Source organism: uncultured Clostridium sp. (genome assembly GCF_963515715.1).
GTDB lineage: Bacteria > Bacillota > Clostridia > Clostridiales > Clostridiaceae > Clostridium_AW.
In genome coordinates this window covers 57,672-115,342 of sequence record NZ_CAUPZS010000004.1, presented here as the reverse complement: position 1 = coordinate 115,342, position 57,671 = coordinate 57,672, and the positions used below count along the sequence as shown (strand labels likewise).

General features: G+C 30.3%; 61 protein-coding genes (1 of these 61 only partly in view). 44 read left to right on the top strand and 17 right to left on the bottom strand.

Features of this window, described 5'->3' with window-relative positions; translation table 11 throughout:
• The first annotated feature begins 513 nt into the window (after positions 1–513).
• Complete coding sequence (locus tag RYO54_RS05200) at positions 514–3,303, top strand: DEAD/DEAH box helicase (RefSeq protein ID WP_399549095.1); 2,790 nt, start codon at positions 514–516, stop codon at positions 3,301–3,303.
• Positions 3,304–3,583: 280 nt separating this feature from the next.
• Here the strand turns inward: RYO54_RS05200 and RYO54_RS05195 are convergent, their stop codons facing one another.
• Positions 3,584–4,816 carry an aminopeptidase gene (locus RYO54_RS05195; RefSeq protein ID WP_315116401.1) on the bottom strand — a complete coding sequence of 411 codons (1,233 nt, stop codon included), beginning with the start codon at positions 4,814–4,816 and terminating at the stop codon, positions 3,584–3,586.
• Between the two features lie 299 nt (positions 4,817–5,115).
• Between RYO54_RS05195 and RYO54_RS05190 the strand changes: the two genes are divergently transcribed.
• From RYO54_RS05190 to RYO54_RS05145, 10 genes are all read left to right on the top strand, one after another.
• Entirely contained in the window at positions 5,116–5,652 is a 537-nt protein-coding gene (locus tag RYO54_RS05190) for a sigma-70 family RNA polymerase sigma factor (RefSeq protein ID WP_315116400.1), read from the top strand.
• Positions 5,642–7,090 carry a DUF4179 domain-containing protein gene (locus tag RYO54_RS05185; RefSeq protein WP_315116529.1) on the top strand — a complete coding sequence of 483 codons (1,449 nt, stop codon included), beginning with the start codon at positions 5,642–5,644 and terminating at the stop codon, positions 7,088–7,090. Before RYO54_RS05190 ends, RYO54_RS05185 begins: the two co-directional genes overlap by 11 nt.
• 106 nt (positions 7,091–7,196) lie before the next feature.
• On the top strand, positions 7,197–8,345 hold the full coding sequence (locus RYO54_RS05180; RefSeq protein WP_315116398.1) for a sensor histidine kinase: 1,149 nt from the start codon (positions 7,197–7,199) through the stop codon (positions 8,343–8,345).
• 24 nt (positions 8,346–8,369) lie between these two features.
• Positions 8,370–9,020: a response regulator transcription factor gene (locus tag RYO54_RS05175; protein ID WP_315116396.1), complete on the top strand. Its 651-nt coding sequence runs from the start codon at positions 8,370–8,372 to the stop codon at positions 9,018–9,020.
• A gap of 94 nt (positions 9,021–9,114) precedes the next feature.
• Complete coding sequence (locus tag RYO54_RS05170; protein WP_315116394.1) at positions 9,115–10,053, top strand: ABC transporter ATP-binding protein; 939 nt, start codon at positions 9,115–9,117, stop codon at positions 10,051–10,053.
• Positions 10,054–10,066: 13 nt separating this feature from the next.
• The gene (locus RYO54_RS05165; RefSeq protein WP_315116392.1) at positions 10,067–11,209 is read left to right on the top strand and encodes an ABC transporter permease; all 1,143 of its coding nucleotides are present in this window, start codon (positions 10,067–10,069) and stop codon (positions 11,207–11,209) included.
• A complete protein-coding gene (locus tag RYO54_RS05160) occupies positions 11,209–12,303 on the top strand; it encodes an ABC transporter permease (RefSeq protein ID WP_315116390.1) in 1,095 nt (364 codons plus the stop codon). Before RYO54_RS05165 ends, RYO54_RS05160 begins: the two co-directional genes overlap by 1 nt.
• A 463-nt stretch (positions 12,304–12,766) precedes the next feature.
• On the top strand, positions 12,767–14,080 hold the full coding sequence (locus RYO54_RS05155; RefSeq protein WP_315116388.1) for a sodium-dependent transporter: 1,314 nt from the start codon (positions 12,767–12,769) through the stop codon (positions 14,078–14,080).
• A 178-nt stretch (positions 14,081–14,258) separates the two neighbouring features.
• Positions 14,259–15,083 carry a MerR family transcriptional regulator gene (locus RYO54_RS05150; RefSeq protein ID WP_315116387.1) on the top strand — a complete coding sequence of 275 codons (825 nt, stop codon included), beginning with the start codon at positions 14,259–14,261 and terminating at the stop codon, positions 15,081–15,083.
• 179 nt (positions 15,084–15,262) lie between these two features.
• Positions 15,263–16,852: an ATP-binding cassette domain-containing protein gene (locus RYO54_RS05145; RefSeq protein ID WP_315116386.1), complete on the top strand. Its 1,590-nt coding sequence runs from the start codon at positions 15,263–15,265 to the stop codon at positions 16,850–16,852.
• Between the two features lie 142 nt (positions 16,853–16,994).
• On the opposite strand, the gene RYO54_RS05140 is transcribed toward RYO54_RS05145, so the two are convergent.
• The 3 genes from RYO54_RS05140 to RYO54_RS05130 are packed head-to-tail and all read right to left on the bottom strand — an operon-like array spanning position 16,995 to position 19,173.
• A complete protein-coding gene (locus tag RYO54_RS05140) occupies positions 16,995–18,119 on the bottom strand; it encodes a threonine synthase (protein WP_315116385.1) in 1,125 nt (374 codons plus the stop codon).
• A 32-nt stretch (positions 18,120–18,151) separates the two neighbouring features.
• Positions 18,152–18,529 carry a RidA family protein gene (locus RYO54_RS05135; RefSeq protein ID WP_315116384.1) on the bottom strand — a complete coding sequence of 126 codons (378 nt, stop codon included), beginning with the start codon at positions 18,527–18,529 and terminating at the stop codon, positions 18,152–18,154.
• A gap of 2 nt (positions 18,530–18,531) precedes the next feature.
• A complete protein-coding gene (locus RYO54_RS05130; protein WP_315116383.1) occupies positions 18,532–19,173 on the bottom strand; it encodes a PAS domain-containing protein in 642 nt (213 codons plus the stop codon).
• A 265-nt stretch (positions 19,174–19,438) separates the two neighbouring features.
• Here RYO54_RS05130 and RYO54_RS05125 point away from each other — a divergent pair, with 265 nt between their 5' ends.
• Positions 19,439–20,023, top strand: a complete 585-nt coding sequence (locus RYO54_RS05125; RefSeq protein WP_315116382.1) for a SprT family zinc-dependent metalloprotease — start codon at positions 19,439–19,441, stop codon at positions 20,021–20,023.
• 86 nt (positions 20,024–20,109) lie between these two features.
• Here the strand turns inward: RYO54_RS05125 and RYO54_RS05120 are convergent, their stop codons facing one another.
• Positions 20,110–20,691: a DUF4878 domain-containing protein gene (locus RYO54_RS05120; RefSeq protein WP_315116381.1), complete on the bottom strand. Its 582-nt coding sequence runs from the start codon at positions 20,689–20,691 to the stop codon at positions 20,110–20,112.
• A gap of 226 nt (positions 20,692–20,917) precedes the next feature.
• Here RYO54_RS05120 and RYO54_RS05115 point away from each other — a divergent pair, with 226 nt between their 5' ends.
• Positions 20,918–22,138, top strand: a complete 1,221-nt coding sequence (locus RYO54_RS05115) for a diguanylate cyclase (RefSeq protein WP_315116379.1) — start codon at positions 20,918–20,920, stop codon at positions 22,136–22,138.
• A 57-nt stretch (positions 22,139–22,195) separates the two neighbouring features.
• On the opposite strand, the gene RYO54_RS05110 is transcribed toward RYO54_RS05115, so the two are convergent.
• A complete protein-coding gene (locus tag RYO54_RS05110) occupies positions 22,196–22,534 on the bottom strand; it encodes an arsenate reductase family protein (protein WP_315116378.1) in 339 nt (112 codons plus the stop codon).
• A gap of 282 nt (positions 22,535–22,816) precedes the next feature.
• Here RYO54_RS05110 and infC point away from each other — a divergent pair, with 282 nt between their 5' ends.
• Positions 22,817–23,323, top strand: a complete 507-nt coding sequence (gene infC, locus RYO54_RS05105) for a translation initiation factor IF-3 (protein ID WP_315116527.1) — start codon at positions 22,817–22,819, stop codon at positions 23,321–23,323.
• 41 nt (positions 23,324–23,364) lie between these two features.
• Here the strand turns inward: infC and RYO54_RS05100 are convergent, their stop codons facing one another.
• The 3 genes from RYO54_RS05100 to RYO54_RS05090 form a co-directional block, all read right to left on the bottom strand.
• Positions 23,365–24,726 (bottom strand): YjiH family protein, encoded by a 1,362-nt coding sequence (locus RYO54_RS05100; RefSeq protein ID WP_315116376.1) that lies wholly within the window; start codon positions 24,724–24,726, stop codon positions 23,365–23,367.
• A 131-nt stretch (positions 24,727–24,857) separates the two neighbouring features.
• Positions 24,858–26,216: a PFL family protein gene (locus RYO54_RS05095; protein ID WP_315116374.1), complete on the bottom strand. Its 1,359-nt coding sequence runs from the start codon at positions 26,214–26,216 to the stop codon at positions 24,858–24,860.
• 13 nt (positions 26,217–26,229) lie between these two features.
• Positions 26,230–26,499 carry an ACT domain-containing protein gene (locus RYO54_RS05090; protein ID WP_216439201.1) on the bottom strand — a complete coding sequence of 90 codons (270 nt, stop codon included), beginning with the start codon at positions 26,497–26,499 and terminating at the stop codon, positions 26,230–26,232.
• Between the two features lie 132 nt (positions 26,500–26,631).
• Between RYO54_RS05090 and RYO54_RS05085 the strand changes: the two genes are divergently transcribed.
• Positions 26,632–26,901: a hypothetical protein gene (locus RYO54_RS05085; protein ID WP_315116370.1), complete on the top strand. Its 270-nt coding sequence runs from the start codon at positions 26,632–26,634 to the stop codon at positions 26,899–26,901.
• Between the two features lie 41 nt (positions 26,902–26,942).
• On the opposite strand, the gene RYO54_RS05080 is transcribed toward RYO54_RS05085, so the two are convergent.
• The 3 genes from RYO54_RS05080 to RYO54_RS05070 are packed head-to-tail and all read right to left on the bottom strand — an operon-like array spanning position 26,943 to position 29,207.
• A complete protein-coding gene (locus tag RYO54_RS05080; protein ID WP_315116368.1) occupies positions 26,943–27,212 on the bottom strand; it encodes a DUF1294 domain-containing protein in 270 nt (89 codons plus the stop codon).
• A 40-nt stretch (positions 27,213–27,252) separates the two neighbouring features.
• Positions 27,253–27,987, bottom strand: coding sequence for a response regulator (locus RYO54_RS05075; protein WP_315116367.1), 735 nt, complete (start codon positions 27,985–27,987; stop codon positions 27,253–27,255).
• The gene (locus RYO54_RS05070; protein WP_315116366.1) at positions 27,972–29,207 is read right to left on the bottom strand and encodes a PocR ligand-binding domain-containing protein; all 1,236 of its coding nucleotides are present in this window, start codon (positions 29,205–29,207) and stop codon (positions 27,972–27,974) included. Before RYO54_RS05070 ends, RYO54_RS05075 begins: the two co-directional genes overlap by 16 nt.
• Before the next feature lie 219 nt (positions 29,208–29,426).
• On the opposite strand from RYO54_RS05070, the gene eutM reads away from it, so the two are divergent.
• The 13 genes from eutM to RYO54_RS05005 all read left to right on the top strand — a co-directional run bounded on the left by eutM (position 29,427) and on the right by RYO54_RS05005 (position 40,469).
• The gene (eutM, locus tag RYO54_RS05065) at positions 29,427–29,711 is read left to right on the top strand and encodes an ethanolamine utilization microcompartment protein EutM (protein WP_315116364.1); all 285 of its coding nucleotides are present in this window, start codon (positions 29,427–29,429) and stop codon (positions 29,709–29,711) included.
• A 15-nt stretch (positions 29,712–29,726) separates the two neighbouring features.
• On the top strand, positions 29,727–30,539 hold the full coding sequence (gene pduB / locus RYO54_RS05060; protein WP_315116363.1) for a propanediol utilization microcompartment protein PduB: 813 nt from the start codon (positions 29,727–29,729) through the stop codon (positions 30,537–30,539).
• A gap of 20 nt (positions 30,540–30,559) precedes the next feature.
• Entirely contained in the window at positions 30,560–32,224 is a 1,665-nt protein-coding gene (locus RYO54_RS05055) for a propanediol/glycerol family dehydratase large subunit (RefSeq protein ID WP_315116362.1), read from the top strand.
• A 15-nt stretch (positions 32,225–32,239) separates the two neighbouring features.
• Positions 32,240–32,908 carry a propanediol/glycerol family dehydratase medium subunit gene (locus RYO54_RS05050; protein ID WP_315116361.1) on the top strand — a complete coding sequence of 223 codons (669 nt, stop codon included), beginning with the start codon at positions 32,240–32,242 and terminating at the stop codon, positions 32,906–32,908.
• A gap of 10 nt (positions 32,909–32,918) precedes the next feature.
• A complete protein-coding gene (locus RYO54_RS05045; protein ID WP_315116360.1) occupies positions 32,919–33,452 on the top strand; it encodes a diol dehydratase small subunit in 534 nt (177 codons plus the stop codon).
• A 16-nt stretch (positions 33,453–33,468) separates the two neighbouring features.
• Complete coding sequence (locus tag RYO54_RS05040; protein WP_315116358.1) at positions 33,469–35,298, top strand: diol dehydratase reactivase subunit alpha; 1,830 nt, start codon at positions 33,469–33,471, stop codon at positions 35,296–35,298.
• On the top strand, positions 35,288–35,737 hold the full coding sequence (locus RYO54_RS05035; RefSeq protein WP_315116356.1) for a glycerol dehydratase reactivase beta/small subunit family protein: 450 nt from the start codon (positions 35,288–35,290) through the stop codon (positions 35,735–35,737). The genes RYO54_RS05040 and RYO54_RS05035 overlap by 11 nt, the downstream gene beginning before the upstream one ends.
• A gap of 99 nt (positions 35,738–35,836) precedes the next feature.
• Complete coding sequence (locus RYO54_RS05030) at positions 35,837–36,106, top strand: EutN/CcmL family microcompartment protein (protein ID WP_315116355.1); 270 nt, start codon at positions 35,837–35,839, stop codon at positions 36,104–36,106.
• Between the two features lie 27 nt (positions 36,107–36,133).
• Positions 36,134–37,105, top strand: coding sequence for a cob(I)yrinic acid a,c-diamide adenosyltransferase (locus RYO54_RS05025; protein ID WP_315116353.1), 972 nt, complete (start codon positions 36,134–36,136; stop codon positions 37,103–37,105).
• A complete protein-coding gene (locus RYO54_RS05020; RefSeq protein WP_315116351.1) occupies positions 37,092–38,498 on the top strand; it encodes an aldehyde dehydrogenase EutE in 1,407 nt (468 codons plus the stop codon). Before RYO54_RS05025 ends, RYO54_RS05020 begins: the two co-directional genes overlap by 14 nt.
• Before the next feature lie 38 nt (positions 38,499–38,536).
• A complete protein-coding gene (locus RYO54_RS05015; protein ID WP_315116350.1) occupies positions 38,537–38,695 on the top strand; it encodes a hypothetical protein in 159 nt (52 codons plus the stop codon).
• Between the two features lie 177 nt (positions 38,696–38,872).
• Complete coding sequence (locus tag RYO54_RS05010; RefSeq protein WP_315116349.1) at positions 38,873–39,646, top strand: SatD family protein; 774 nt, start codon at positions 38,873–38,875, stop codon at positions 39,644–39,646.
• Position 39,647: 1 nt separating this feature from the next.
• The gene (locus RYO54_RS05005) at positions 39,648–40,469 is read left to right on the top strand and encodes a DUF3307 domain-containing protein (RefSeq protein ID WP_315116347.1); all 822 of its coding nucleotides are present in this window, start codon (positions 39,648–39,650) and stop codon (positions 40,467–40,469) included.
• Here RYO54_RS05005 and RYO54_RS05000 read toward each other — a convergent pair.
• Together RYO54_RS05000 and RYO54_RS04995 are read right to left on the bottom strand one after the other, a co-directional pair.
• Complete coding sequence (locus RYO54_RS05000; protein WP_315116345.1) at positions 40,443–40,841, bottom strand: SatD family protein; 399 nt, start codon at positions 40,839–40,841, stop codon at positions 40,443–40,445. The two genes, RYO54_RS05005 and RYO54_RS05000, sit on opposite strands and share 27 nt — an antisense overlap.
• 129 nt (positions 40,842–40,970) lie before the next feature.
• Positions 40,971–41,732 carry a 3'-5' exonuclease gene (locus RYO54_RS04995; protein ID WP_315116343.1) on the bottom strand — a complete coding sequence of 254 codons (762 nt, stop codon included), beginning with the start codon at positions 41,730–41,732 and terminating at the stop codon, positions 40,971–40,973.
• Between the two features lie 179 nt (positions 41,733–41,911).
• On the opposite strand from RYO54_RS04995, the gene eutJ reads away from it, so the two are divergent.
• The 5 genes from eutJ to RYO54_RS04970 all read left to right on the top strand — a co-directional run bounded on the left by eutJ (position 41,912) and on the right by RYO54_RS04970 (position 47,406).
• Positions 41,912–42,760 carry an ethanolamine utilization protein EutJ gene (eutJ, locus tag RYO54_RS04990; protein ID WP_315116341.1) on the top strand — a complete coding sequence of 283 codons (849 nt, stop codon included), beginning with the start codon at positions 41,912–41,914 and terminating at the stop codon, positions 42,758–42,760.
• On the top strand, positions 42,744–43,244 hold the full coding sequence (locus tag RYO54_RS04985) for a nitroreductase family protein (protein ID WP_315116340.1): 501 nt from the start codon (positions 42,744–42,746) through the stop codon (positions 43,242–43,244). The genes eutJ and RYO54_RS04985 overlap by 17 nt, the downstream gene beginning before the upstream one ends.
• A 256-nt stretch (positions 43,245–43,500) precedes the next feature.
• The gene (locus RYO54_RS04980; RefSeq protein WP_315116338.1) at positions 43,501–45,222 is read left to right on the top strand and encodes a methyl-accepting chemotaxis protein; all 1,722 of its coding nucleotides are present in this window, start codon (positions 43,501–43,503) and stop codon (positions 45,220–45,222) included.
• Positions 45,223–45,299: 77 nt separating this feature from the next.
• The gene (locus RYO54_RS04975; RefSeq protein WP_315116336.1) at positions 45,300–45,992 is read left to right on the top strand and encodes a response regulator transcription factor; all 693 of its coding nucleotides are present in this window, start codon (positions 45,300–45,302) and stop codon (positions 45,990–45,992) included.
• On the top strand, positions 45,982–47,406 hold the full coding sequence (locus tag RYO54_RS04970; RefSeq protein ID WP_315116335.1) for a HAMP domain-containing sensor histidine kinase: 1,425 nt from the start codon (positions 45,982–45,984) through the stop codon (positions 47,404–47,406). The genes RYO54_RS04975 and RYO54_RS04970 overlap by 11 nt, the downstream gene beginning before the upstream one ends.
• Positions 47,407–47,515: 109 nt before the next feature.
• Here the strand turns inward: RYO54_RS04970 and RYO54_RS04965 are convergent, their stop codons facing one another.
• Together RYO54_RS04965 and RYO54_RS04960 are read right to left on the bottom strand one after the other, a co-directional pair.
• Positions 47,516–47,845: a lipopolysaccharide assembly protein LapA domain-containing protein gene (locus tag RYO54_RS04965; protein ID WP_315116333.1), complete on the bottom strand. Its 330-nt coding sequence runs from the start codon at positions 47,843–47,845 to the stop codon at positions 47,516–47,518.
• 103 nt (positions 47,846–47,948) lie between these two features.
• Positions 47,949–48,119 (bottom strand): hypothetical protein, encoded by a 171-nt coding sequence (locus RYO54_RS04960; protein ID WP_315116331.1) that lies wholly within the window; start codon positions 48,117–48,119, stop codon positions 47,949–47,951.
• Positions 48,120–48,249: 130 nt separating this feature from the next.
• Here RYO54_RS04960 and RYO54_RS04955 point away from each other — a divergent pair, with 130 nt between their 5' ends.
• The 3 genes from RYO54_RS04955 (at position 48,250) to RYO54_RS04945 (ending at position 50,068) form a co-directional block, all read left to right on the top strand.
• Positions 48,250–48,891 carry a 4Fe-4S binding protein gene (locus tag RYO54_RS04955; protein WP_315116330.1) on the top strand — a complete coding sequence of 214 codons (642 nt, stop codon included), beginning with the start codon at positions 48,250–48,252 and terminating at the stop codon, positions 48,889–48,891.
• Between the two features lie 78 nt (positions 48,892–48,969).
• Positions 48,970–49,425, top strand: coding sequence for a hypothetical protein (locus RYO54_RS04950; protein WP_315116328.1), 456 nt, complete (start codon positions 48,970–48,972; stop codon positions 49,423–49,425).
• Between the two features lie 100 nt (positions 49,426–49,525).
• The gene (locus tag RYO54_RS04945) at positions 49,526–50,068 is read left to right on the top strand and encodes a biotin transporter BioY (protein WP_315116326.1); all 543 of its coding nucleotides are present in this window, start codon (positions 49,526–49,528) and stop codon (positions 50,066–50,068) included.
• A gap of 111 nt (positions 50,069–50,179) precedes the next feature.
• Here RYO54_RS04945 and RYO54_RS04940 read toward each other — a convergent pair whose 3' ends face one another.
• On the bottom strand, positions 50,180–51,166 hold the full coding sequence (locus RYO54_RS04940; RefSeq protein ID WP_315116325.1) for a biotin--[acetyl-CoA-carboxylase] ligase: 987 nt from the start codon (positions 51,164–51,166) through the stop codon (positions 50,180–50,182).
• A 218-nt stretch (positions 51,167–51,384) separates the two neighbouring features.
• On the opposite strand from RYO54_RS04940, the gene RYO54_RS04935 reads away from it, so the two are divergent.
• The 8 genes from RYO54_RS04935 to RYO54_RS04900 form a co-directional block, all read left to right on the top strand.
• Positions 51,385–51,756, top strand: coding sequence for a GntR family transcriptional regulator (locus RYO54_RS04935; RefSeq protein ID WP_315116324.1), 372 nt, complete (start codon positions 51,385–51,387; stop codon positions 51,754–51,756).
• Entirely contained in the window at positions 51,756–52,451 is a 696-nt protein-coding gene (locus tag RYO54_RS04930) for an ABC transporter ATP-binding protein (protein WP_315116323.1), read from the top strand. Before RYO54_RS04935 ends, RYO54_RS04930 begins: the two co-directional genes overlap by 1 nt.
• Positions 52,451–53,209: a hypothetical protein gene (locus RYO54_RS04925; protein WP_315116321.1), complete on the top strand. Its 759-nt coding sequence runs from the start codon at positions 52,451–52,453 to the stop codon at positions 53,207–53,209. Before RYO54_RS04930 ends, RYO54_RS04925 begins: the two co-directional genes overlap by 1 nt.
• Before the next feature lie 174 nt (positions 53,210–53,383).
• Positions 53,384–54,283 (top strand): acetamidase/formamidase family protein, encoded by a 900-nt coding sequence (locus RYO54_RS04920; protein ID WP_315116319.1) that lies wholly within the window; start codon positions 53,384–53,386, stop codon positions 54,281–54,283.
• Positions 54,284–54,448: 165 nt separating this feature from the next.
• Positions 54,449–54,697, top strand: a complete 249-nt coding sequence (locus tag RYO54_RS04915; protein WP_315116318.1) for a hypothetical protein — start codon at positions 54,449–54,451, stop codon at positions 54,695–54,697.
• A 17-nt stretch (positions 54,698–54,714) separates the two neighbouring features.
• Positions 54,715–55,584: a radical SAM protein gene (locus tag RYO54_RS04910; RefSeq protein WP_315116316.1), complete on the top strand. Its 870-nt coding sequence runs from the start codon at positions 54,715–54,717 to the stop codon at positions 55,582–55,584.
• A gap of 310 nt (positions 55,585–55,894) precedes the next feature.
• Positions 55,895–56,947 (top strand): galactose ABC transporter substrate-binding protein, encoded by a 1,053-nt coding sequence (locus RYO54_RS04905; protein ID WP_315116314.1) that lies wholly within the window; start codon positions 55,895–55,897, stop codon positions 56,945–56,947.
• 75 nt (positions 56,948–57,022) lie between these two features.
• Positions 57,023–57,671: the beginning of a sugar ABC transporter ATP-binding protein gene (locus RYO54_RS04900; protein ID WP_315116312.1), read on the top strand. It continues 866 nt past the right edge of the window; only the first 649 of its 1,515 coding nucleotides appear in the window; its start codon is at positions 57,023–57,025; its stop codon lies off the right edge, out of view.

Below are 57,671 nucleotides of genomic sequence, written 5' to 3'. Positions count from 1 at the left end.
ATATTGGATATAATCATAATTAGTAATGCTAAGAGGAGGAATGGACTTTTGTTTGACATAGATAAAGTAGTTGTTAAGAGAGCAGCAGGGGATCTTATATATGCTAGAGGTATTAGATGTTACAATAATAATTCCATTTTGAGCATAGAGGGGAAAATAGTTAAAAGATGGGGAAATACTGCTTTAGAGATCAATTCTAAAGTTCTTTCTTCTAATGGAATTAAAGAATATGATACCCATGTAGAAATTATCAATGGAAGTAATTATTTTACATGTGGTTGTGATTGCATGTATGTAGGAAAGGTTTGTAAACATATAGTATCCGCAATTCTTCATTTCATTGACAATAAGGAGAGAATATTAAAAAGTTGTGAAATGAGGAAAAGTGAAGAGATACTAAAAAATATTAAAGAAAGCTTCTTAGAAGATAGAGGCATTATAAATAAAAGATATTTAAATACTAGCTATAAGCTAGACTTTTCTATGGGATATGGTGGTTTTGTAACCTTTGAAATGAAAGTAGGAGAAAAGAAAGAATATGTTGTGAAGAATATAAGGGAATTCATAGAAGGGTTAAAATTTGAAAAAGAAATTTATTTTGGGAAAGGATTTACTCTAGATTCTAAGATTCATAGTTTTAGGGAAGAAGATGAAGACATAATAAATTTGTTGATGGATATTTATGAAAATGATAATATGATTCAAAATATAAGTCATTATACAGATAGCAGCGCTAAGATAATGAAAGGTAAAAAAGTATACCTTACAGAAAATAATTTAGAAAAGGTACTCAACATTCTCAAAAATAGAACCATAGGATTAACCATGGATGATAATGATTTAGGGGAAGTGCCCATAGTAAATGAAGACTTTTTTATAGATTTTAGTTTGAAATTAGAAGAGGATAAGGTATTTATAAAGCAGGTTTCAGAACTACCAACCTCCCTAAGTGAAGGTAGTAATTATTTTTTCTATGAAGGAAAAATATATATACCTTCGGAAAGTTGGGTTAGAGCTTATAGAGTACTATTTAATACTTTTATAAATGAAAAAACCATGGAGATCAGTTTCAACGAAGATTATAATGAAGAAATAGCTTCCTATGTACTTCCGCTATTAAATAAGATAGGTAGGAAGGTAGAAATAGAAGAGAGGTTTAAGGATAGATTTTATCAAGAACCTTTAAAAACCTCTATGTATTTTGATAAAAATGAAAAAGAGATCTCATGTACTATAATTTTTAAGTATGGAGAAATAGAAATAAATCCTTTAATAAAAGAAGAAAGAGGAAAAGAAAAAATATTAGTTAGAAACATAGATGAGGAAAATAAAATTATAAATATTTTAGAAGCTTTTTCTTTTAGAAAGGGTAGGGAAGCTTATCTTTTAGAAAATGAAGATGAGATATTAGATTTCATGTTAAAGGGAATGGAACTTCTTCAAGAATTGGGAGAGGTTTACTACTCAGAGGAATTTAAAAATATGAGAATATACTCTTCCTCAAATTATAAATCTACTATTAGATTAAATGAAGAAAATTTATTGGAGTTCACCTTTGATATTGAAGGTATAGATAAAAGTGAGTTAAAGGATGTATTCCAATCTTTAAAAGAAAAGAAAAAGTATCACAGATTAAAAAAAGGCGGCTTTATTTCTTTATTAGAAAATAATCTCCACCATGTACTAAATTTAATTGAGAACTTAGATATAAAAGGTTCTCAATTAGAAAAGGATAAAATCCTACTATCTAAATATCAATCTGTGTATTTAGATTCTTCTATTAAGGATAATAAACTAGATTTTATAGAAAGAAATAAACCCTTTAAAGAGCTAGTGAATAGCATTAAGGATATAGGAGATATAGATATTCAAGTACCTAGTCATTTGAAAGCAATAATGAGGCCTTACCAGAAATTTGGATTTAAATGGTTTAAAACTTTAAGCAGTTGCGGTTTTGGAGGCATTCTTGCAGATGAAATGGGACTAGGTAAAACTCTTCAAACTCTAGCTTTTATAAAATCTGAAGTGGAGGAAAATCTTCAAGATAGGCGTCCTTCTATAGTAATTTGCCCAACTTCTTTAGTGTACAATTGGGTAGATGAAGTTAATAAATTTGTTCCAGAATTAAAGTATGTTGTGGTGTCTGGAAGTAAAGAAGAAAGAGAAAAAAGCATTGAAAATATTAAAGAAACGGATTTGGTCATTACCTCCTATGCTCTTATAAGAAGAGATTTTGAAGACTATAAACATATAAAATTTAGCCATTGTTTTTTAGATGAAGCTCAAAATATAAAAAATCCTCAATCCTTAAATGCTCAAGCAGTTAAAAGCATAAGGGCGGACCATTCTTTTGCTTTAACTGGAACACCTATAGAAAATTCCCTGACAGAGCTATGGTCTATATTTGATTTCATTATGCCAGGATATTTACTCACTCATAGAAAGTTTTCTCAAAAATATGAGATGCCTATAGTGAAAAACAAGGATGAAAAAGCTTTAATTGAGCTGAACAGAAGGATAAAGCCATTTATTTTAAGAAGGCTAAAAAAGGATGTAGTTAAAGAATTGCCTCCTAAAATTGAGCATAACGTAATAGTAGATATGGAGGAAGAACAAAAAAAGATTTATGCCTCCTTTGCCACTCAAGCTAAAAAGGAATTTAGTGAGGAAATAGAGGTAAATGGATTTAATAAAAGTAGAATTAAAATACTATCTTTAATTACAAGATTAAGACAGATATGTTGTGATCCTAGCACTTTTATAGAAAATTACAATGGAGGAAACGGTAAGATGGAGGCTCTTTTAAATATAGTAGAGAACTCCATAGAAGAAGGGCATAGAATACTAATATTTTCTCAGTTCACCTCTGTTTTAAAAAATATATCACAGAAGTTTAAGGAAAATAACATTACCCACCTCTACTTAGACGGAAGTATAAAAAGTGAGGTAAGAGGAACTTTAGTAAAGGATTTTAATGAGGGGAAGGTTCCAATATTTTTAATATCTCTCAAAGCAGGAGGTACTGGATTAAACTTAACCTCTGCGGATATAGTAATTCATTTTGACCCATGGTGGAATCCAGCCGTAGAAGAGCAAGCTTCAGATAGAGCTCATAGAATAGGGCAGAAGAAAACCGTGGAAGTTATAAGACTCATTGCAAAGGGAAGCATAGAAGAAAAAATTTATAAAATACAAGAAAAGAAGAGGGGAATAATAGGAAAAATTATGGATGAAAATTCTGGAGAAGAAATTTTGATATCCAATATGGGAAAAGAGGAAATAGAAGAAATTTTTGCATTATAGTAATTGTAAATTTTATCCGATGACTACCATTCGTAATACTCTCATCGCACTCTGTGAAAGCGATTTAGAGTTCTTATGCTGTGCATAACGGATGCTACGTCCCTGGATAAGTTCTTCTAAGCTTCAGTTGGAGTAAGTATTCCTTTTAAGCAAACTCCATCTGAAGCTAAGAATCACTTGATTTGGCATACTGATAACCCCGTGTATTTAATTATGTTTGAACTTTTATATACTATGGAAATTATCAGTGTGCCATATTTATTTTTTGGTAGTCAACTAATTAAAAAGCCCAGTTTCCATTCCTAAATACAGGAACTTCTTTACCCTCATGGGTTATTCCTATGATGCTTAAGTCTTTAGTTCCTACCATAAAGTCTACGTGAGTAAGAGAATCGTTAACTCCTGATTTTTGTAGCTCTTCGTTGCTCATATTTTCTCCATCTTTTATGCATACAGGGTATGCTTTTCCTATAGCAAAATGACAAGAAGCATTTTCATCGTACAATGTATTGAAGAATATAATATTAGAATTTGAAATAGGAGAATCATAAGGAACTAGAGCTACTTCTCCTAAGTAGTGTGAGCCTTCATCGGTTTCTATAAGGGTTTTTAATGATTCATAACCGTGTTCTGCTTTATAATCTACAATTTTGCCATCCTTAAAGGTTATGAAGAAGTTTTCAATTAAGTTACCATTATAGTTAAGAGGTTTTGAGCTGGCTAAAGTCCCATTAACCCCAGTTTTTAAAGGCAATGTAAATACTTCTTCTGTAGGCATATTAGCTATAAATTCAACTCCTTCAGGTGTAAAATCTCCACCTCCAAGCCATAAGTGATCTTCTGGTAATTCTACTTTTACATCTGTGCCAATGGAGTTTTTGTATTGAAGATATTTAAAGTTATTAGAGTTTAAAAAATCTAAGCTCTTTTTTAAATTTTCCTTATGTTCATCCCAAGCAGCTACAGGATCTTCTTTATCTACTCTTACTATTTTAAATATAGCATCCCAAAGCTTTTCTACTGCTTCTTCTTCACTTATTCCAGGGAATACTTTTCTAGCCCAAGATTTTGTTGGTATGGATATTATAGACCATGGATTTTTATTGCTCATAAGTCTTTCTTGATGTTCTCTTAGTGCCATGCTTGCAGTTTTTTGAGATTTTGCAATTCTATTAGGATCCACTTCTTTTAAGACTTCAGGATCAGAAGCAGAAATACTTAAGAATGCAGCTCCACTTCTACTATAATGGAGATAAAAATCCTTTTGCCATTGAGGCATCTCTTCGAATATTTCTTCAGGAGCTTTTAGATATCTAGTTTTTGATAATAAATCATCCTTCCAATTTAAAACTACGTCCCTTGCTCCTTCATCATAAGCCATATCTGCAATTAATCTTACAAATTCAACACATTCTACGGGAGCAGATATAACAAGAGTTTGCCCCTTTTGTAAATTAACCCCTGTTTTAACAGCAAGACCTGCGTATTTTTTTAGAATTTCGTTATGTTCCATTTTAAAACCCCTTTCCAATGTTTTTATTAATTTAATATTTAATAATAAATAATTTAATTGCAAAGTTAATAGAAATTATTTTATCTATGGTTAGCTTCTCACTTTTTACTAATAATTAACCAAAGTTTTACTTAGATAAATATTACCATAAAATCATGAAAATATGTAGTTATAATATATTGTGAACGGAATTCAAAATTATAGAGTCTTAGTATATGATATTAATTTTAAATGGTGCACTATTTTAAAAATTAATATATGATTTAAAGATATGTGATTTAAAGAAATGAGGGAGAGTTTTGGACAACGAGGTAGAATCCTTAGTAGAAAAAGCTAAGAGAGGGGATGAAGATTCCTTTATTAAGCTAATTGAAATGTACAAAAGACTTATGTATAGCATTGCTAAATCCATGATAAATAACAATGAAGATATAGGGGATATAATTCAGGATACTATATTTAAAAGTTATAAGAATATAAAAAAATTAAAAGACCCTAAAGTATTTAAATCCTGGTTAATGAGAATTCTTATAAATAATTGTAATGACTTTATAAAAAAGCATAAAAATATAGTTAGTTTAGAAGAAGTAATTGAAAAAAATGAGATTTGCCAAGGGATGGAAATGGTGGAGCTGAGGCATATAGTCAATAACCTACATAAAGATTTAACTATGGTTGTAGAACTTTATTATATTCAAGACATGGATATTAAAGATATTGCAGAGTTAATAGAAGTACCAGAGGGAACGGTTAAATCTAGATTATATAGAGCAAGAAAAGAATTGAGTAGAGCTTTATCGGACAGGAGTGATAGATTTGAAAGATATGTTAAATGATGAGAGTTTAAAAGAAATTCTTTCTAAAATAAATACAGAGGAGCTACCTAGCGAAGTAGATAAAAAAATAACTGAAAGTTTTAAAATTATAAAAAGAAAAAAACTTAATAGAAGAGTAGTAAAGTATATATCTGCAGCATCCATAGCACTATTAACGACAGTAACAGGAGTTGTTTTATATAGTAATCCAGCATTAGCTAATCAAATTCCCATATTAAACACATTGTTTAAAGAAGAGAAACTATCTAAATATTCTACAGCAATAGAAGCAAAAGCAGAGGACAAGGGTATGGAATTAAGTGTTAAAGAAGCTACTTATGATGGAAATGATTTATATATAGCATATATACTTAAAAGTGATAAACCATTAAAATTTAAAAATGAAGATGATTTAATAACTATACTACCACATAGGTACAATGGCAGAGATATAAAATTTGTTGGAACGGAAAGCCATGGATGGACTTATCTTGGCAATGAAAAAATCGATGATTATAATTTTATAATTAGGGAAAAGCTTAGTTTAAAAGAATTCAGCCTGCCTAAATTTGAAATAGGAATAGAGCAAAGAATAAAAAGAATAGCGGGAGTTGAAGGAGAATGGAACTTAAGTTTTAAAATTGACTTAGATAGTATGAATGAGAAAATACGCCAAGTAAAAGTAGATAGAAATATGAATTATGGTTATGGAAAACTTAAGATCAAAAGCATTAACATTAGTCCTATTAGCTCAAAAATTATTTTCTCTAAATCAAATATAGGATTTAATAAGGATGAAAGCTCTAAAGAACATTTAAAGTTTGAAAATGAATATAAATTTCTTATTTCAGATGATAATGGAAGGGGATTACAAAACACCAGTGGTAGATACTCCTATAACAATGTTAAAACTAAAGGAGAGAGGAAATTTAATATTGCAGAGGATAAACTACCTAGTTACCTAATTTTAACTCCAATAAAGAGACTTTTTCTAATGGAACATGAATATTTTAGAGAGATGGATAAGGATGACATAGAAAAAGGTTTAATTCATCAAGATATTTATAAAAACTATATAAAGCATGGCTCATTAGATGAACTTCCTATAACTATTAATACTAAAAAATTTGGAGCATTAACTATAAATAAATTTGAAGAAAATAAGGAAGATAAATATACAAAACTTTATTTAACCATAGAGGAAGGGAAATTCTTAGAGGTGTTCGATGGTGAAATTGGTATATATGATGAAACTAAGCCTGAAAACAGCAGATATTCCTATTTAGGAAAAAGCCTATTTAAAAGAATAAAAGATAATGAGTATATCATGGAAATAGGAAAATATAAGGGAGAACCTAAACTACAACTGGATAGATTAAATGATTATAAAATAGTCACTCCAGATTTTGATAATTTATACGAAATTGTAGGAGAAGAATTAAAAATAGACCTAGAATAATATTAATTGAGGAGCTATGAATATAAAACTAGCTCCTATTTTTTATTGTGTGGAATTAGGCTATAATATATCTGTAACAACTATTAATAATTGAGGAAAAAAGTGAATGGATAGTAAAAAATTATTAGTCATTATTAGATATATAATCATAACTCTATTATTATCTAGCATAGTCACCTATAGGGAGAATAACATAACTATAAACACTGTAATGGTGATTCTTTTGATTATAGTAAATAATCAAATAAGGTTTTTTATTTTAAATAAAAATACATTGTTGATTTTTCTCTCTATAATAATAGAATGTTTGTTAGCTTTTATGGCATATAAAAGTTATGGAGGGTTACTTATATTTTATTTTTTAATTCCTACAATAGACAGTGCTTTTATGCTAAAGAATAATTTATCTTATATAGAATTAACTATAATTTCTCTACTAGCTGTGTATTCTAGTTATTCCCATGTAGCTTTAAATATAAGTGAACTATTATCCAGTTTATCTGCAATAATTATAATATATTTATTGGTATTTTATATTAAAGAAGAAAACAATAAAAAGATTAAGGCTCAAGAGCTCTACGATAAATTAAGAATTTCTGAGGAGAAGCTAATAAAAGCAAATTTAGACTTAGAAGAATACGCTAGCTCTATTGAAGAATTAACCCTATTAAGAGAAAGAAATAGAATTTCAAGGGAGATACATGATAGCGTTGGACATGCTCTATCCACTATGATAATACAGCTAGGAGCTATAGAGAAAGTAGCTTTAAAAGATGGGAGAATAGCCTCGGAAATGGCCAGTAATCTAGGAGAATTTGCAAAAGGAAGTCTTCAAGAAGTTAGAGGGGCTGTTAGAGCGTTAAAACCTAGAGAATTTAAAGAAAATCAAGGTATGTTACCCATCGAGGAATTAATTAAAAATTTCCAAAAGTTTACTGGGGTAGAAGTGAAATTAAATTATGCAAAAGAAAAATGGATTTTAAATTCAGAACAATCCTTTGTAATCTATAGGGTAATTCAAGAGTTTTTATCAAATTCTTTAAGGCATGGAAAAGCAAGTAAAGTGAATATATTTATAAATTTTAATACAGAAAATATTATATTGACTATGCAAGACAATGGACTTGGAGCGGATAATATAGAAAAGGGCATGGGACTTAAAAGTATATGGGAAAGAGTTCATGAAATTGGAGGAGATGTATCTTATAACAGTAAGAGCGGAGAAGGTTTCCTTTTAAGGGTGGTTTTATTTTAAGTTATATTTAGGGAGAGAGCATATATGAATAAAATTAAGATTATAATTGCAGATGATGAAAAATTAATTAGAGAAGGACTAAAGATAATTCTTTCTAGTTATGATGATATAGAAATAGTGGAACTCTGTAGTAATGGATACCATGCTTTAAACACTTGTAAAGAGAAAGATGTGGACTTAGTGCTTATGGATATTAGAATGCCTGAATGTAATGGAGTACTGGGCACTAGAATGATTAAAGAAGAATTTCCTAAAGCCATAGTGTTGATATTAACTACTTTTAACGATACAGAATATATTCATGAAGCTTTAAAGTTTGGGGCGTCGGGCTATCTTTTAAAGGATAGTTCCTATGAATTGATTTATGAGGGAATTAAAGCTGCAATAAAAGGCAATGTGGTAGTGCATCCAGAAGTGGCCTCTAAAATGATTTCTGACACATGTTTAAAAGAAGTAAATAGCAAAGAAATAATTGAAGAGTACGATCTTACTGATAGAGAAATATTAATTATTAAAGAAGTGGCTAAAGGTTTTTCTAACAAAGAAATAGGAGAAAAATTATATCTTTCAGAGGGAACTGTAAAAAACAAGATAAGCATCATATTATCAAAACTTAATTTAAGAGATAGAACTCAAATGGCAATATTTGCATTTAAAAATGGAATATCAAAGTGACAAAAGTCACTGAACATTGTTACTTAGGACAATATGTAAATTCCCTTAAATATTCTACTATATAATTAGATAGAAAATTTAAGGGGGTTTTTTTATGAGTCTTATAGAAGTAAAAAATGTAGTAAAAAGATTTGATGATAAATTAATATTAGATAGCATTTCTTTTAATATAGAAAAGGGAGAGATTTATGGACTTATTGGTCCTAATGGCGCTGGCAAAACCACTTTAATAAATATTATGATAGGTTTACTTAAAGCAAACTCTGGAGAAATTTTTGTTGGAGGACATTCAATAAAGGAGGAACCTCTAAAAGTAAAGGGACAGATAGGATTAGTACCTCAAGAGTTAGCCTTGATGGGAACCATCACTGCTTATGACAACCTAGAATTTTTTGGAGCTCTTTATGGATTGAATGGAAAGCTCTTAAAGGAAAGGATAGAAGAGGCTTTAGAGGTAATAGGACTAAAGGATAAGAGAAAGGAAAAGGTTAAAAAATTTTCAGGTGGAATGAAAAGAAGGTTAAATATTGCAGCGGCAATTATGCACAGACCTAAAATATTGATTTTAGATGAGCCTACGGTAGGTATAGATCCTCAATCTAGAAATAATATTTTTGAATTTACAAGAAAAATAAATAGAGAAAATGATACAACCATAATTTATATATCTCACTATATGGAGGAAATAGAGTATCTTTGCAATAAACTTTTCATAATGGATTTAGGAAGAGAAATAGCTTCAGGAAGTATTCAAGAGGTAAAAGCATTAATTAGTGAGAAGGATAAAATTAAATTAAATTTAGGAGGGTATAAAGGAGAGTTGTTATTAAAACTTAAAGAACTACCGGGAGTAAAGCAATGTGGAGAAGAAAATGGTTTAGTAAACATTTTTGTAGATAAAAAAGATTTTACATTAAATTCTTTATTAAATCTTCTTCAAAAATGTAATGTAGAAATAAAAGGAATAAATTTTGAAGAGCCAACCTTAGAAGAAGTTTTCTTATCGCTAACTGGGAAAAAGCTTAGGGATTAGGGAGGCAATATAAATGAAATTAAAGGCATATATTAAGTTAACCCTAAAAGGCATTATAAAAGAACTGCCTATGATGCTATTTGTTTTTGCAGTATTCCCAATTTCTTTAAGTTATCTCCATGGATATTTTCAAAAGGAAGTATTTGATATATCAAATGAAATATCAAAAGTTACAATTAGTATTGTAGATGAGGACAATTCCAATGCGTCAAAGGGATTAATAGATTTCTTGCAAGGGGAAGAATTAAGAAAAATAATTAAAGTTGAAAAAGAAGATAAAGGTGATATAAATATAAAAATCCCCTTAGGATATGAAGAAAGCTTATTAAATTTAAAACAAGGTGAAATAAAAATTGATCAAAAAGATAAAAAGAAATTGTCTTCATTTAAAATAATAACCACACTTATAGATAAGTACAACCAAGAGATTCAACAGGGAGTGGTCATAAAAAATAAGTTAGGAGAAGAGAAGTTAAAGGATATAAATTCTAAGCTTAATGGGTTATACAAGGAAAATATCATAGAAAATAATATAATAAAGACAAAAAAGAATTTAACTTCTTTTGAGTATTACTCAGTATCTATAATGAGTTTTATTATAATTTTAACTATTATGTCTTTATCCACAAAATATTATACTGAAAGAGAAAATGGCCTTTTCAATAGAATAATGTCTACTTCGCTGAGCAAAGTACAATATTTCAACTATAATTTAGTTACCTTTTTTATGTTTGCTATGATTATGAATTTTATATATATTATGACCTATAGAATTCTTAATATATCTTTTAGTGGATCTTTGAGTTTATTGACGATTTTATTCACTCTAACCAGTGTATTAGAAGCTGTTGCAGCAGGTCTTGTTATCGCATTTATAAAAAGTAAAAAAACTGCTATTCAATTATTAAATGGTCTTTTAATTATAAGTTCCTTTTTTGGAGGAGTGTTTTTGCCAATAGATAAGATAGATAATTTTTTTATGAGCTTTATTGGTAAGTTTATGCCTAATAATTTGATAATTAAATCCTATAATAACTACTTATTGAATGATTCATTAAATGACTTATATCCTTATATATTTATGTTTGCTACAAGCGCTGCTGTTTTATATATAGTTAGCTTATTAAAAGTAAAATTAAAGTGGGGTGAGGAATAATGAAGATAATAAATTTAGCATTAATTCATCTAAAAAGAATGATAAAAGATATGAAAATGTTAGGTGGAATGCTTATAATGCCTGTAGTAGTTATTACTGGAACCTATTTTATTTTTGTTAAAGGATCTGATGGAGGTGGAGTAGAGGTAGCCTTTAATATAAAAGATAAAGGTGATTATGCAAATATATTGATGGAAAAATTAGATGTAAATAAGTCTTCTATTTATCATAATTATGAAGATAAAGCATTAGAATCTTTGAAAAATAACGATGTTGTTGCAGTATACGTAATTCCAGAAGATTTTACAGAAAAAATAAAGGAAGGTAAAAAAACTATTATTGAGGCATATAAAAGAGAAGAAGGTAATGGCACTTTTGTTATAGAAGGAAGATTAAATGAAGAGATAAATGAAATGATTAAAAATAGAATTTACCTTAAAGAAGGGGTCATAGGAGGGGAACAAGAGTTAAGTAAAAGCACTATTACTACGGTAATGGAGAAAGAAGATAAAATAGATGATGGATTATTTTATACAGTACTTCTGATTATAAATTTTATTATATTTTCAGCAAGCTCCATAGGACAAGAAATAATACTGCTTAAAAAAGAGAAGATATTGTCCAGAGCAATAAGTACTGCAAATAAGGGTTGGGAGATTATTGGCAGTTTATATTTAGCTATGTTTTTATTACAAGTAGGCATTTATACCACGGTGATACTTGCAGAAAAATTTATAATAGGATATTCATTTGAGAACTTACACATAGTATTGATAAATATAATATTAATAAGCTTATATTCATTAAGCCTAGGAATTTTGGCAACACGAGTATTTGAAAATGAAGGTATAGCATCCCTTACAATAACCCTTGTTGGCGTCACCAGTGCATTTTTGAACGTGGCAGGTTTTAGTCTACACTCCGAGAAAACTTCTTGGATAATAAATAATTTATCCAAATTTACTCCTCAATATTGGGCTTTTGACAGCATAATGAATGGAGTTATATTTCCTAATTCTATGATAATAATTTTGATGTCCTTAGTGTTATTTACTGCAGGAAATATTAAACTTAATAATTTTGTTAATAGATAGATTAGAAAAATTGCCACTTTTTCTTAAAAGGCTTAACTAAATATTGATAAAAATATAATTATAAAATATAAAAGGGATAAATATGTAGTGAAGTAGTGACAAATTTATATATATGTGATATAATCCATGAATATATAAAATGATTGGACTATGAAGGAAGAAAGTAGCAGTTTTTGTGTGTTATTCAGAGAGCATGGTGGGTGGTGAAAATCATGTGTTGCAAAGGCTAGCAAATTACATTCGCGAGTCATAATGTGAGAGCATTACGGGATCGCCCGATATAGCGATTTAAGGCACAATTATGTGTAAAGTAAGGTGGTACCACGGGTTTTCTCGTCCTTAATAGGATTTGAGAAAGCCCTTTTTATATTTAAAGCATTTATTTGCCACTGGCTTGATGCAGAAAACTTAAATATTTTCCGGTGGCATATGACATCACGATAATTTTAGGAGGAATAGTAGTATGGTAGAAAGAGAAAGTTTTACAAGTAAACTAGGATTTGTGCTGTCCTGTTTAGGATCAGCAGTGGGATTGGGAAACATATGGATGTTTCCATGGAAGCTTGGGCAGTATGGAGGAGCAGCCTTTTTAATACCTTACTTTATATGTGTGTTTCTTTTAGGATCAACAGGGCTTGTAGGAGAGTTTGCCTTTGGTAGGTCTAGAAAAAGTGGTTCTTTACAAGGAATTAAAGAAGTTTTTAATGAAAGAGGAAAAAAAGGTGGCAAGCTGTTGAGTTTTATGCCTATTATGGCAGTAGGGGGAACCTTGGTTTTTTATGGCGTTGTTGTTGGATGGGTGTTTAAATACTTTTATGCTTCACTAAAAGGTGAATTTTACACAGAAGATATGGGAACCTTTTTTACAAATTTTGCAGGAACTAAAAGCAGCATTCCTTGGCATTTTATAGCTATGGCTTTCACATTAGCTATTGTTGCTTTTGGAGTAATAAAAGGTATAGAGAGAATGAATAAAATCATGATGCCAGCCCTATTTATTATTTTTACTGTTCTTGCTATTAGAGTGAGTACACTGCCAAATGCCATAGAAGGAGTCAAATATCTTTTAATACCAAGATGGGAATACCTATTTAAACCAATTACTTGGGTAATGGCTCTTGGACAAGCATTCTTTTCAGTATCCTTAAATGGAGCGGGTATGGTAGTGTATGGAAGCTATTTAAAGGAAGACGTAAACATACCTAAAGCAACTGTGCAAGTAGCTGTATTTGATAGCTTATCAGCCTTACTTGCGGCTTTTATAGTAATACCAGCGGCTTTTGCTTTTGGATTAAACCCTGAGGCAGGACCCTCATTACTCTTTATAACTATGCCTTATATTTTTAAATCAATGCCCTTTGGATATTACTTTGGTATACTGTTTTTCTTGAGTGTTATCTTTGCCTCTATATCATCTATAATTAATATGTTAGAGGCTACTTCAGAAGCTTTTATGAGTGTATTTAAAGCAAATAGATTAAAGAGCTCAATTATTATAGCTTTAATTGCTTTTATAATAGGTATACCCCTAGATTTAAGCATGAATAGATTTGGAGCTTGGGCTGACTTTGTGACTATATACTTAGCGCCAATAGGTTCATTAGTAGCGGCAATTACATTCTTTTGGATATATGGTATGGATAACGCTTTAAAAGATATAAATCTTGGGTCGGAAAAGCCTTTAGGAAAATGGTTTCAACCTTTAGCTAAATTTGTATTCCCTATTTCATCCATATTAGTATTGATTTTTGGCATTATATATAATGGAATAGGGTAATAAACTAAATAAATCTACTCTTTAAAATAAAAGGGGCTGTTTCAAAATAGAAATGAATTTCTAGAGTGAGACAGTTCTTTTGTTAATATAAATATATATTTAAGTATTGACCTTACCACTATGGTAAAGTTTAAAATATAATTAACCACTTCGAAGAGGGAATATACAGGAGGTTATAATGTATACAATTGGTGAATTTTCTAAGATAGGCAAAGTAACAACTAAAATGTTAAGACACTACGATAAGATAGGTTTGATTAAACCAAATTATGTAAATCCAGAAAATCAATATAGATTTTATGAAAAAACTCAAATAAAGGATATTTTGACAATCAATAAATTAAAGAGATTTGGTTTCTCATTGGAGGAAATAAAAAAGATTATTGAAGATGAAAAAGATAAGAATGAAGAAGAGCTAAATAAATTAATAAAAAAGCGTATAGATGAAATTAAAATTGAAATCAAGTTAAACAGCAGTATTTTATTTGAATTAAAGGAAATGGAAAAAAAGATTATGAAAGGTGAGGATATAATGAGCATTAAAAGGAGCTTTAATATTTCTATTTGTCAATTAGAAGAAATTAATATATTGAGCATAAGGGATAGAATCGCTATAAATGAAATTGGCGATTTAATAAATAAATTATTTCAGAAGATTTATAAAAATGGTCTTAATCCAACAGGAAATGTTATGACTATGTACTATGATGAAGACTTTGATCATGAAATGACAGATTTAGAAGTTTGTGTTTCTGTAGATAGAGAGATTAAGAGTGAAGAATTGGCTACAAAGCTTTTTAAAGGAGGGTTACATGTTTATACTACATTTATAGGTCCTTATGAAGAAATTGGGGAAGCATATGCTGCTCTTATGGATTGGATTAAGCAAAATGATTATAAAATAGCAGGAGCTCCCTTTGATAAATATATTAAAGGACCTGAAACAAAATGTAAGCCTAGTGAATATATCACAGAAGTATACTTTCCAGTTATAAAAAAATAAAGTGAAAATGTAAATATAAAGTAAATATAAATATTAGTTAAGCCTTGTAATGCTTATGTCATTACAAGGTTTTTTTATTCTTTGATATGGATTATATAATGGGATTATGGTATAATATCGCAGTATGTGTCGATAATTATAGAAATTAATATATAAAATTATGGAGGAGTATATAAAGAATGATAGCAGTAAGTGATGTAAGCCTAAGATATGGCGGACGTGTATTATTTGAGGATGTAAATGTTAAATTTACAAATGGAAATTGTTATGGTTTAATTGGAGCCAATGGAGCTGGAAAATCTACATTTTTAAAGATATTATCCGGTGAAGTTGAAGCAAATAAGGGTGAAATTTCAATGGGTTCAGGTGAAAGATTTGCAGTTTTAAAGCAAGATCATTTTGAATTCGATGAGCATGGAGTTTTAGAAACTGTAATAATGGGGCATGAAAAGCTTTATTCTATAATGAAGGAAAAAGATGCTATTTATGCAAAGGAAAACTTTACTGATGAAGACGGAATAAGAGCTGCAGAATTAGAAGGTGAGTTTGCAGAACTAGATGGATGGGAAGCTGAGGCTGAAGCTGCAACTCTCCTTATGGGACTTGGAATAGAAGTTGAAAGCCACGATAAACTTATGAAAGAATTAGATGGAAGTCAAAAGGTAAGGGTGCTTTTAGCTCAAGCATTGTTTGGCAAGCCTGATACCTTACTATTAGACGAACCTACAAACCATCTAGATTTAAAATCAATACAATGGCTTGAAAATTTTCTTATGGACTTTGAGAATACAGTAATAGTGGTATCCCATGATAGACACTTTTTAAATAAAGTTTGTACCCACATTGCTGATTTAGATTTTGGAAAGATTCAGCTTTATGTTGGTAACTATGATTTTTGGTATGAATCAAGTCAACTAGCCCTTCAAATGGCAAAGGATCAAAACAAGAAAAAGGAAGAAAAAGTTAAACAACTTCAAGAGTTTATTGCAAGATTTAGTGCTAATGCATCTAAATCAAAGCAGGCCACTTCACGTAAGAAAATGCTTGATAAAATAGATTTAGAAGATATAAGACCTTCATCAAGAAGATATCCTTTTGTTGGCTTCAAATCAGAAAGAGAGGCAGGAAACGATCTTTTAAATGTAGATGGATTAAGCAAAACTATAGATGGAGTAAAGGTACTGGATAATGTAAGCTTCATGGTGAATAAAGGTGATAAAATAGCCTTCGTTGGAACTAATGAAATAGCTAAAACTGCATTATTTCAAATTATTACTGGAGAAATTGAAGGGGACAGTGGAGAGTACAAATGGGGAATAACCACAACTCAATCATATTTCCCTAAAGATAATAATGAATATTTTGAAGGTGTAGACTTAAATTTAGTTGATTGGCTTCGTCAATTCTCAGAAGAAAAAAGTGAAACTTTCATAAGAGGATTCTTAGGAAGAATGCTTTTCTCAGGAGAGGAAGCCCTAAAGAGCGCCAAAGTGTTATCCGGTGGAGAAAAAGTTAGATGTATGTTATCTAGAATGATGTTAAGTGGTGCTAATGTGCTTATTTTAGATGAGCCTACAAATCACCTTGATCTAGAATCAATAACTGCAGTAAATAACGGTCTTATAAATTTTGATGGTACAATATTATTTACTTCCCATGACCATCAATTTGTTCAAACCATTGCAAATAGAATAATTGAAATCACCCCAGAAGGAAAGATAATAGACAAGAGAATGACTTATGATGAATATTTAGGATTAGATAATTAGAATTTATCTTCTTTCATTGTTGATACGATTCTAAAAAATCTTCGTAATATAGGTTATCAAGGTAAATATATCCAATATAAGATAACCTCACAAAATAAAAAATAGCTTCGCCTATAAAAATAGGAGAGGCTATTTTTTATAATTAGTGTTCTGATTTAAGGCCAGAGCCACAAAGCGGAATAATAACTTTTCCTCTAGGATTAAATCCCGTATCCTTTACATATTTAAAATAACCTGCAAAGGTAGAAGCGGTAGTAGGCTCAATGTAAAAACCTTTTAGAGCTAAATCATCCTTTACTTTTAATATATCATCTTCAGGAGCTAAAATTATTTCTCCATCAGTATCTCTTATTGCTTCAAGAATTTGAGGCCCTCTTTTAGGATCAGCTATGGCAATACCTTCTGCTAATGTTTCGGTACTTTTTACTTCTGTGGTATAATTCTTGCCATCTATAAAAGCACTATATATTGGTGCACAGTTTTGAGATTGAACTGCAATTATCTTTGGAAGCTTTTCTATAAGTCCAAGTTTTAATAAATCCTTAAAGCCATAGTATGCTCCCAAAACTAAAGTGCCGTTTCCAACAGGAAGTATTAATGCCTCTGGAACCTCTCCTTCTAGCTGTTCATATATTTCATAGGCATAGGTTTTAGTGCCTTGATAAAAGAAAGGGTTGTACACGTGGCTAGCATAAAAACCATCTCCTCTTTCAACAGCAGATAAAGCAGCTTTTGCAGTATCTTCTCTACTACCAGGGACTACATGAACTTTGGCACCATGAGAAGCTATTTGTTTTATCTTTTTTGGAGAGGTGCCATAAGGAACATAAATATCGCAGTCAATCCCTGCACGATTGGCGTAGGCAGCTATTGATGTACCAGCATTTCCACTACTATCTTGTATTACTTTTTTCACACCAAGCTCTTTAGCCTTTGTTATTAAAACAGCAGCCCCTCTATCTTTAAAGGACATGGTAGGCATTAAGTAATCAAGTTTAACTAGAAGGTTTGGATTGTCTTTATCCATAGGAACCATGGGTGTCATGCCTTCTCCCATGGATATATCTTTCCAAAGAGTAAATTCCCCGGAAAATGGCAGAGCTTTTATGTACCTAAATAAACTCCACTCTTCTTTATTTATACTTTCTTTGGAAAAATCTATGGGGAATTCTTCTAAATCTAACATTCCGCCACAATCACATTTAAAAACTAAGCTTTCAAGAGTATACGTTCTTTTGCATTTACTGCAAGTATAATTTATTGACATAACATCATCCCCCATAATAAATAAATAATTAATTAATTAATAGCCGCAATGGCTTCGATTTCTATTTTAAAACCATAATGAAGATCTTTTGTAGGTACAACACTACGGGCAGGTTTATGGTCACCAAAGAATTCTTTATATACTTTGTTAACTCTATCCCATAACTGAATATCGGGAATATAAAGGGTGACTTTTAACACCTTTTCTTTGCAAGTGCCGGCCTCCTTTAGTATCAATTCCATATTTTCTAAAGTTTGTAGAGTTTCTTCTTCAATGGAACCAAATTTTTTTTCACCAGTATTAGGGTCTATAGATAGTTGACCTGAAATAAACAATAAATTATCATGGGCAATGGCTTGAGAATAATGACCACCTGGCTTTAAGGCGTTTTTCGTGCTAATAAATTTCATTGTTATTCCTCCTCTTTTTTTATAATATCTAGATAACTATATACAGTTACTCTAGAAATACCTAACTTTTCTGCAACCCTATCTATAGCTCCCTTCATTAAAAATATTCCCTTTTTATCCATGAATTTTATAAGTTCTATTTTATCTTTACGTTTCATATCATCAATGCTATCTGTCTCTATAATTTTATCAATGAGGTCTTCTACTATTTGAGCTACATTTGGGAAAGGCTCTACTTCTTCAGTTATAACTTCTTCTTCCACATACAAAAAATCTGAAATAACTTCATTAAAGTTTATAAATACATCTAAGTCATAGTTAACGCAAAGAGCACCGATAACTTTTCCTTTCATATCTCTTATCAATGCTGTAGAAGATTTTACTTTTTTACCATCCTTAGTTATAGTCATATAATTTACTGCGCAATCATCTTTAAATTTTTTTGATAGTAGAACTTTTTTTACTAAGTGATCAAAACCTTGACCTATTTGACGCCCTGTTACGCTATTATTTACAGTATAAACAACTGAACTTTGAGGGGCTGATAAGTCATGTATAACAACTTCGCAATTTTTACCAAAGGTTCTAGCAATAAGATTGGCTGCAGGTATAAATCTTTCTAAATCTTTGTTCATTGTACCCATTTTAATCAACTCCAATAAATATTATTATATATTTCATTATGTATATAAATTTTTATATAAAATTACTAAAAAATACTGCTATTACATTATATTATATAATATTTTATATTTATTTCAATGCATATAATATTATTAATGTATGAAAAAGAGAAAAAGTTTAAATATTAATGAAATAATAATTAATAAAAATATTAAACAAATATAAAATTTATGTTGTAAAATATAGGTATAACTTTTATTAATATTGAATACAGGAGATATACTAATGATTGAATACACTTTACATAGAAAAAAAGTAAAAAATATAAATTTAAGAGTAAAAAGAGATGGTTCTGTATTAGTCTCAGCGAATCCCAAAGTTCCACTAGAATATATAAATAAATTTGTCGCTAGCAAAGAAGAATGGATAATTAAAAGTATTGAGAAATTTAGAGAAGTAGAGAAGAAAAGAAAGGTAGAAGAAGGAAAGATAAAAATATTAGGGGAAATTTATAAATTGGAGGATATAAATATAGGGGAGAATGAGATAGATAAATGGATTAGAGAAAGGGCAAAACTAGAATTTCACCAATCAATTAAACGAATGCTACCGCTATTAGAAGAGTATAACATTAAAGCTCCCAATTTCAAGATTAGAAAGATGAAAACTAGGTGGGGAAGTTGTAATAAAAATAAAAATTCTATTACGCTTAACACAGAACTTATGAAATATTCAAAAGAAGTTATTGATTACGTAGTTCTACATGAGTTAGTACATTTTATCCATTTTGACCATAGTAAAAACTTTTATAATCTTTTAGAAGAATTAATGCCTGATTGGAAGGAAAGAAGGGAATTTTTAAAGATATAGTATGTTACAAGGAACATTACTATATCTTTAATTTAGTTAATAATTTGTGAAAATAATTTATTATCAATAATAACCTATAAAAACATTTAAAAATCTAATAGTTCGGACATCTTACTAAGATTTCCTGTCAGCGCATTTAATAAATCTTCAGAAGGAACTATTAGCCAATTGTTATTCTCTTTCACTAATTCAACATTTATTTCTGCCACAGTTGTAGGAGCTTTAGGATCATTTATAGCATTAAGTAAATTTTCCATCATCATTGCTTCTACTTTTGCATCATCAACATTTTCTTGTGAAAAGGCTGATGCAAACAAAGTAGGCATTAGTTCAGCAAGAGTAGTTGATAATATTTTCGGCAAATTACATGAGGTAATTTTAACTTTAGCCGTAGCGGTATCTCCCTTAACTTCAGTTGATAATATTTCATATTCTAGTTTTGATAACACTCCCTCGACTATCTTCTTTTCTTCTTCATTTTCAAACTCTAAAGCTTCAGAAGAATCATTTCCCTTAACAAATGTCATAGCAGTCTTAAAATCTTGTTTTTTAAAGTTCTGTAAAAAAGAATCCATGGTATCATTAGGTTTTGGAGAACAGGCAATTAGTGATAAAGAGGTTATTAGTATTACCATAAACAAAGCTAGTCTTTTAATGTTTTTTCTCAATTTTTAGAACCCCCCTGTATAAATTTATGATTATATAATCAATCTATGTAATAATATAAAAATAATGCGCCATGATATTATATCATTAATATGGATAAATATAAAATAGTTATAAGTATTGGTATAATTTGTAGTATTAAGTTAGTTAGACAAATTACGATAAATACTTTACATAAGGCATTTTAATTTAAAAGAAAATTAAGTTAAATTTAAAAGAGGTACATTAATGAAAAGAAGAGGAAAAATTTCCAAACTACTTCTTAAAAATTATCTGGTATTGTATTGTCTAACTACAATTACGTTTGTTGCTTCTTTAGGTATAATTCTATTTTTTACTAGCCAGGACAGCAATAGATTGACCAATGATTTGAATAAAACCCTTGAAATAATGAAGGATGATTATAAAAAAATAGATGCTTCTCGTATTGAGAAGCTAGATGGATTTATAGAAGTATTAGATGATGATTTAAATGTAATATATAGGAAAGGCAATGTTAAAGAGGATAGAAAAAATTATAATAAAGATGAGTTTTTTAATCTAATATCAAAAAACAATGGAGTAGATTATAATAACTATAAATACATAGTTGAGTATAACAATAATAAATCTTTCTTTTTAGTAAAAGTTTTGCCTATGAATAGTTATAATACATTAGTTAACGGTATTTCCGATATAGATACAATATATATAATTGGCATTGTAATTTTATTTTATATTATTATATCTTTATTGAGTATATATTTTTATTCTAAGCTTACGGCGAAAACATTTTTAAATCCTTTATATACTCTGCGAGATGGTGCTATAAAAATTGCTTCAGGAAATTATAACGCAAGAATAACTCTTAATCTAGATAATGAATTTGGGGAATTAACAGATACTTTTAATATGATGGCAGAAAAAATAGATAGAGATATAATAAAGAGAATATCTAAAGAGAAAAAGTTGGCAAGTAAGGCTGCAATAGATGAGTTGACAGGAATATATAACAGAAGTGCAGGAATACAGATTTTAAAAAATAATTTTAGAACTGCAAAACATAAGGAAATCCCTTTAAGTATATGCTTCTTAGATTTAAATGATCTTAAGCATATAAATGATACATTTGGACATGCAGAAGGAGATAACTATATTAAGGATGCGGTTACAATAATAAAAAACGAAATACGTGAAAAAGATGCATTTATAAGATTAGGAGGAGACGAATTTTTATTGATTTTCATAAATACTAAATATGAAGAAGCAGAAAAAATATGGTTAAGAATTAAGGAGAGCATAATCAAGTTTAATGAAGAGAATGGCTATGTATTAAGTATAAGCCATGGTATAGAAACTTTTTATAAGCACAACTTCAACAGTGTAAATGGTTTTTTAAACTGTGCAGATATGAAAATGTATGAGGAGAAGAAAAAATTTAAATTAAACAGAAACAAGAAAAAGCTATAAATAAAGAAAGGGTATAATTATTTTAATATATTACACTCCTTCTTTAGGTTACAATGCTTATTCCCAAGACTTCCACATATCAGGTTCATAGCCTACGGTAGCTTGTCTACCATTGCGAACTATAGGGGTTTTATAGAGTTTAGGATTATTTAAAAGTATCTCTTCTTTAACACTATCGTTTCTTATGTGCTGTAAATTTAGTTTTTCGTATTCTTTAGAATTTTTATTAAGTAAATTTATTAAACCTACAGCAGACTTAACGCTTTCCAATTCTTTTTTGCTTAAACCTTTTTTATTTAAATCAATAAATTGGTATTTAATTTTTCTTTCTTTAAAGTATCTTTCCGTCTTTTGTGTATCAAAACATTTTTTCATACCAAAAATTTGAATGTTCATAAAGTAGTATCCTCCTTTAATTGTTATATTAATATATTATACATTAAATTCAATTATTTAAAATAAAATAGAACCTATTTTATTTTAAATAATTAAGTAATTTTTAATTTAATATGGTATAGTTATAAGAGTAGGATAGAATAACAGCTATTGGTCCTTATTGACAGCTTTGATATTAACGGATAATATATTTATATGTATATTAAAGTATGTTAAATAATAAAGTATACAAAATAAAATGTATGCTTAATATATAAATTTAATTAATTTTGGAGGTGCTGTATTATTAATAATTTTAATTTAAACGAGGGCATAAAAGAAAAGGAAATTAGATTAGTTGGTGACGAAGAAAGCCGCATTATTAGTACTAAAGAAGCTTTAGATTTAGCAATGGAAAAAGATTTAGATTTGGTGATGATTTCTCCCAATGCTAATCCACCTGTATGTAGGATAATGGATTATAATAAGTTTCTTTACGAACAATCTAAAAAGCAAAAGGAAAGTAAAAAGAATCAAAAGGTTACTAAGATTAAAGAAGTAAAATTGAGTGCTACCATAGAAGAGCACGATATTGATGTAAAGGCTAATAATGCAAAGAAGTTTTTAGCTGCGGATAATAAAGTCAAGGTTTCTATTAGATTCAGAGGAAGACAAAACAATTATACTAGCGTAGGGAATGAGGTCTTCAAAATATTTGTTGAGAAAATAGGTGATTTAGGAACCGTTGAAAAGGCAGCAAGATTAGAAGGCAATAATATGATTATGATTTTAGCTCCTAAAAAAAATTAGGGTTTAATAAAAGAGACTTGCAAATACAAGTCTCTTTTCTATTAAAATATTATATGAGCTATAAGGGAAATAATAGGGAGAGTTATTAAAGTTCTTTGTAAGAATATTATAATTAAATCTTTTATAGACACAGGTATTTTTGAACCTAAAAGCAATCCTCCAACTTCGGACATATAAATTAATTGGGTAACGGATACACAGGCGATTATAAAGCGAGTCATCTCACTTTTAATTGTAGCTCCAATAACTGATGGTAGAAACATATCTGCAAATCCCACTACTAAAGTTTGAGAAGCTTGTGTTGCTTCTGGCACCCTAAGTAGTTTTAATAATGGTATAAAAGGAGTTCCTAGCCATTGGAAAATGGGTGTATACTCTGCAAAGATTAATGCAGTTGTACCCATTGCCATAACTATAGGAGTTACTCCTAAAAGCATATCAAGGATGTTTTTAGAACCTGCTATAAAAAACTCACCTAATCCTAGGCCGTTGCTTGCCTTATCTATTGCCTTATTTAATCCCCATTGAAGGGTAGTAAAATTTTCAGGTATAGTTTCTCTATCATCTTTTGCACTATTATTTATATAAGTATCTGACTTTCTTGAAAGTGGGGGTATACGCGGTGCTATTATGGCAACCACAATACCAGCAAAAGTAACAGTCAAATAAAAAGGAACAAACATATGACCAAGTCCAATTTGAGATATTACTACTAAGCTAAAAGTTATAGAAACAGCAGAGAAAGTTGTTCCAATAACAGCAGCTTCTCTCTTTGTGTAATAACCATCTTCATATTGTTTACTTGTAAGCAATACCCCAATAGTTCCATCTCCTAACCAAGAGGCTATACAATCTATAGAAGCACGGCCAGGTAAGGTAAATACAGGACGCATTACTTTGGTTAACAAAACGCCGAAAAACTCCAATAAACCATAATCTAATAGTAAAGGTAAAAGCATTCCAGCAAATAGGAACACAGAAAATAAAATAGGTAGTAAGCTAAATAGCAACAATCCACCAGTATTTTCTGACCAAATCCATTCAGGACCTATCTTAAAGTAAGTGCATGTAACGAATATAGCACCTAATATTCTAGCAAAAAACCAGAAATTACTCACGTTGAACAATGTATTAAAAAATTTATTTTCAATTACAGCTTTTGGCTTTAATACTTTAGTCCAAATTGTTCCTAAAGAAGTAATAATAATTATAATAGTCATAAGTCCAGGTAAAATTGACTCCAACCCATTTTGAACTAATTTTGAAAATATAGCGATGGGAATAGTTACTTCCCCATTATATGATATTGGAGTCATAAAAAGAAAAACGCCAATAATAGATGGTACTAAAAATTGGAGCAAATTCTTTAATGAATAATTTAAATTTTTTTCCATTTCGCACATTTCTCCTCTTAAAACTTATTAATATTTATGCAACAGAACCCATTATAATGCATAAATATAAGCTTGGCAACAGTTTTTAAGAAATAAAAAGGACTATTGGCAATGGAAAATCTACCAATAGTCTTAAAGTATTAGTTCTTAAAGCTATGTATAGGGGCAGGTATTCTTCCACCTCTATCAATAAATAACTTACTAGAGAATTTACTAACTTCCATTATAGGTGCTCTTCCAAGCAATCCTCCAAATTCTACTTCGTCTCCAATGGTTTTACCAGGAACAGGTATAATTCTAACTGCTGTAGTTTTATTGTTAATTACTCCGATAGCAGCTTCATCTGCGATTATTGCAGAAATAGTTTCCTCAGGAGTGTCACCAGGTATAGCAATCATATCTAAACCAACGGAACATACACAAGTCATAGCTTCTAGTTTTTCTAGGGAGAGAGATTTGTTATTAACGGCATTTATCATTCCAATATCTTCACTTACAGGTATGAAAGCACCACTTAGTCCTCCTACATGGCTACAAGCCATAACTCCACCTTTTTTAACAGCATCATTTAATAATGCGAGGGCGGCTGTAGTACCAGGAGCTCCACAACTTTCAATACCCATCTCCTCTAAAATATGAGCTACACTATCTCCAACGGAGGGTGTAGGAGCCAAAGATAAATCTATAATTCCAAAAGGCACTCCAAGTCGTCTTGAGGCTTCACGAGCAACTAATTCTCCCATTCTAGTTATCTTAAAGGAAGTTTTCTTTATGGTTTCTGCTACAATATCAAAAGGTTCACCTTGTATATTTTCAAGAGCAGATTTAACAACTCCAGGACCACTAACGCCTACATTGATTACGCAATCGCCTTCTCCAACTCCATGGAATGCTCCTGCCATAAAAGGATTATCCTCTACAGCATTAGCAAAAACTACTAGTTTTGCACTGCCAATACCAAAATCCTCCTTTGTAAGTTCAGCGGTTCTTTTTATTATTCCACCCATTTGACGAACAGCATCCATGTTAATCCCTGATTTTGTACAACCTATGTTCACGGAGGAGCATACTAAATTTGTAGAAGATAGTGCTTCAGGTATAGAGTCTATGAGTATTTTATCGCCCTTACTATATCCCTTTTGTACTAAAGCTGAAAATCCTCCTATAAAATTAACTCCAACTGTAGAGGCAGCTTTATCTAAAATTTTTGCATATTCTACATAATCGATATCATCAGATGCTCCTGCTATTATTGAGATAGGGGTTACGGAAATTCTTTTATGAATAATTGGAATGCCGTATTCTTCCTCAATCTCTTCACCGACTTTTACTAAATGTTCAGCGTTTTTACATATTTTATCATATATTTTTTTTCTGGATTTTTCACCGCTTGAGTCTATGCAGTCAAGCAGAGAAATTCCCATGGTAATAGTTCTTATATCTAATTTTTCTTTTTCTATCATTCTAATAGTTTCAAGTATATCATATGAATTTAGCATGAAAAGTCCCCCTTTATATTCTGTGCATAGAATTAAATACATCTTCGTGTTGAATTCTAATAGATACTCCTAGTTCTTCTCCTTTAGTCTTTAAAGAATCTTTTAGCTCTTTAAAGCTTATGTTGGATTTTTCAATGTCAATAAGCATAATCATAGTAAAGTATTCTTGAATGATTGTTTGACTAATATCCAATATGTTTACATTTTTTTTGCTTAGTTCATTACTTACGCCTGCAATAATACCAACGATATCTTTCCCAATAACTGTTACAATAGCTTTCATAATTAAACCCTCCTCATTTTAAAACATATAATTCTTAAAATAAATTTTAGCACATTAAAATTATAAAGTGAATATATAATTAACTATAAAAGCATAATATGGTTAGTTATAATTATTGCAGGGAGTGATTATATGAATAAAATGGATAATGCGGATAAAACAATAATAATGGGAATTTCTATTGAGCCAAGGAATCTTCATGCAGTAAAAGTTCAAGACATACTTACAAGACATGGTTGTATCATTAAAACTAGACTAGGGCTACATGAGACTTCAAGCGATACCTGTTCTCATAAAGGAATAATATTATTGCAACTCTGTGGAAAAGATGAAGATATAAAAATATTAGAAAAAGATTTGATGGATATAGAAGGCGTTAGAGTAAATAAAATGGAAATTTAAAAAATACAATTAGCCACACTGTGGCTAATTGTATTTTAAATTTAAAGTAATATATTATTTAGATATATCATGGTTACCATCTGAAATATAAATATACAAGGAATTCCAAGGGTGAAACTTTTATGTTTCGTCTTATGGCGAAATAATTGCATACCTAGAAAAATACCTATACTGCCAAAAGCTAGAGCAGTTAAAAATAAATTCTTTTCAGATATTCTCCATTTACCCTTTATAGATTTCTTTTTATCTATGTACATTATTATAAACCCATATAGATTAATAACTAATAAATAACAATAAAATATTTTCATGATAAACCTCTTTTCTTTACTTTTTAAATATATACATATATTACAATTTATTATCTTTTCTAAATTTATAAGGAGAAACTCCAGTGATTTTTTTAAAAACTTTACTAAAGTATGCGGAATCTGCAAATCCTACATTCAATGCTATATAACCAATATTTTTATCAGAATCAATTAGTTGGGTTTTAGACTTTTCTATTCTTACCTTGGATAAATAATCAACAAAATTAATGTTTACCTTAGATTTGAAAAACCTACTAAAGTATTGAGGATTTAAATGAACATAGGAAGATATATCTTCTAAAGTTATTTCCTTACTATAATTATCATTAATAAATTGGATAGCCTTCTCTATAATAGCACAGTCTATATCTCTTAAAACATCTTTAGAAACTATTTTATCCCTGTTTATTTCAGAAATTGCATTGTTTATGGATTGGATCAGTTCTTGAGGCCTAGCGGGTTTTAGTAAATAGTCAAAAACATTTACTTTTATACCAAATTGTGCAAATTTAAAATCATCATAAGCTGTTAATATTATAGTCTTGGTATCTGGTAGCAGATTATATATGATTTGTTGGCATTGAAGACCATTCATCACAGGCATTTTAATATCCATTATAATAATGTGAGGCTTAACACTTTTAGCAATGCTAAGAGCTTCTTCTCCATCCTTCGCCTCTCCTATAATTTTTACATTAGACAAATTATTTCTTACGATGAAATTGAGAGCCTTACGTTCTAAAATTTCATCTTCAGCAATTAATAATTTATACATAACATTTCTCCAGAAAAATAATGAGGTATTTTTATTGTAACTTTAGTACCGGAGCCTAGCCTGCTTTCCACAAAAAAACTACATTCATGAGTAAAATAATATAGTAATCTATCTTTCACATTTTGAATGCCTAGCTCAAGGGAACTTCTTTCGTTATCGTAGAAATTTATCATTTTAAGTTTAGTTTCATCCATTCCTAAGCCGTTATCTATTATTTCTAATAAAATATATTTATCATAAAAAATTTCTCCATTAATTATAACTTTTCCTCCTTCTTTTTTAGATTCTAAACCATGTATTATGGAATTTTCAACTAAAGGTTGTAAAGTCATAACAGGTATTTTACAATTACATATTTTTTCATCAATATTAATTTCATATGAAATCCTATCTCCAAACCGCTGATGCTGTATATATAGGTATTTTTCTATATTTTTAATTTCAGTATCAATAGTAACTAAATGCTGAGAGTTTTTTATGCTATATCTGAGTAAATCGGAAAGGGCATAAATAAGAGATTCTGTTTTAGGAGCATTTTCAATAAGTGCCATTCTACCAACTGTATTCAAAGTATTAAATAAAAAATGAGGGTTAATCTGGGACTGAAGAGCTTTTATCTTTGTGTTTTTAAGTAGTTTTTCTAATTTTGCTTTTTCTTGAGTTTCTTTTAAAAGCTTATTGCTAATGATATTAGATATTCCAATTTTGGCAATGAAGTTAGAGAATAAAAATAGAAATTCGGAAGCTTCCATAATATCTTTATGTTTCCACACATTAACTTCTTTAAGTGCATGGTCTAGTTTGGTTTTTGGGAGATTTAGCTCTTTGGATAATTTATCTAAATCCATATTTTTTTTATTATGAAATTCTTCAACAATGACCTGACCGCATAACATGCATCCTATATAATTATTATCTACAATAATAGGTGCGGCTAAATCAGTTAATCCTGCGTGGCAAAAATAAATTATTGGTTTACCTTGACGCATGGCATCAAAGCCGCCCTTAGCATCGCATAAGATGCACCTTCTTTTTCCTTCATCACTACTTCTAACTAGAGTGCAAAATCTAGAAAATTTACTTGAGTTAGCTACGGGGTTACCACTTTCATCTACGGTAATAGTAGATAATCCAACTATATTAGCAAACTTATCTTGTATATTTTGTAAAAAATCTATGTCAATAATTTCATTGAATTTATAATTGTTGAATATTGGCATTATATCCCTCCTACAATAGCTATTTATTCTATATTTTAAAGAAGAAATCCTTCAAGTTAATTCCAATAAATTATTTTAATGTAAATAAAATACAAATAAAAGTAAATAAATTACAAACTAAATATGTCAATATACTATAAAAACATATCAATATAATTAGGATTAAATAAAATAAATTAGTATATAGTTTAAGTAGAAAATAAATTTGGAGGTGTCTATATGGGACAAGAAGCCTTAGGAATGATTGAAACTAAAGGATTGGTGTCAGCAATTGAAGCGGCAGATGCTATGGTTAAGGCTGCAAATGTTAGTTTAATTGGGTATGAAAAAGTTGGAGCAGGTTTAATAACTGTAATGGTTAGAGGAGATGTAGGGGCAGTTAAAGCTGCTACAGATGCAGGAGCTACTTCAGCGCAAAGAGTTGGGGAATTAATAGCTGTACATGTAATACCAAGGCCTCATACAGATGTTGAAAAAATTCTACCTAAATCTAATCAAGAGTAAAAGGGTATATAAAGTATGAATAAGGATATTGTTCAAAAGGTTTTAGAGGAAGTAAAAAGACAAATAGAAATGAAAGATAAAGAGATTCTTAATGTAGAAATAAAAAAGGAGGAAGAAAAAGTGGAAAATCTAATAGGCTCATCAGGTATTACAGAATATATAGGATGTGCCATTGGTGATACAGTAGGACTAGTAATAGCTAATGTAGATACCGCTCTTCATGAAAAAATAGGATTAGATAAGAAATATAGATCCATCGGTATTTTGGGTTCAAGAACAGGAGCTGGCCCTCATATAATGGCGGCAGATGAAGCTGTTAAGGCAACTAACACCGAAGTTGTAGCAGTTGAGCTTGCAAGAGATACTAAAGGTGGAGCAGGACATGGGTCATTAATAATTTTGGCAGCAGAAGATGTTTCAGATGCGAGAAGAGCTGTAGAGGTAGCTTTAAGGGAATTGGACAGAACCTTTGGTGATGTTTATGGATGTGATGTAGGACACTTAGAGCTTCAATATACGGCTAGGGCAAGTTATGCAGTAAATAAGGCTTTTGGAGCGCCTATAGGAAAGGCATTTGGACTCATAGTTGGTGCCCCAGCGGCTATTGGTGTAGTTATGGCAGATACTGCACTAAAAACTGCAAACGTTGAAGCTATTGCTTATTCAAGTCCTAATGCGGGGACAGCTCATTCAAATGAAGTTATACTTGCTATAACAGGGGATTCAGGAGCAGTTAGACAATCTGTAATGTCTGCAAGAGATAAAGGATTAAGCATACTTAAAGCTATGGGACAAAAACCTGAATCATCAACTACTCCATACATTTAATTATAGGGACGGTGAGAGGAATGAAAAAATCTAAAAGATTTGAAATTTTAAAAGATAAAGAAGTTAATAAAGATGGGTTTGTTAAGGATTGGGCGGAGGTAGGCCTTATCGCTGTAGGAAGTCCTAAAGATCCCAAACCAAGTGTAAAAATAGAAAATGGTTTAATAGTTGAAATGGACGGTAAAAGAAGAGAGGATTTTGATTTCATAGATGTATTTATTGCTGATTATGCAATAAACATAGAAAATACTGAAAGGGCTATGAATATCCCTTCCATGGAAATAGCTAGAATGTTAGTAGATATAAATGTATCTAGAGAAAGGTTAGTAAAGATTACTACAGCTTTAACTCCAGCTAAAATAGTAGAAGTTGTTGATAGCCTAAATGTAGTGGAAATGATGATGGCTGTTCAAAAGATGAGAGCAAGAAGAACACCATCAAATCAATGTCATGTAACTAATGTTAAAGATAATCCAGTTCAAATCGCGGCAGATGGAGCGGAAGCAGCAATTAGGGGCTTTGATGAGATGGAAACTACCGTTGGTATAGTTAGATATGCTCCTTTCAATGCTCTAGCTCTATTAATAGGCGCTCAAACAGGAAGAGGAGGAATTTTAACTCAATGTGCTCTTGAAGAAGCTACTGAGCTAAGACTTGGTATGCTTGGATACACTTCCTATGCAGAAACCATATCCGTATACGGTACAGAGAATGTATTTGTTGATGGAGACGACACACCATGGTCAAAGGCATTTTTAGCTTCTGCCTATGCTTCAAGAGGATTAAAGATGAGATTTACTTCAGGTACGGGTTCTGAGGTTCAAATGGGTTATGCAGAGGGAAAATCTATGTTATATCTTGAGGCAAGGTGTATCATGATTACAAAAGGAGCAGGGGCACAAGGGTTACAAAATGGTTCTATAAGTTGTATTGGTGTGCCAGGTGCAGTTGCAGGTGGAATAAGGGCAGTTTTGGCAGAAAATCTTATTACAACTATGTTGGACTTAGAAGTAGCCTCTGGAAATGATCAAACCTTTACCCACTCACCTATAAGAAAAACAGCGAGAACTATGATGCAGTTCTTACCGGGAACAGATTTTATATTCTCTGGATATAGTGCAGTACCAAACTATGACAACATGTTTGCAGGGTCAAACTTTGATGCAGAGGATTATGACGATTACTTAGTTATACAAAGGGATTTAAAAGTTGATGGTGGACTAAAACCTGTAACGGAAGAAGAAGTTACCAAAATAAGAAATAAAGCAGCAAAGGCACTTCAAGCGGTATTTAAGGAATTAGCTCTTCCACCGATTACTGATGAGGAAGTAGAAGCTGCAACCTATGCCCATGGAAGTAAAGATATGCCAAATAGAAATGTAGTAGAAGATTTGAAGGCAGCTCAAGAATTATTGGATAGGGGACTTACGGGGCTTGATATAGTTAAAGCTCTTTATAAATCAGGTTTTGAAGATATAGCCTCCAATGTGTTGAATATGCTAAAGCAAAGAGTTGCAGGAGACTATCTACACACATCATCTATATTTGATAAAGATTTTAATGTAATAACAGCAGTTAATGACATGAATGATTACATGGGACCAGGAACTGGTTATAGATTAGATGGAGAAAGATGGGAAGAGATTAAAAATATTACACAAGCTCTTGATCCAGCGTCTATATAAGAGGGGAGTGAGATTATGAATAATGTATATTCCAACGAAGATTTAATAGAAATCATAACCAAAGAAGTATTAAGACAAATGGAAGAGAGAAAAAAAATTAATAAAGAAGCGGATAAGCTGATCCTAAATGATAATGGTAAGTTTAAAATAATAGAAAATGGAGAAGCAAGCATAGGGAAAAGAGGAGATGAGGTTGTAATTGCTGTAGGACCAGCCTTTGGAGAAAGATTGACTCAAAGCATAATAGGTATACCTCATGAAGATATATTAAAGGAAGTTATGGCAGGGATTGAAGAAGAGGGAATAACTCCAAGAATTATTAAAGTGATTAGAACATCTGATGTTGGATTTATGGCTCATGATGCCGCAAAATTAAGTGGCTCGGGTATAGGAATTGGAATTCAATCAAAGGGAACAACGGTTATTCATCAAAAGAATTTACAGCCATTAAATAATTTAGAATTATTCCCTCAAGCACCTTTGATAGATAGGGAAACCTATAGAGCAATAGGAAAAAATGCCGCAAAATATGCTAAAGGGGAATCACCAGATCCTGTTCCAGTTAGAAATGATCAAATGGCAAGACCAAGCTATCAGGCTATATCTGCAGTGCTACATATTAAAGAAACAAGCTATGTAGTTCAACGGAAGAAACCTATAGAACTTAAAGTAGTATTTGAATAGGGGTGAAAATATGGATAATGCTTTAATAGAACAGATTATCAATGAAGTGATAAAAAAATTAGATGTGAGTCAGGGTAAAGAAATTAAAGAGATTAAAGAAACTAAAGAAGTTAAAGAAGTTTGCTTAAAAGAGCAGTTAAGCAAAAAAGATTATCCTCTTATAAAAAATAGAAAAGAGCTTCTAAACACTAAGACAGGTAAAACCATTGATGAAATAAATATTAACAATGTTATAAATGGAAATATAACGCCTGAAGATATAAAGATAACAGGAGAGGTATTATTATACCAAGCTCAAATTGCTGAAAGTGTTGGCAGATATCAATTTGCAAGAAATTTAAAGAGAGCAGCGGAGCTTACAGCAGTACCAGATGAAAGGGTGCTTGAAATTTATAACTCATTAAGGCCCTATAGATCTACTAAAGAAGAACTTATAAATATAGCCATAGAATTAGAAAGCAAATATAATGCTAAATTAAATGGCGCTTTAGTTAGACATGCAGCAGAAGTATATGATAAAAAGGGAAGACTAAAAGAAGAGTAGTTAGAGGTGATTTGCATTGAAGCTAGTTGCAGGAATTGATATAGGGAATTCTACTACGGAAGTTGCCATTGCTGACATTGAAAATGGATTGAATTTTTTAACTAGTAGCATTGGCAAGACTTCTGGAATAAAGGGTACTGTTGAGAATATTACAGGAATGATGTTGGCGCTGAAAGATGCCTGTAGCAAAATAAATATAAGTATAAGTGATTTAGAAGCAATATGCATAAATGAAGCCACTCCTGTAATTGGTGATGTTGCTATGGAAACTATAACTGAAACAGTAATCACAGAGTCTACCATGATAGGACATAATCCAGACACCCCAGGAGGTATTGGATTAGGCATTGGAAAAACAGTCTACTTACAGGAACTTGAAAATATAGGGTCCCAAGAGGTTATATGCATAATACCAAAGCATATTCACTTTGAAAGAGCTGCAAAGGAGTTAAATTCAGCTATGGAGCGAGGGGCGAAAATTAATGGAGCCATAGCTCAAGGGGATGACGGAGTTATTATATGTAATAGACTCATAAAAAAAATACCCATAGTAGATGAAGTAGCTTTTATAGATAAAATACCTATGGGAATGATGGGAGCTGTTGAAGTTGCAAACCTAGGTGAAACTATAAAGGCCCTATCAAATCCTTATGGACTAGCTACTATTTTTAATCTATACCCAAAGGAGACTAAACAGGTTATTCCTGTAGCCAGAGCCTTAATTGGCAACAGATCAGCGGTGGTTATAAGAACACCAGAGGGAGATGTTAAAGAAAGAACTATACCTGCAGGAAAATTAATTTTCACTGGTAAAAGAATAAAAGAAGTAGGTATAGAAGAAGGTGGAGAAAAGATAATGAAAGCTCTATCTGAAGTATGGCCCTTAAAGGATATAACTGGAGAAGCTGGTACCAATGTAGGCGGAATGATGGAGAGAGTAAGGCAGGTTATGGGAGAGTTAACCAAACAGCAATTAAATGAAATAGGGATTGGAGATATTCTTGCGGTAGATACCTTTCTCCCTCAAAAGGTTCAAGGGGGAGTCGCTGGTGAATTTGCATTAGAAAATGCAGTAGCTTTAGCTGCTATGGTAAAGACTAGCAAACTTCCTATGGAGCATATTGCTCAAAAACTTAGGGAGGAAACTAAGGTTGAAGTTTTAATTGAAGGGGTTGAAGCAAATATGGCTGTACTTGGAGGATTGACCACTCCAGGTACAGACAAACCTCTTGTAATTTTAGATATGGGAGGAGGTTCTACTGATTCAGCATATATAGGGAAAGCAAACTCCATAAAATCTGTACATCATGCAGGAGCAGGAGAAATGGTTACAATGCTAATAAAATCTGAATTAGGAATAGATGATTTTAGTTTAGCAGAAGACATAAAAAAATATCCACTAGCTAAAGTTGAAAGCTTATTTAATTTAAGATATGAAGATGGAACCGTATGTTTCTTCCAAAAACCTTTATCACCATCGTTGTTTGCTCGCGTTGTAGTAGTAAAGGAAAATGAAATGGTCCCAATACCTACAAAACATACTATAGAGAAGATAAGAAGTATTAGAAGGGAAGCAAAGAAAAAAGTATTTATAACCAATGTTTTGAGAGCGTTAGAAGAGATATCCTATAATAATGACATAAGAAACATAGACTTTGTTGTATTATTGGGAGGTTCTGCTATGGATTTTGAAATACCAGAGATGATTTCAGATGAATTATCACACTATGGCATAGTTTGTGGAAGAGGAAATATTAGAGGGAAAGAGGGGCCAAGAAATGCAGTAGCTACAGGACTTGTAATATCCTACTACAATAAACTAAGGAGCAGAGAAAATGAAGGATGAAAGAGCAAATCTTCACTGTATAAAAGTTCATAGCCATGATCCAGAGGAAAGAATTTTAGTAGAAGTGCTAGCTGGCATGGAAGAAGAAGGAATTCCCTGGGAAGTCGTGGATGTTACTAAAATAAATAGTGGACTTAAAGATGAAGATTTAATAAAAATGGCTTATGAAGCCTGCAAGGAATCTAATATGGGCATAGGTGTAGCTATAAATAAAAATAAAGTAGCAGTTCATTATATTAAGCTAAAAGAGAAAAATCCATTAATATTAAAAGAAATAAAGAATTATGAAATTAACGTGGCAAGGGCTATAGGGTGTAATGCAGGAAGACTTTATAAAGTAATGCCTTTTAGAGATACTGAAGATGGGGGAAATAAGGAGCTAGTAGAATTTATAAGAAAATCTGTGATAGAAGTTTTACATAGGATATATAAGGAATAGTTCTTTTTTATTAAGGGTATAGTAAAAATCAATATTGTAATAATATGATAATAAACTATGAAAACATATTGATGGATATGTGGATTAAGGAGAAAAGCTATGATTTTAGGAAAAGTAACAGGAAATGTGGTTTCCACACAAAAGGATGAAAGGCTTACGGGAAATAAATTTTTAATTGTACAGCCAATAAATAGTAAGGGAGAGCCTGGGGGATTATGCTTTGTAGCAACGGATACAATAGGAGCAGGAATAGATGAAATAGTGTTAGTAGTGAAGGGAAGTTCAGCAAGGCATATGGATGAAAATAAAGTTAGTATATCCGACGCTGCTATAGTAGGAATAGTAGACTACATTGAAAGAAAGGATTGAAATATGTACTGATTGGGGATGGTGGAATTGAAGATCTATACAAAAGGGGGAGATCAAGGTGAAACTTCCCTTATTGGAGGGAAGAAAGTAAGCAAGGAAGATGATAGGTTGTGGGCCTATGGTACCATAGATGAGCTCAATTCTTTCCTTGGACTTGCTAGATCTAAAGTGAAAGATCATAAATTAAAAGAAGTCTTATTAAATATTCAAAAAGAGCTTTTCAATGTTGGAGCGGAACTTGCATCTCTAGGGACAAATAAGTACAAAATTTATATAAATGAAGACAATGTAAGTTATATTGAAAATACTATAGATACTTTATATAAAGATTTACCTAAAATAAAGAGATTTGTAATCCCTGGTGGATCAGAAGAGTCTGGAGTTTTAGATGTGGCTAGAACCACAGTAAGAAAGGCAGAGAGATACATAGTTAAGCTAAAAGAATATTATGATGTAAATGAATATCTTTTAAAATATATAAATAGATTATCAGATTTATTATATACTATGGCAAGAATTATAGATTATAAAGAAATCATAAAAAAGTCAAAAGAAAGGATAGACATAGCCATAAATTTAAAAGAATTAGATTGGAAGAAAGCAGATTATATAATAAAAGAATGCATAAAAAAAGCTGAGGAAATTTCTATACCTATGGTCATATATGTATGTGACCAGTCGGGAAACCCAATTTCTATGGTTAGAATGAGTGAATCTTTATTAGTAAGTTTAGATATTGCAAGGGATAAGGCATATACGGCAGCAGCTTTAAAAATGAGCACTGATAAATTAAAGGACCTATCTCAGCCCACGGGAGAACTTTATGGAATAAATAGCTTAAATAAAATAATCACTTTTGGTGGAGGAATTCCTATTAGTGTAGAAGGAAGGATTATAGGGGCAATTGGAGTAAGTGGTGGAACTGTAAAAGAAGACATAGCTGTAGCAGAATATGGGGTGAAAGCTTTTCAGGAGGTGGTTAGCTATGGAACTGAATAGTGATAAACTTTCTCTTATAGTTCAAAGAGTTTTAATGGAGATGAATGAAAAGAACTTAAAAAGGAATATAAGTGATGGCATATTTAATACCATGGATGAATGTATTAAGGCTGCAGAACAGGCTTATAAAGATTTATCTTGTATGACTGTAAGTGAGAGGGAAAAATTAATTAGCTCCATGAGAAAGGCAATTTTAGATAATGCTATGGAAATTGCAGATCTATGTGTTAAAGAGACTAAAATGGGAAGAAAAGATCATAAATATCTTAAAATGAAGTTAGTAGCTGAAAAAACTCCAGGCACAGAAGTATTAAGCACTAAGGCTTACACTGGAGACAAAGGTCTTACTTTAGTAGAGATGTCACCTTATGGTATAATAGGTTCTATAATTCCTTCAACAAATCCAGCGGCAACTGTAGCTTGTAACTCTATTGGCATGATAGCTGCAGGTAACGCAGTGGTGTTTTCTCCTCATCCTAAAGCCATAGAATGTAGTTTAACTACTATAAAGATATTAAATAAAGCCATAAGGGAAGCAGGGGGACCAGAAAATCTTATAACTAGCGTAGGTAAACCAACACTTGAAGATACAATGGACATGATAAATCACCCCAAAGTTAGAATGTTAGTAGCCACAGGAGGGCCGGAAATAGTAAAAATAGCTCTTTCTTCAGGTAAGAAGGCTATTGGAGCAGGAGCTGGAAATCCACCGGTGTTAGTAGACGAGACGGCGGATATAAAAAAAGCTGCAAGGGATATAATAAAAGGATGCTCCTTTGACAATAATCTTCCCTGTATTGCAGAAAAGGAAACTATAGTAGTAGAGAAAGTTTTTCAATTTTTTATGGAAGAAATGAAAAAAATTGAAGGAGTTTATGAGCTAAATGAAGATGAAATTAACAAGTTATTAAAGGTAGTACTTGTTGAAAAAGCAAATAATAAATTTACTTTAAACAAAGAATATGTTGGGAAAGATGCTAATGTAATTCTTCAAAGCATAGGGGTAAATGTTACAAAGCACATTGAATGCTTGATATGTAGAGTACCTAAGAATCATCCTTTTGTAACAGAGGAACTTATGATGCCCATACTTCCTGTTGTTAGAGCTAAAAATTTTGATGAAGCTTTAGAAATTGCATTACAAGCAGAAGGAGGAAATAAGCATACTGCGGTGATACATTCTAAAAATGTGGATAATTTGACTAAAATGGCAAGGACAATAAATACCACAATATTCGTTAAAAACGCTCCATCCTATGCAGGAATTGGATTCGGAGGAGAGGGATATACCACATTTACCATAGCAGGACCTACAGGAGAGGGACTTACCAATGCTTCTTCTTTTACCAGGGAAGTTAGATGCGTAATGGTGGACTCCTTTAGAATTATATAAGCAGAGGCTAAAAAAACATATAGAATGGAGAATACTTTATGACAGATAAAAATATTGAAATGATGAAAAAAATTATTGAAGAAAAGAAGATGAAAGGCTCAAAATCTAATTTAGTACAAAGGCCAGAAAAGAGTACTGGACATACTAGAAAAGCAAGTAGAAGCAGTAAAAAGTCTGGAGGATTATTTGATAAATAGAGCTCTTAAATAAGGATTATAAAGGGAGCTTAAGCGGGACTTTACGTAGAAAATGAAATATCTATATAAGGTCCCTTTAGATTGCTTGAAAAATAAGGAATTAATTTTAAGTTTTGTATAGTGTTGACATTTATATGGTATAATTAAAATATTATAGTATTTTAAGGTGATGTTATTATGAAGTTATTTAGTGTGATAAATATGGATATAGTTGCCTCAAGAAATATAAAAAATAGGGAAACTATACAAGAAGAATTAATAGAATACATAAAAAAATTGAATATTGAACTTAAAGACATCCTTGCAACTTCTATTACATTTACATTAGGGGATGAATGGCAAATTGTTTTGAAACAGCCAAGCAAAAGCTATTATGTTGTAGATAGGTTTCAGAAGTTTTTGAAAAGTAAAGGTATAAATATTTATGCTGGAATAGGTATAGGAACCATAAGTACTAGTATTTATAGCGATACTAGATTGATGGATGGAGAATGTTTTCTTATAGGGAGAGAAGCATTAAATATAGCAAAAGAAAAAAATAGATTTTATAGTAAGCAGCTAAATAGCACAAAAAATAATATTTATTTTAGTGCTAAGAATGTGTCTTTTTTAAAACCACCTGTAAAGGTAAAGAAGTCCTCATTACTTGAGGAGGTTGCAATAACTACGGAACAGGAAGAAAATTATAATTTATCAATTAATAAAGTTATTAACACATTAATTGAAAATAATGAAGTGTTGAAAAGCGGAATAACTATTAAGCAGTTAGAAATTATAGAGCTCTATGAACACTTTGGCTCTTATAATAATATTGTAAAGGAAAATCCAGGTCTTTCTAAGGCTAATATAAGTCAAAAGATTAATGCATCTAATTATTTTGTAATTAATAACAATAATTTAATTATTGAATCTATGTTAGACCTATATTGTAATATTAGAAAGGGTAATTAAAATGCGTTTAAGAATTATTTTGTTGCTTATACTGAGCCACTTTTTATGTGATTTTATATTACAAAATGAAAAAATTTTGAAATTAAGATTTAGCAAAGATATGAGTAATAATTTAAAAGGAAATGCAGTACATAGCCTTATGCACTTTTTTGTTATGTTTTTTATAATGGGTTTGTTTGGATATAGTTATTACTTTAAAACTATATTTTATATAGCTGTACTTCATTTTGCAATAGATGAAGTGAAAACATTGGCGATTAAATTTAAAAAGTCCCTTGAAAACAATATAGCTTTATTTGTATTAGACCAATTGCTTCATATGATAGTAATACTTATAGTTGTGTGTGATTTATCTTTAAATAGAGCATTGAATAGCATATATGAAGTCATTAAGATTTACCCAGATGGGATAAATTTAGTAGACCGTTATATTATTATAAGTATTGTTTTTATATTGTGCACTTGGGGAGCAGGAATTTTTATTATGAAATATATTAAAAGTACAAATCTAAATGGATATACCCATCTTATGGATAAAGGATTTATTATAGTAAAAAAATCTAGCGATGTTAACTCAGGCGCTAGAAATGGAGGCTTTATAATTGGTATTCTGGAAAGAATTTTTATATTAATTGGCATATCTATAGGACAACCCTCTATGATAGGTTTTGTCCTTACTGCTAAATCCATTGCTAGATTTAAAAAATTAGATGATGATAGCTTTGTAGAATATTTTATTATTGGCACTTTTATTAGCTTTATTATAGCTATAATAGGGGGTATAATAATCAATACTTTAAATGTTATCCCAATCATCAAATAAAATTACTAAGGGTAAGTTGTTTTTTTTAGCATATTTTACTGCATCTCTTGCTCTATAAAATGAAGGTCCATCTAACTGATTTACAGTAAGCTGGAAATTATGGATAGATACATCGCCAATACCTGCACCTGTATAGAATCTAATATCTTTCAAATATCTTTTGAAAAAATCTAATATTTCTATAAAGTCGTAAGGGTATTTTAATAATCCTTGCCACTCGTCGCCTGTAGTTATTAAAAATGGAGAAATAATAACATCTTTAAATTTAATATTTGTATTTTTTAACATATCTATAATTTTATATTGAACTTCTTCTCTATTCTCTATTGTTCTAGATGATTTTATATCACAAATTAAAGTGCAGTAAAGCAAAGAATAACTACCTCCTATCTATGAGTAAAGTTTTTGAGCTTTACTATATTAAAGTTAAGTTTAAAAACTTTACTCTATATAAAATTATATCCATATTTCATAATATGAGTATAAAAATAAATGGTGAATTTATTCCCTTGGTTTAATGTTAAATTGATTGGTTTTACCCATTGCATATGCTAATTTTATAATTGATTGCTCCTCTGTGGTCATTTCTCGGTTAAACATTTTTTCAAACTGTTTAATTAATTTAACCTCATCAATGCCTCCACTTTTACCATTATGCCTATTTTTATTTATTTCTTTCACATAGTTATATATTTTAGGTTTTAGGTCATCAGTATAAATTTCTTTGAAAACTTCTGAGGTATAGTAAGCATCGTTAAAAGCGTCGTGAAAGTTCATATTGGATTGAATATTTAATAGTTTTACTGCATTACTTAATCCAATATTAGTTCCTTTAGGAAGTTTAAAAAACTTAGATGCTTCACGTTGAATATTAATGTATTCTTTAGGAATTAAAGAAGGATCTAGACTATGGTATTTTATATTTCTAAATAATTCTTTCATATCAGATGAACCCCAAATGCATAATATACTTTTAAATTCTGCAAAGTCAACAAAGGCTTTATACACCTCTTTAAATGACTCTCCTTTATTTAAATTTTCAGTGGTTATATTGGTTATTTGTTTTACATAGGGATGAATTCTAGTATATATTTCGGGCTTAACTATATTGTTAAAAGTGGAAACTGTTTGAAGGCTTTCGTCAAGCTTTACCGCACCGATTTGAATTATCTCAAAAGGACATTTGTAGTTTCTTGCAGTGGTATTATCTTCATCAAAATTATAGTGTTGATTAAATTCTAAATCAAATATTATATAGTTCATTTTTCACTCCCCTAAAAATAGTTAACATCATTTAGTATTCCACATGGATGTACAAAAATACTTTGAGAATACAAAAGCAAACTTTTGATTATGTAAAAATTTTCATGGTTGATTTTGCATATATTTATATATATTATTTAATTAATGGGAAAAATTAAAAGAGGAGGTGAGATTATTATATGTTAGAAGAAGCAAATAATTTTATAAAAAAAATGGAAGCAACTATGAATAAAGATAATGAAATCAATACAAACAGTGAAATGAAGGTAGGAGTAGATTTAGGAACTTCACACATAGTTATTACTGTACTTGACAAAGAAAACAATCCTGTTTGTGGAGAAATGTATAGAGCTAGTGCTGTAAGAGATGGTATAGTAGTAGATTATCTAAATGCTGTACATATAGTTTCAAAATTAAAGGATAAAATAGAAAAAAGATTAGGAAGAGAATTAGAGTATGCAGCTACTGCCATACCTCCAGGAATTTCGGAAGGTAACATTAAAGTTATGAAGAACGTAGTTGAGGGAGCTGGGTTTGAAGTTAATAATGTAGTGGATGAACCAACAGCTGCTGCTTATACACTAGGAATAACAGATGGCGCCATAGTAGATATAGGAGGAGGAACCACGGGTATATCTATTTTAAAAAATGGCAACGTTATTTATACTGCTGATGAACCAACAGGAGGAACGCACTTATCCTTAGTTTTAGCAGGATATTACGGTATAAGTTTTGAAGAAGCTGAAGAGCTTAAAAGAAAGAATGAAAAACATCGTGAAATATTGCCTATTGTAACACCGGTTTTAGAGAGGGTAGGAAATATAGTAACTAGATACATAAAGGGCTATGATGTAGATATAATTTATTTAGTTGGAGGAACTTGTTGTCTTGAAGGATGTGAGAAAGTAATAGAAAAATATACTGGTATAAAATGTGTAAAACCAGAAAATCCATTACTAGTTACTCCGATGGGTATTGCTATAAATTCACAATTACAAGGAGGGGTTAGTTATGAAGGCAATTTTTGAGAGAAGAAGTATAAGAAAATATACTGGAGAGAAAGTAAGTGAAGAGCTAGTAGGAAAATTATTAAAAGCAGCAATGGCAGCCCCATCTGCAGGGAATCAGCAAGTATGGGAGTTTATAGTAGTAAGAGATAGAAAAGTATTAGAGGATATAACTAAGGCACATCAATACTCACAAATGCTTAAAGAAGCGGATTTAGCTATAATAGTTTGCGCTGATACATCTAGAGAGAAATATAAAGGATATTGGGTTCAAGATTGTTCAGCAGCTACTGAAAATATACTAGTTGAGGCTCAGCATTTAGGATTAGGGGCAGTATGGTTAGGTGTATATCCCGTAGAACAAAGGGTTAAAGATATTAAAAAATTATTTAAGCTTCCAGAAGATGTATATCCTTTATCCATAATTTCAATAGGTCATCCAGGAGAAAGAAAAGAACATTCAGATAGATTTGATAAAAATAAAATACATTATGATAGATGGTAATACAAAGGCCATATATAAGCATGGTAAATGCTATAAAAGTTGCAGAGAGGTTCAATTAAATTGATAAAAAATAGTTAAAATTTTGGATTAATCAAAGTTTTAACTATTTTTATATATTACAAAATTGTAATTTTAATATTATTTTTGTTTCTTTTTAATAAATTGTAAAAAAGTTAAAAAAGAAGTGAAATTTGAGGAAAAATTTAGTATAATATTCTTTATGGTATAATTACGATATAATGGAATTTAAGAGGGGATGATTAAAATAGATAAAAAGAAATCAAGTCTTAAAAAACAATGGACAAAGAATATAATGGCTATAATTATTGGCATTTACTTATTAATAATACTGGGAGGATATTTTGCAGTTAAAGCTGTGACTAAAACTATTGTGCTTAAAGGTGGACCTGCTCTAGCTCATATAGTTACAAGTGAATTAGAGGGTAAGGATATAGACGAGCTAATAAGTAAAGGTGAAAGCAGTGAGGTCTATAAAAAAGTAGATAAAGCATTAGAAAATTTACAAGCTAGAGGAGCGGACATTTTCAGGAAAATATATATAGTTAGCAATCAAGATAATAATCAATGGAAATATTTAATAGGAAGAACTACTACAGAGAAATTTAATAATGGTGATAGCGTAGATAATGAATATTACATAGAAAATTTTGAAGAGGCCTTGGAAAAAGATACTGCAATTTGGGATAAAGACAAAACAGCTGAGGCTTCCATATTCATGCCTGTAACGATGAAAGGTGGAGAAAAGCTTATATTAGGTGTAGATTTAAATCTACAATCCCTTGCTAGAATGCAATTAATAGGACTAGGGATATTATTAGCTTTCTTATTTATAAACTTATTAGTTATGAGATTTATTGTAGGGGGAATTACAAGAAAACAGACAAAATCAATTACAGAATTATTAAAAAAGATGAAGGAAATGGCATCTTTAGAAGGAGATTTAACCAAGAGAATTGAGATAGACAGAAATGATGAAATAGGAGAATTAGCTTTGTATACTAATAAAATGTTAGATACAATACAAGACACTCTGAAAACTGTAAGCGAATTATCCAATGAATTAAAAACTACAACGGAAGATGTCACGGATTCATTTAGCAGAACTGTAGAAGATTATGGAGTTATGAAAAAGTCTGTTAAGAGTATATCAGAAAGAATTGAAAATCAAAGTGAAGAATTAAGTGAAACTTCCTATGGTGTAGCTCAGATAAACAATGCTATCAATATAATAGCAGACAACTCTCAAGCGGTTACCGAACAGGCAGTTTCTACTAGTGATAATGCATTTGAAGGCAATAAGGTAATGGAAAAGTTAGATGAAAGTTCAAAAGAGATTACATTTGTTGTAAACAAAACTTCTGATTTAGTTAGACATTTAGGAGAAAAATCAAAAGAAATTAATGGCATTGCAGATACTATAGGAGCTATAGCAGCTCAAACTAATTTACTAGCCCTCAATGCTTCCATTGAAGCGGCACGTGCTGGAGAACAGGGCAAAGGATTTGCTGTTGTTGCTGAGGAAGTTAGAAAGTTAGCTGAGGAATCATCAAAATCTGCTAAAACCATATTTAGTTTAATTGAAGAAGTAAGTAGAGGAATCGATGATGCAGTAAGTTCCATGGAATTAGTAAACAAGAGCAACGGAGAACAAAATAAGTTTGTAGAAAATGTAATTCTTAAGTTTACTCATATAGCGGATGCAATAAATGAAGTATCACAAAATGTAGAAGAGGTTTCAGCTTCTACGGAAGAGATGTCATCTAATATAAATGTAATAACAGAAAAATTTGAAAATCTAGCCAATGTGTCTGAAGAAAATAGTAGAACAGCAGAAGAAGTATCATCATTTATTGACAATCAAGCAATGGTTATAGATGACCTTTCAAAAACAATAAATAATTTGAACAGTAAATCAGATGAACTTGAGGTAAAATTAACTAAACTGAAACTAGAATAATACTAATGAAACCCTATGTATTTATACATAGGGTTTTTGATATGGTATAATGTTAATAAGGACAGGAGGATAGCATTATGAACATTCTTATAGTAGAAGATGAACAGGATATAAGAGAATTATTACAGTTACATTTGATAAAAGAAGGTTATGACGTATATGAAGCAGAGGATGGCGTAGAAGCAATTAAGATTTTTGAAAGCAATAAGGTAGATTTAATATTATTAGATATAATGTTACCAAAGTTAGATGGATTTAAGGTGCTAAACAAGATAAGAGAAAAAAGTGAAGTGCCAGTAATATTTTTAACTGCAAGATTAGGTGAAGGAGATAAAATACTAGGATTAGGTCTTGGTGGTGATGATTATATAGTAAAACCATTTAATACAATTGAAGTTATAGCTAGAGTTCAAGCATTACTTAGAAGAACTTATAAATATGGAATTTCACATAAAAATGAAATAATCAATGGAGAATTGAGAATAGATAAAGATAGCTGTGCTGTTTATAAAAATGATATTCAGTTAGATTTAAATGCAAAAGAATATAAGATACTGGAAATGTTTATGGATAATATAGGAAAAGTGCATACAAAAAAACAAATATATGAAAATGTATGGGGAGATCCATACTATGAAGATGACAACACTATAATGGTTCACATAAGCCATATAAGAGATAAAGTTGAAAATAATCCTAAAGACCCGAAATATCTAAAAACCATCAGGGGAATTGGATATAAAATGGAGAAAATAGAGTATGAGAGCTAGAAAAAAAATATCTAATTTATTGTTAAAAAATTATTTAATATCTAGCTTGATAATGTTTTTTATATTTTTAGTATTCTTTTTTGGAACTATAGCTATGTGGGTTACTTTATATTTTCCTATAAATATGATGATGATTAGTGAAGATTCTAAATTAGTAGCAGAAAATATTATTTCTAAGGACTATAAGGATATCAACATAGAAGAAATATTAAAAGTAAATGGATGGATTGAGGTATTAGATAAAGATTTAAAGGTTATATATACTAAAGGAGAAATGGAAGTAAAAAGATCACAATATTCTAGGGATGAATTAAATAAAATGCTAATTAAGATGTCCTCTCAAGATATGTTTACTCAAGAGAAGTTTATATATTCAATAGCTTATGATAAGGATAAGGATTTTTATCTTTTAGTGTATCTACCTAATGATAAACATTTTAATGACAGAATAAAAAAGCCACCTGTGTTTGTTAGTGTTAGAGTATTTTTTATTATGGCTATATCTCTATATATAATAATATTTACAATTATAATGATTATATATGCAAAACTAACATCAAGAAATTTAACTAAACCTTTAAAGGCTCTTATGGATGGAGTTAAGGCTATAGCTAGGGGAGATTATTCTGCGAGAATAAATGTTAAATCCAAAAATGAATTTGGAGAACTAGGAGATGCCTTTAATTTAATGGTAGAAAAAATAGAGGAGGAAAGAACGTTAAAGGAGAAATCTGAAGAGAATAGAAGAAGACTTATAATGGATATTTCTCATGATTTAAAGAATCCTTTAGTGAGTATAAGGGGATATTCAAATTTATTAGTAAATAATCATAATTTAGATGATGAAGAAAGGATCAAATATTTGAATGTAATAGAAAAGAATAGTATAAGAGTGAATGATTTAATTACAGATTTATTTGAATTATCTAAGTTTGATAGTATAGACTTTCAATTAGATTTGAAAAAGGAAAATATTTGTGAATTCTTAAGGGAATTAATTGCTGTATATATACCTAGCATGGAAGAAAAAAACATAGAATATAATTTCCTAATACCTGAAAAACCTATATATGCCAATTTTGATTACTATAGTCTGGATAGAGCTATTGGAAATTTAATATCTAATAGTATAAGATATAATCCGCCTCATACTAAATTAAATATAGAGGTTGAAGAATTTGAGAATATGGTGAAAATTGTAGTGAAAGATGACGGTATAGGTATACCTAAAAATTTATCTGAGGATATTTTTAATCCATTTGTTAGAGTAGATACATCAAGAAACTCTAAAAGTGGAGGAACAGGATTAGGCTTAACAATAACTAAAACTATTGTAGAAAAGCATGGTGGAAGAGTGTATTTAAAAAGTGATATCAATAAGGGATGTAAATTTACAATAATATTAAATAAATAAAAACAGTTCCATATCTAATTAGGTATGGAACTGTTTTTAATTTTAGTCATATTTAAGATTATTACAAGACCTATATAATAGGGTAGCCCTCATCATCAGGGCCATATAATCAATTTTTGTCTATAGAGACCTCTTTTACAATTGCATTATTACTTTCTTTTAGATTTTCTATTTCTGCTTTTAAAAGAGAATTTGATTTTTCTAGTTCACTAACTTTAGCTCCTAATGCCTTACCATTATGTTTTAAACTTAATTCTCTTCTTAATCCTAAAAAAGTTACAATTATTGCTCCGATAATAACGGAGATAAATATTATTAAGGCAAGGGATATTTCAACTTTAGTAAAAAGAAAATTAACAGTTATAACTGCAGAATTTTGTATAGCAAAAATAGTGACGATTATAGCAAATATTAATGATAATATGAATCCTATTCGCATAAAATTACCCCCTTAATTTCTGTAAAATATATATTACAATTATAACATAATATTTGTAATATTTATAAGTATTGGGGTAAAATAAAAAAATACGTATCAATTTCTAATTATTATGGGAAAGTTTTGAGCGTTTGGTAAATTTCTCTCCGTTTTCATGAGAACCAATTTTCTCACCATTTTTCATACCTATATTAGCACCATCTTTTGGGAACATTTTTCTCAGTTCAGCATTGCTTTTATGATCGCTTTTTAAATGGCTTTTATTATTATCCATAAAATTTCCTCCTCTTCTGAATGTCAATATTATTTTATCCAACAAAACATAAAATATAAATTTTGTTGACAGAATTAATTTTAAAACATATAATATACCATACGGGGGTATGGTAAGAAAGGAGATTGTTATGGATACATTAAAAAAATTTTGGAGTAAATATTCATATTTAATATTTTTAACTTTTGTAGTTTTGGGATTGTTTGATTTTAGATTTGCTGTTGTAGCAGTAGTATGCATGATATCACCAATATTTTTATCTTTGTTAGGAAAAGGTAGATATTGGTGTGGAAATTTATGCCCAAGGGGGAATTTTTATGATAGGGTATTATCGAAGATTGCTAAAAAAAATAGAACTTCTAAATTTTTAAATAGTAGTTACTTTAGACTCTTGGTAATTATTATTATGTTTACTGTTTTTGGTAAAGGATTATATAATAATTGGGGAGATTTTTATGGAATAGGATTACTATTTTATAGAATGATAGTGGTAACAACTTTAATAGGGATTACTTTATCTTTTTCATATAATAGTAGAGTGTGGTGTAGTTTTTGTCCTATGGGAAGTATTTCTGCATTTATTACGAAAATTAGAGGAAATAAAAATTCATTAGAGATAAATGATAGTTGTGTTGAATGTAAATTGTGTGAAAAAAAGTGTCCAATGGGCATAATCCCTTATAAATACAAAGAAAATGGAAGCATAGATCATTATGATTGTATACAATGTAAACAGTGTAGTTTTGTATGCCCTAAAAACTCAATAAAATAATTTATTTACGACTTTGTTACTTATTTGTTACCAAAAATTTCTCCATTAATATTATCATATAATTAAAGGGGGATTATCATGTTTGAGGATATAGTTTTAGTGAAAGATATATTGAATGGAGAAAGTGACAAGTTTGGTAATATAGTTGATAAATATGAAAAAATAATTTTTATTTTAATATATAATCTTATAGGGAATAATTATGACTCCGTGAAAATTTGTAAGGAAGTCTTTATCTGCGCATATGAGAATTTGTATAAATACAATTTTAATTGCAAGTTTTCTAATTGGATTTTAAAAATTGCAATAGATAGATATAATTTTTATGCTAGAAATAATGAAGTAAAAAACATAGATGTTTTACCCTCATTAGATTGTAAGGATAAGTGTATTATTGCGCTTAAATCATTGAAAAAAGACTTAACCTACAAAGATATTGGCGAAGTATTAGATACAAATGAAAACAATATAAAAGAGAGATATAGAAAAACTATAAATATATATATAAGTGCCTTAAAGGAAGCAGCCCTTTGAGGCACTTTTATTATTAAAATTACTTGACAAAATAAAGTATTGATCTTATCATTGTTAACTATAAGGAGATTTTAGGTTGACAATGATAAGGGGGAAAACTATGAAAATTAGTACTAAAAATATTATAACCACATCATTTTTTGTTGCATTAACAGCAATAGGAGCTTTTATAAAAATTCCAATTGGCCCAGCACCTATTACCATGCAATTTTTATGTACAGCATTAGCGGGAATGCTTTTAGGAAGTAAATATGGTTCTCTTTCTCAATTGCTATATTTGCTTATTGGACTTTTTGGAATACCTATATTTACAAAGGGTGGAGGATTTAGCTATATATTTGAACCTTCTTTTGGATATATAATTGGCTTTGTATTTGCTTCTTATGTTATTGGAAAAATCACGGAGTATAAAGGTGATATAGGCTTCAAAAGAATTTTTTTAGCCTGTATTATGGGCGTATGTGCAATATATCTGATAGGAGTGCCTTACCTTTATTTTATATTAAAATATGTAAATGGTGTAAATATAACAATAAGTAAGGCTTTAAATATAGGATTAATAATTTTCTTGCCTGGAGATATTTTAAAATGTATATTTACTGCCTTTTTAGGAGAAAGAATATTAAAACATAGATTTCACTAAAAAAGCATAGCTTTTTTAAGTAATGAAAAGTTAAGAGTAAAGGAATTTCATCCATTACTCTTAATTCTTCACTCCTAACTTTTCATTCTTGGTTATAAAATGCCTAGCATTTTATATATATCCATTTACCCCCCTAATAGAAATTTCTCCAGAAAATATGGGGAAGGAGTTTCCATCAGGAGTTTTAATAATTAGCCTTCCTTCTGAGTCAATATCTACTGCTTTAGCCAAGTATTCTTCATTTCTATTTATTACTCTAATTTCCCTACCTAAAACTACAGAATATTTCTTACATATTTCTAAACTTTTAGATAAGTCTTTGTTTATCAAAAAATCCTCATAAAAAATTTCAAAATTATTCAATACTTTAGCCGTTAAAATTTTTCTTGATATTTTCTCATTCATTTGTATTTTGATAGAGGTTGCCTTATCCTTCACTTCTTCGTTAAATTCGCAATTGTCCAAATTAGCATTTATACCTATGCCTAAAACTATATAATTAACTCTATTCAATTCACAACTCATTTCTGTGAGTATTCCACAAACTTTTTTACTATCCATGATTATATCATTTGGCCATTTAATGTAGGCATCAGCACCTATTTCTCTTAAAGAAGAGCATACAGCTGCTGCTGCAATTTGGGTGATTTTAGGCACATCCATTGGTTCCATATCAGGAGTTAGTATTATTGTGAGCCATATACCTTTACCTTTAGGAGATATCCATGTTCTTCCTAAGCGACCCTTTCCACCAGTCTGTTCTTCGCTAATTAGTACAGTCCCATTTTTCTCCCCTAAGGTAGCTAATTCTTTGGCTTGTTTATTTGTAGAATCAATACTATGAAAATGAATTATTTTTTTACCTATATATTCCGTATTAAGAAGTCCCTTAAGTTCTTCAAAGGTTAATATATCTGGAGAAGATAAGAGCTTATATCCTTTCTTTGAAATTGACTCTATTTCATATCCCTCTTCTTTTAAAGTATTAATATATTTCCAAATAGCCGTTCTTGAAACTCCTAGTTTTTCGCTAATAAATTGACCAGAAATATATTCATCTTCACTATTTTTAATCAAATCAAGTATTTTTTCTTTCATATCTTATCTTTAGCAAGAGAAGGGATTATAAGTACCAAACTCCCGCTAAAGTTCACCTCCCTTTGATTCATATACTTTTTTAATGTTTCACAACTCATTTTATAACAATTATATCATTTATTTTATTTAAGAAATAATTTATTTAAATCTATTGACTTACCTATTGTTCTAGTGTACTATTTAATTAATACACTAGAACAATAGGTAAGGAGGTAAATATGGATACTAGATTTGATGGGAAAGCTCCTATATACATTCAAATAATGGACTATGTAAAGGAAAATATAATTTCAGGAAAAATGAAGCCTGGAGATAAACTACCTTCTGTAAGGGAAATGGCTTCAATGCTTAGGGTAAATCCTAATACATTGCAAAGAGCTTATCAAGAATTAGAAAGAGAAGGCGTTACTTATACTCAAAGGGGAATGGGGACCTTTGTTAAGGAGGATAGTAAAATGATAGAAGTATTAAAGAAGGATATGGCAAAAGAAGTTATAAGTTCATTTATAGATAGGATGAAAAATATAGGTTTTACAGAAAAAGAAATAGTAAAAGTTGTTGAGGAAAATTTAAAAGAGGAGGATAAATAATGGATAATATATTGAAAACAGAAAATTTGGTTAAAAGTTATATGGGTAAAAGAGCGTTAGATGGAATAAATATTGAAATTCCTAAGGGGAAAATAGTCGGATTACTAGGACCAAACGGCAGTGGGAAAACAACTTTTTTAAAAATAGCCGCAGGTCTACTAAAACCTACATCAGGAGATATTTTAATAGATGGACATAAACCAGATATATACACAAAATCTATAGTTTCTTATTTGCCAGATAAGGATTATCTTTATAAGTGGATGAAAATAAAGGATGCTATTGAATTCTATAAGGACTTTTATGGAGATTTTCAAATGGAGAAATGTAAAGAACTATTAAAATTTATGAATTTAAATGAAGACATGAAGGTGTCATCCCTTTCTAAAGGTATGACAGAAAAACTTTATTTAACATTAACTTTATCAAGAAAGGCAAAGTTATATATTTTAGACGAACCATTAGGAGGAGTAGATCCTACCACAAGAGAAAAAATATTGGATGCTATTATTAATAATTACAGTGAAGACAGTTCGATGGTAGTCACTACTCATTTGGTAAGAGATATAGAGAGGTTGTTTGACTACGTATATTTTATATCAGATGGCAGCATTGTACTTTCAGGTGATGCAGAAGAATTGAGAATTAAAGAAAGTAAATCCATTGATGAAATGTACAGGGAGGTATTTAGATAATGGGAAATCTTGTAAAATATGAAATTAAAGGATATATTAAAGATCTTATAGGATTAATATTAGTTGTGATGTTCTTTCAAATATTATTATTAACAAAAGGCTTGGATATTTTTGGTGAGAAGGCCATAGTTATTGTATTTGTAAATTTGATTGCAGTTGCCAGTGTAGTTACAACATTAATATGGAATATAAAACTATTTAGTAAGGATATATATGAAGATACCTCATACTTAATATATACTGTACCAAAATCTACTAGTGCTATATTAGGGTCAAAATTCATATCTTCATTTATTCAATTTGCAATTGTTTTTTTGGTAAATTCATTTTTTGTACTTAACTACTTTAATATAACTTTAAACGCTTTTGAGTATACTAGAGAAATACCTGGACATTTGATTTTATTGTTTATAATCAATGGTATTACTGGCTATTTAAGCTTTTTAGCAATGATATACTTTTCCATCACTTTAGGAAAGGTAGCTACAAAAAAGATAAAGGTAGGAAAAGTTGCTGCATGGATTATATTTTTAATAACTTCTACTGTCTTCCAATATATACAGTTTTTTATAACTAGAAATTTACCAGATGCACTAGTGAATAACCCTAAAAATATTACTATGTATGGAAAAGGAAGTGTTCAAATAGTTTATGGTCTTGCTAATGCAAATATAATAGATAGCATTTTTAGTATAATAATTTTTATAATTTTATTTTTCTCCACATCATATTTATTAAAAGAGAAGTTAGATTTATAAAATTCAGCTACTGACGAAGATGAAATGTCAGTAGCTTTTGTTATTGTAAAATAAAAAACAATATATAATGCCCTATAAAACATGACTATTATATATTTTTTATAAGCATATATATAACTATATAATAATTTATGAGAAAGGTATGTGGAGGCAAAAAGGCACATAGGTGATTATATGGTTAAAGAATTTGATAAGAGCAAAGTAATTTATGAATTTAGCCCTAATAATAAGGGAGTGTATTTTGTTAAAGAGGGAGAAGAGTTTTGGGTAGAAACAGAAGATTGCTATGGGGGACAGATAAGAACTGAAAAAGATTTAAGATCTAATATTGATAGCTCCGCAATGAACCCTTCGACAGGACCTATAGTGGTAGATGGGGCAGAAGAGGGAGATGTTTTATGTGTGGAAGTTTTAGATATCATATTAGATAATCAAGGGGTCATGGGTGCATCGCCGAGATTAGGGGTTTTAGGGGATAAAATAAAAGAATACAATACTAAAATTATACTTATAAAAGATAATAGAGCCTATTTCGATGAAAATATAGTTATTCCAGTACAATCTATGATTGGAGTTATAGGAGTATCTCCAAAGAAGGAGAGTATATCATGTGTTACTCCAGGAAAACATGGAGCTAATATGGATACTAAAGAAATATGTAAAGGATCAAAGGTTTATCTGCCTGTTTTTGTTAAAGGAGCTAATTTAGCAGTAGGGGATTTACATGCATCTATGGGAGATGGAGAATTGAGTGGAACGGGGATTGAAATTGGTGGAAAAGTAAAGCTTAAGGTCAGGTTGATTAAGAATAAAACCATTAGAAATCCAAGAGTAGATTCTAAAGACTATTTAATTACTATAGCAAGCGCTACTAGCTACAAGGAAGCAATTGCAGAGGCTGTAGATGATATGGTAGAAGTTTTAAAAGAGTTATTTAATTTAAAATTTGAAGATGCCTACAGACTATTAGGTGCCACTTGTGATTTAAGAATAAGCCAAATTGTAAATCCATTAATTACAGTGAAAGTTTGTGCTCCTAAGGAAATATTAAAGTTAGAGGGGTTTAATTTTTAAAGCATAATATGGGAAAGTGTTAAATTTAACACTTTCTTTCTTAATCTAATTCTTTCTTATTAATTAAATATTAATAATTTATTAAGTCTTATTTAAAGAATATATCATCTTTTCATGTTATAATCAAAATAAAATTTAAACTACACAGTAAGAGAAGGGGTTAATATGGATTTTATAAAAATATTATTAATTATAGGCATAATTATAATAGCGTTTCAATTTTTTATATGGATGTTACCTATAATAGTTGCAATATGGGGGATAATGTACCTGAAAAAAAGATTTGATATATGGAGAAATAGAAATAAAAACAATCAAGGCAACCAAAGCAGTGAACGAGCTTCTTATCCTCATATGAATATTGATGGAATAAAAGATAAAAAAGTGATAGATGTGGAATATGAGGAATTATAATTTAGGGGGTGATTTTAATGAGATATGAAGGAGTGGTTTATAGACCACCTAGTGAGGCAAATAGTTTAATTGTTCAAATAACAATAGGATGTGCTCATAATAAATGCATTTTCTGTGGAATGTATAAAAATAAAAAATTTAGAGTTAGAAAGACAGAAGAAATATTAGAAGATTTAATTCAGGTAAGAAACTATTATGACAGAGTGGAAAGGATTTTCCTAGCAGATGGGGATGCATTATGCTTAAAGACTGAGGATTTAAAGCATATATTATATAAAATAAGAGAAATATTTCCTGAATGTAATAGAATAGGCATTTATGCTACGCCAAAGGATGTATTAAATAAATCCTTAGAAGAGTTAAGTGAGCTAAGAGATTTAGGTTTAGGAATAATATACATGGGATTAGAAAGTGGTAGTGAAAAAATATTAAAGGAAATTAATAAAGGTGTAACCAAAGAAGAAATGATTACGGCAGGTAAAAAGATTAAAGAAAGCAAGATACCACTTTCGTTAACTCTCATATCGGGGCTAGGTGGAAGAGAAAATTGGGAAAATCATGCGGTAGAATCTGCAGATGTTATATCCATAATCAATCCAGACTATTTAGGCTTATTAACATTAATGGTTGAAGATGGTACTGAGTTATATGATAAAATATCTAAAGGTGAGTTTTCACTGTTAAATCCAGAAGAAGTTATGATGGAAACAAAAACTATGCTCCAAAATATTTATGTAACAAACTGCATATTTAGAAGTAATCATGCTTCAAATTATGTGGCTTTAAAGGGTACCCTTCCACAGGAGAAAGATTTATTATTAGATAAAATACATAAGATTTTAACTACAGAATATAATTATAAAAATGAAAACTTTAGAATTTTGTAATATGTAATTTAATTTAAATATAGACAAATATGTAAATAAAATATATAATATAAATAGAAATGAAAATGATTACATGGAAATAAATCTCATGATAAAAATTAATTGAAATGCTATATAAAAGGAAATATGAATGTAGAAAAGTATTTCCTTTTGTTTTACAAAATACGAAAAGGTTTTCTATATTTAAAAATACACTTTAATTATCTTTATGTATTATTTAAAAAAGTATAGAACATTAATAAAATTTATTAAAATTAATGCTCTATTCTTAAATATATTATAAATACATAATATTTTGGGGGGTATAAAAATGAAAAAAATTATTTCACTAGTTGCTGCGGCAATTTTATCAGTGGGAATGCTTTCAGGTTGCGGAAGTAAGCCTACGGACGCTGGGAAAGAAGCTAATGGAGCAAAGGAAATAAAAATAGGTGTGGCACTGTACAAATTTGACGATACTTTTATTTCAACTGTACGTGAAGCTATTCAAAACACAGCAGATGAAAAGGGAAAGGCTACTGGAGAAAAAATTTCTTTGAATTTTGCTGATGGACAAGGACAACAGGCTAATCAAAATGACCAAGTAGATACTTTTATAGCTCAAAAATATGATGTTATTGCTGTTAATATGGTTGACCGTACTGCAGCTTCTGTAATAATAGACAAGGCTAAGCAGGCAGGAATTCCAATAGTATTTTTCAACCGTGAGCCAGTTAAAGAAGACATGGATAAATGGGAAAAGATGTACTATGTTGGAGCAAAAGCTGAAGAATCAGGATCAATGCAAGGACAGATTATAGCAGATTACTTTAAAAATAATCCAGCTGCTGATAAGAACAAGGACGGAAAAATTCAATATGTTATGTTAGAAGGAGAGCCAGGACATCAAGATGCAATATTACGTACCGAACATTCAATAAAGGCCTTAGAAGAAACAGGAGCTAAAGTAGAAAAACTTGCTAGTGACACAGGATTATGGCAAAGAGTAAATGGCCAAGAAAAGATGGCTGCTTGGTTATCAAATTATGGTGATAAGATAGAAGCTATATTTGCAAATAACGATGATATGGCTTTAGGAGCTATAGAAGCTCTAAAAGCTGCAGGATACTTTAAAGGAGATAAGAAGATTCCTGTAGTTGGGGTTGACGCTACTGCACCAGCAATCGATTCACTTGAAGCTGGAGAATTGTTAGGAACAGTATTAAATGATGCAAAAGGACAAGGAAAAGCTATACTTGATATAGCATATTCTTTAGCGAAGGATGAAGATCCATCAAAATCAGTTGAAGGAATAACTGATGTAAAATACAAATGGGTTCCATATCAATCTGTAACAAAGGAAAACGTTAGTCAATTCAAATAATTTATATAAATACTTAGGGAGTGGCGAATACACTCCCTAATATTAAATTATCATGGAAAAAAAGAGGTGTGGCCTATGGAACAAGAGTATATTTTAGAAATGCATAATATTTCTAAAAGCTTTCCCGGTGTAAAAGCCCTAGATAATGTAAGTTTAAAATTAAAGCCTGGAACAGTACATGCATTGATGGGGGAAAATGGAGCAGGTAAATCAACTTTAATGAAGTGTCTTTTTGGAATGTATGTGGCTGATGAAGGGGAAGTTATTCTCGATGGTAAAAAGGTACAATTCAAAAATGCAAAAGATGCATTGGAAAATGGAATCTCCATGATACATCAAGAGCTTCATCCCGTTCCTCATAGAAGCGTTATGGAAAACATATGGCTGGGAAGATTCCCAGTAAAGAATTTTATGGGAATTAAAGTGGTGGATCATAAAAAAATGTATAAAGATACTTTAGCATTGCTAAAAGAAGAGCTTCAATTAGAAATTACGCCAGATATGCAGGTGGCAAAGCTTTCAGTATCTCAAATACAAGGTGTTGAGATAGCTAAGGCTGTTTCTTATAGATCAAAAGTAATTGTAATGGATGAACCAACATCATCCCTAACAGAGAATGAAGTTTCACACCTATTCAATATAATCCGAAAGCTAAAGGCTGAAGGAGTTGCAATCATATATATATCTCATAAAATGGAAGAGATTTTAGAAATATCTGATGAAG

Bases quoted from the DNA above. Each gene is read 5' to 3' on its own strand.
- RYO54_RS04935 (WP_315116324.1), top strand. From the start codon at position 51,385: ATGGATACTAGATTTGATGGGAAAGCTCCTATATACATTCAAATAATG.
- RYO54_RS04945 (WP_315116326.1), top strand. From the start codon at position 49,526: ATGAAAATTAGTACTAAAAATATTATAACCACATCATTTTTTGTTGCA.
- RYO54_RS05160 (WP_315116390.1), top strand. From the start codon at position 11,209: ATGAAGATAATAAATTTAGCATTAATTCATCTAAAAAGAATGATAAAA.
- RYO54_RS05095 (WP_315116374.1), bottom strand. From the start codon at position 26,216: ATGCTAAATTCATATGATATACTTGAAACTATTAGAATGATAGAAAAA.
- RYO54_RS04955 (WP_315116330.1), top strand. From the start codon at position 48,250: ATGGATACATTAAAAAAATTTTGGAGTAAATATTCATATTTAATATTT.
- RYO54_RS04950 (WP_315116328.1), top strand. From the start codon at position 48,970: ATGTTTGAGGATATAGTTTTAGTGAAAGATATATTGAATGGAGAAAGT.
- RYO54_RS05100 (WP_315116376.1), bottom strand. From the start codon at position 24,726: ATGTGCGAAATGGAAAAAAATTTAAATTATTCATTAAAGAATTTGCTC.
- RYO54_RS05045 (WP_315116360.1), top strand. From the start codon at position 32,919: ATGGATAATGCTTTAATAGAACAGATTATCAATGAAGTGATAAAAAAA.
- RYO54_RS04960 (WP_315116331.1), bottom strand. From the start codon at position 48,119: ATGGATAATAATAAAAGCCATTTAAAAAGCGATCATAAAAGCAATGCT.
- RYO54_RS05020 (WP_315116351.1), top strand. From the start codon at position 37,092: ATGGAACTGAATAGTGATAAACTTTCTCTTATAGTTCAAAGAGTTTTA.
- RYO54_RS05085 (WP_315116370.1), top strand. From the start codon at position 26,632: ATGAATAAAATGGATAATGCGGATAAAACAATAATAATGGGAATTTCT.
- RYO54_RS05145 (WP_315116386.1), top strand. From the start codon at position 15,263: ATGATAGCAGTAAGTGATGTAAGCCTAAGATATGGCGGACGTGTATTA.
- RYO54_RS04925 (WP_315116321.1), top strand. From the start codon at position 52,451: ATGGGAAATCTTGTAAAATATGAAATTAAAGGATATATTAAAGATCTT.
- RYO54_RS04915 (WP_315116318.1), top strand. From the start codon at position 54,449: ATGGATTTTATAAAAATATTATTAATTATAGGCATAATTATAATAGCG.
- RYO54_RS04940 (WP_315116325.1), bottom strand. From the start codon at position 51,166: ATGAAAGAAAAAATACTTGATTTGATTAAAAATAGTGAAGATGAATAT.
- RYO54_RS05030 (WP_315116355.1), top strand. From the start codon at position 35,837: ATGATTTTAGGAAAAGTAACAGGAAATGTGGTTTCCACACAAAAGGAT.
- RYO54_RS05015 (WP_315116350.1), top strand. From the start codon at position 38,537: ATGACAGATAAAAATATTGAAATGATGAAAAAAATTATTGAAGAAAAG.
- RYO54_RS05140 (WP_315116385.1), bottom strand. From the start codon at position 18,119: ATGTCAATAAATTATACTTGCAGTAAATGCAAAAGAACGTATACTCTT.
- RYO54_RS05005 (WP_315116347.1), top strand. From the start codon at position 39,648: ATGCGTTTAAGAATTATTTTGTTGCTTATACTGAGCCACTTTTTATGT.
- RYO54_RS05150 (WP_315116387.1), top strand. From the start codon at position 14,259: ATGTATACAATTGGTGAATTTTCTAAGATAGGCAAAGTAACAACTAAA.
- RYO54_RS05185 (WP_315116529.1), top strand. From the start codon at position 5,642: ATGTTAAATGATGAGAGTTTAAAAGAAATTCTTTCTAAAATAAATACA.
- RYO54_RS05180 (WP_315116398.1), top strand. From the start codon at position 7,197: ATGGATAGTAAAAAATTATTAGTCATTATTAGATATATAATCATAACT.
- RYO54_RS05075 (WP_315116367.1), bottom strand. From the start codon at position 27,987: ATGTATAAATTATTAATTGCTGAAGATGAAATTTTAGAACGTAAGGCT.
- RYO54_RS05035 (WP_315116356.1), top strand. From the start codon at position 35,288: ATGAAGGATGAAAGAGCAAATCTTCACTGTATAAAAGTTCATAGCCAT.
- RYO54_RS05155 (WP_315116388.1), top strand. From the start codon at position 12,767: ATGGTAGAAAGAGAAAGTTTTACAAGTAAACTAGGATTTGTGCTGTCC.
- RYO54_RS04930 (WP_315116323.1), top strand. From the start codon at position 51,756: ATGGATAATATATTGAAAACAGAAAATTTGGTTAAAAGTTATATGGGT.
- RYO54_RS05170 (WP_315116394.1), top strand. From the start codon at position 9,115: ATGAGTCTTATAGAAGTAAAAAATGTAGTAAAAAGATTTGATGATAAA.
- eutJ (WP_315116341.1), top strand. From the start codon at position 41,912: ATGTTAGAAGAAGCAAATAATTTTATAAAAAAAATGGAAGCAACTATG.
- RYO54_RS04980 (WP_315116338.1), top strand. From the start codon at position 43,501: ATGATTAAAATAGATAAAAAGAAATCAAGTCTTAAAAAACAATGGACA.
- RYO54_RS04975 (WP_315116336.1), top strand. From the start codon at position 45,300: ATGAACATTCTTATAGTAGAAGATGAACAGGATATAAGAGAATTATTA.
- RYO54_RS05090 (WP_216439201.1), bottom strand. From the start codon at position 26,499: ATGAAAGCTATTGTAACAGTTATTGGGAAAGATATCGTTGGTATTATT.
- RYO54_RS04910 (WP_315116316.1), top strand. From the start codon at position 54,715: ATGAGATATGAAGGAGTGGTTTATAGACCACCTAGTGAGGCAAATAGT.
- RYO54_RS04995 (WP_315116343.1), bottom strand. From the start codon at position 41,732: ATGAACTATATAATATTTGATTTAGAATTTAATCAACACTATAATTTT.
- RYO54_RS05135 (WP_315116384.1), bottom strand. From the start codon at position 18,529: ATGAAATTTATTAGCACGAAAAACGCCTTAAAGCCAGGTGGTCATTAT.
- RYO54_RS05130 (WP_315116383.1), bottom strand. From the start codon at position 19,173: ATGGGTACAATGAACAAAGATTTAGAAAGATTTATACCTGCAGCCAAT.
- pduB (WP_315116363.1), top strand. From the start codon at position 29,727: ATGAATAAGGATATTGTTCAAAAGGTTTTAGAGGAAGTAAAAAGACAA.
- RYO54_RS05175 (WP_315116396.1), top strand. From the start codon at position 8,370: ATGAATAAAATTAAGATTATAATTGCAGATGATGAAAAATTAATTAGA.
- RYO54_RS04920 (WP_315116319.1), top strand. From the start codon at position 53,384: ATGGTTAAAGAATTTGATAAGAGCAAAGTAATTTATGAATTTAGCCCT.
- RYO54_RS05200 (WP_399549095.1), top strand. From the start codon at position 514: ATGAAAGTAGGAGAAAAGAAAGAATATGTTGTGAAGAATATAAGGGAA.
- RYO54_RS05010 (WP_315116349.1), top strand. From the start codon at position 38,873: ATGAAGTTATTTAGTGTGATAAATATGGATATAGTTGCCTCAAGAAAT.
- RYO54_RS05165 (WP_315116392.1), top strand. From the start codon at position 10,067: ATGAAATTAAAGGCATATATTAAGTTAACCCTAAAAGGCATTATAAAA.
- RYO54_RS04970 (WP_315116335.1), top strand. From the start codon at position 45,982: ATGAGAGCTAGAAAAAAAATATCTAATTTATTGTTAAAAAATTATTTA.
- RYO54_RS05110 (WP_315116378.1), bottom strand. From the start codon at position 22,534: ATGAACATTCAAATTTTTGGTATGAAAAAATGTTTTGATACACAAAAG.
- RYO54_RS05115 (WP_315116379.1), top strand. From the start codon at position 20,918: ATGAAAAGAAGAGGAAAAATTTCCAAACTACTTCTTAAAAATTATCTG.
- RYO54_RS04965 (WP_315116333.1), bottom strand. From the start codon at position 47,845: ATGCGAATAGGATTCATATTATCATTAATATTTGCTATAATCGTCACT.
- RYO54_RS05195 (WP_315116401.1), bottom strand. From the start codon at position 4,816: ATGGAACATAACGAAATTCTAAAAAAATACGCAGGTCTTGCTGTTAAA.
- RYO54_RS05055 (WP_315116362.1), top strand. From the start codon at position 30,560: ATGAAAAAATCTAAAAGATTTGAAATTTTAAAAGATAAAGAAGTTAAT.
- RYO54_RS05125 (WP_315116382.1), top strand. From the start codon at position 19,439: ATGATTGAATACACTTTACATAGAAAAAAAGTAAAAAATATAAATTTA.
- RYO54_RS04905 (WP_315116314.1), top strand. From the start codon at position 55,895: ATGAAAAAAATTATTTCACTAGTTGCTGCGGCAATTTTATCAGTGGGA.
- RYO54_RS05080 (WP_315116368.1), bottom strand. From the start codon at position 27,212: ATGAAAATATTTTATTGTTATTTATTAGTTATTAATCTATATGGGTTT.
- RYO54_RS05050 (WP_315116361.1), top strand. From the start codon at position 32,240: ATGAATAATGTATATTCCAACGAAGATTTAATAGAAATCATAACCAAA.
- RYO54_RS05070 (WP_315116366.1), bottom strand. From the start codon at position 29,207: ATGCCAATATTCAACAATTATAAATTCAATGAAATTATTGACATAGAT.
- RYO54_RS04985 (WP_315116340.1), top strand. From the start codon at position 42,744: ATGAAGGCAATTTTTGAGAGAAGAAGTATAAGAAAATATACTGGAGAG.
- eutM (WP_315116364.1), top strand. From the start codon at position 29,427: ATGGGACAAGAAGCCTTAGGAATGATTGAAACTAAAGGATTGGTGTCA.